Annotated in this window: 56 protein-coding genes (2 of these 56 cut by a window edge); 27 read left to right on the top strand and 29 right to left on the bottom strand. The window is 67.5% G+C overall.

The features are described from left to right. A protein-coding gene (locus QM693_RS17700) for a nuclear transport factor 2 family protein (RefSeq protein ID WP_283352995.1) crosses the window boundary here: on the top strand, positions 1-308 show its 3' portion. It extends 106 nt beyond the left edge of the window; only the last 308 of its 414 coding nucleotides appear in the window; its start codon lies beyond the left edge, outside the window; its stop codon occupies positions 306-308. 10 nt (positions 309-318) lie between these two features. Here QM693_RS17700 and QM693_RS17695 read toward each other — a convergent pair whose 3' ends face one another. Beyond that, positions 319-1,575 (bottom strand): erythromycin esterase family protein, encoded by a 1,257-nt coding sequence (locus QM693_RS17695; protein ID WP_283352994.1) that lies wholly within the window; start codon positions 1,573-1,575, stop codon positions 319-321. 96 nt (positions 1,576-1,671) lie between these two features. After that, positions 1,672-2,928: a cytochrome P450 gene (locus QM693_RS17690; RefSeq protein ID WP_280778874.1), complete on the bottom strand. Its 1,257-nt coding sequence runs from the start codon at positions 2,926-2,928 to the stop codon at positions 1,672-1,674. A gap of 160 nt (positions 2,929-3,088) precedes the next feature. Between QM693_RS17690 and QM693_RS17685 the strand changes: the two genes are divergently transcribed. The 3 genes from QM693_RS17685 (at position 3,089) to QM693_RS17675 (ending at position 5,515) form a co-directional block, all read left to right on the top strand. After that, the gene (locus QM693_RS17685) at positions 3,089-4,252 is read left to right on the top strand and encodes a steroid 3-ketoacyl-CoA thiolase (RefSeq protein WP_283352993.1); all 1,164 of its coding nucleotides are present in this window, start codon (positions 3,089-3,091) and stop codon (positions 4,250-4,252) included. A 9-nt stretch (positions 4,253-4,261) separates the two neighbouring features. Next, complete coding sequence (locus QM693_RS17680) at positions 4,262-4,747, top strand: nitroreductase family deazaflavin-dependent oxidoreductase (RefSeq protein WP_283352992.1); 486 nt, start codon at positions 4,262-4,264, stop codon at positions 4,745-4,747. Between the two features lie 102 nt (positions 4,748-4,849). Continuing rightward, entirely contained in the window at positions 4,850-5,515 is a 666-nt protein-coding gene (locus QM693_RS17675; RefSeq protein ID WP_280778877.1) for a GNAT family N-acetyltransferase, read from the top strand. Between the two features lie 43 nt (positions 5,516-5,558). Here the strand turns inward: QM693_RS17675 and QM693_RS17670 are convergent, their stop codons facing one another. The 9 genes from QM693_RS17670 to QM693_RS17630 all read right to left on the bottom strand — a co-directional run bounded on the left by QM693_RS17670 (position 5,559) and on the right by QM693_RS17630 (position 14,427). Further along, positions 5,559-7,169, bottom strand: coding sequence for an acyl-CoA synthetase (locus QM693_RS17670; RefSeq protein ID WP_283352991.1), 1,611 nt, complete (start codon positions 7,167-7,169; stop codon positions 5,559-5,561). Positions 7,170-7,183: 14 nt separating this feature from the next. Then, entirely contained in the window at positions 7,184-8,440 is a 1,257-nt protein-coding gene (locus QM693_RS17665; protein ID WP_283352990.1) for a hypothetical protein, read from the bottom strand. Next, the gene (locus QM693_RS17660) at positions 8,434-9,012 is read right to left on the bottom strand and encodes a nuclear transport factor 2 family protein (protein ID WP_280778880.1); all 579 of its coding nucleotides are present in this window, start codon (positions 9,010-9,012) and stop codon (positions 8,434-8,436) included. Before QM693_RS17660 ends, QM693_RS17665 begins: the two co-directional genes overlap by 7 nt. Continuing rightward, positions 9,012-9,227: a ferredoxin gene (locus QM693_RS17655; protein WP_005244574.1), complete on the bottom strand. Its 216-nt coding sequence runs from the start codon at positions 9,225-9,227 to the stop codon at positions 9,012-9,014. The genes QM693_RS17660 and QM693_RS17655 overlap by 1 nt, the downstream gene beginning before the upstream one ends. After that, entirely contained in the window at positions 9,227-10,579 is a 1,353-nt protein-coding gene (gene cyp51, locus QM693_RS17650; RefSeq protein ID WP_280778881.1) for a lanosterol 14-alpha demethylase, read from the bottom strand. The genes QM693_RS17655 and cyp51 overlap by 1 nt, the downstream gene beginning before the upstream one ends. Continuing rightward, complete coding sequence (locus QM693_RS17645) at positions 10,576-11,361, bottom strand: SDR family oxidoreductase (RefSeq protein ID WP_283352989.1); 786 nt, start codon at positions 11,359-11,361, stop codon at positions 10,576-10,578. Before QM693_RS17645 ends, cyp51 begins: the two co-directional genes overlap by 4 nt. Continuing rightward, a complete protein-coding gene (locus tag QM693_RS17640; RefSeq protein WP_037241653.1) occupies positions 11,354-12,580 on the bottom strand; it encodes a cytochrome P450 in 1,227 nt (408 codons plus the stop codon). The genes QM693_RS17645 and QM693_RS17640 overlap by 8 nt, the downstream gene beginning before the upstream one ends. Positions 12,581-12,585: 5 nt before the next feature. Then, entirely contained in the window at positions 12,586-13,146 is a 561-nt protein-coding gene (locus QM693_RS17635; protein ID WP_009477736.1) for a TetR/AcrR family transcriptional regulator, read from the bottom strand. Positions 13,147-13,209: 63 nt separating this feature from the next. Then, positions 13,210-14,427, bottom strand: coding sequence for a cytochrome P450 (locus tag QM693_RS17630; RefSeq protein ID WP_283352988.1), 1,218 nt, complete (start codon positions 14,425-14,427; stop codon positions 13,210-13,212). Positions 14,428-14,511: 84 nt separating this feature from the next. Between QM693_RS17630 and QM693_RS17625 the strand changes: the two genes are divergently transcribed. Beyond that, positions 14,512-15,114, top strand: coding sequence for a TetR/AcrR family transcriptional regulator (locus tag QM693_RS17625; RefSeq protein ID WP_283352987.1), 603 nt, complete (start codon positions 14,512-14,514; stop codon positions 15,112-15,114). Positions 15,115-15,142: 28 nt separating this feature from the next. Here QM693_RS17625 and QM693_RS17620 read toward each other — a convergent pair whose 3' ends face one another. From QM693_RS17620 to QM693_RS17610, 3 genes are all read right to left on the bottom strand, one after another. After that, positions 15,143-15,553 carry a DUF7144 family membrane protein gene (locus tag QM693_RS17620; RefSeq protein WP_283330533.1) on the bottom strand — a complete coding sequence of 137 codons (411 nt, stop codon included), beginning with the start codon at positions 15,551-15,553 and terminating at the stop codon, positions 15,143-15,145. A 341-nt stretch (positions 15,554-15,894) separates the two neighbouring features. Continuing rightward, positions 15,895-16,359, bottom strand: coding sequence for a PAS domain-containing protein (locus QM693_RS17615; protein ID WP_283353002.1), 465 nt, complete (start codon positions 16,357-16,359; stop codon positions 15,895-15,897). Positions 16,360-16,898: 539 nt separating this feature from the next. Continuing rightward, complete coding sequence (locus tag QM693_RS17610; protein ID WP_283352986.1) at positions 16,899-17,795, bottom strand: SDR family NAD(P)-dependent oxidoreductase; 897 nt, start codon at positions 17,793-17,795, stop codon at positions 16,899-16,901. Positions 17,796-17,909: 114 nt separating this feature from the next. Here QM693_RS17610 and QM693_RS17605 point away from each other — a divergent pair, with 114 nt between their 5' ends. The 5 genes from QM693_RS17605 to QM693_RS17585 are packed head-to-tail and all read left to right on the top strand — an operon-like array spanning position 17,910 to position 22,093. Next, positions 17,910-19,379, top strand: coding sequence for an aldehyde dehydrogenase (locus QM693_RS17605; RefSeq protein WP_283352985.1), 1,470 nt, complete (start codon positions 17,910-17,912; stop codon positions 19,377-19,379). A 41-nt stretch (positions 19,380-19,420) separates the two neighbouring features. Further along, positions 19,421-20,173 (top strand): SDR family oxidoreductase, encoded by a 753-nt coding sequence (locus tag QM693_RS17600; protein ID WP_283352984.1) that lies wholly within the window; start codon positions 19,421-19,423, stop codon positions 20,171-20,173. Next, complete coding sequence (locus QM693_RS17595) at positions 20,170-21,045, top strand: NAD(P)-dependent oxidoreductase (RefSeq protein WP_283352983.1); 876 nt, start codon at positions 20,170-20,172, stop codon at positions 21,043-21,045. Before QM693_RS17600 ends, QM693_RS17595 begins: the two co-directional genes overlap by 4 nt. Further along, entirely contained in the window at positions 21,042-21,434 is a 393-nt protein-coding gene (locus QM693_RS17590) for a carboxymuconolactone decarboxylase family protein (RefSeq protein ID WP_005244588.1), read from the top strand. The genes QM693_RS17595 and QM693_RS17590 overlap by 4 nt, the downstream gene beginning before the upstream one ends. Beyond that, entirely contained in the window at positions 21,431-22,093 is a 663-nt protein-coding gene (locus QM693_RS17585; RefSeq protein ID WP_283352982.1) for a class I SAM-dependent methyltransferase, read from the top strand. Before QM693_RS17590 ends, QM693_RS17585 begins: the two co-directional genes overlap by 4 nt. On the opposite strand, the gene QM693_RS17580 is transcribed toward QM693_RS17585, so the two are convergent. The 6 genes from QM693_RS17580 to QM693_RS17555 all read right to left on the bottom strand — a co-directional run bounded on the left by QM693_RS17580 (position 22,069) and on the right by QM693_RS17555 (position 28,013). After that, positions 22,069-23,157, bottom strand: a complete 1,089-nt coding sequence (locus tag QM693_RS17580) for a prenyltransferase (RefSeq protein ID WP_283330527.1) — start codon at positions 23,155-23,157, stop codon at positions 22,069-22,071. The two genes, QM693_RS17585 and QM693_RS17580, sit on opposite strands and share 25 nt — an antisense overlap. Beyond that, positions 23,154-23,894 (bottom strand): class I SAM-dependent methyltransferase, encoded by a 741-nt coding sequence (locus QM693_RS17575; protein WP_283352981.1) that lies wholly within the window; start codon positions 23,892-23,894, stop codon positions 23,154-23,156. The genes QM693_RS17580 and QM693_RS17575 overlap by 4 nt, the downstream gene beginning before the upstream one ends. Next, a complete protein-coding gene (locus QM693_RS17570; protein ID WP_283352980.1) occupies positions 23,888-25,135 on the bottom strand; it encodes a glycosyltransferase family 4 protein in 1,248 nt (415 codons plus the stop codon). The genes QM693_RS17575 and QM693_RS17570 overlap by 7 nt, the downstream gene beginning before the upstream one ends. Before the next feature lie 89 nt (positions 25,136-25,224). Then, on the bottom strand, positions 25,225-26,088 hold the full coding sequence (locus QM693_RS17565; protein ID WP_283330524.1) for an LLM class F420-dependent oxidoreductase: 864 nt from the start codon (positions 26,086-26,088) through the stop codon (positions 25,225-25,227). A gap of 201 nt (positions 26,089-26,289) precedes the next feature. After that, complete coding sequence (locus QM693_RS17560; RefSeq protein WP_283352979.1) at positions 26,290-27,204, bottom strand: SDR family oxidoreductase; 915 nt, start codon at positions 27,202-27,204, stop codon at positions 26,290-26,292. Next, a complete protein-coding gene (locus QM693_RS17555; RefSeq protein ID WP_283352978.1) occupies positions 27,201-28,013 on the bottom strand; it encodes an SDR family oxidoreductase in 813 nt (270 codons plus the stop codon). Before QM693_RS17555 ends, QM693_RS17560 begins: the two co-directional genes overlap by 4 nt. A 114-nt stretch (positions 28,014-28,127) precedes the next feature. On the opposite strand from QM693_RS17555, the gene echA20 reads away from it, so the two are divergent. The 4 genes from echA20 to ipdC are packed head-to-tail and all read left to right on the top strand — an operon-like array spanning position 28,128 to position 31,616. Beyond that, positions 28,128-28,904, top strand: a complete 777-nt coding sequence (gene echA20 / locus QM693_RS17550; RefSeq protein WP_283352977.1) for a (7aS)-7a-methyl-1,5-dioxo-2,3,5,6,7,7a-hexahydro-1H-indene-carboxyl-CoA hydrolase — start codon at positions 28,128-28,130, stop codon at positions 28,902-28,904. Between the two features lie 5 nt (positions 28,905-28,909). Further along, positions 28,910-29,800, top strand: a complete 891-nt coding sequence (gene ipdA / locus QM693_RS17545; protein ID WP_283352976.1) for a cholesterol ring-cleaving hydrolase subunit IpdA — start codon at positions 28,910-28,912, stop codon at positions 29,798-29,800. After that, positions 29,797-30,558: a cholesterol ring-cleaving hydrolase subunit IpdB gene (ipdB, locus tag QM693_RS17540; protein ID WP_283352975.1), complete on the top strand. Its 762-nt coding sequence runs from the start codon at positions 29,797-29,799 to the stop codon at positions 30,556-30,558. The genes ipdA and ipdB overlap by 4 nt, the downstream gene beginning before the upstream one ends. Continuing rightward, entirely contained in the window at positions 30,555-31,616 is a 1,062-nt protein-coding gene (ipdC, locus tag QM693_RS17535) for a (3aS,4S,5R,7aS)-5-hydroxy-7a-methyl-1-oxo-octahydro-1H-indene-4-carboxyl-CoA dehydrogenase (protein ID WP_283352974.1), read from the top strand. Before ipdB ends, ipdC begins: the two co-directional genes overlap by 4 nt. Before the next feature lie 77 nt (positions 31,617-31,693). Here ipdC and QM693_RS17530 read toward each other — a convergent pair whose 3' ends face one another. Together QM693_RS17530 and QM693_RS17525 are read right to left on the bottom strand one after the other, a co-directional pair. Further along, a complete protein-coding gene (locus QM693_RS17530; RefSeq protein WP_005258716.1) occupies positions 31,694-31,975 on the bottom strand; it encodes a DUF2277 domain-containing protein in 282 nt (93 codons plus the stop codon). Between the two features lie 115 nt (positions 31,976-32,090). After that, positions 32,091-33,317: a glycosyltransferase family 87 protein gene (locus tag QM693_RS17525; RefSeq protein ID WP_283352973.1), complete on the bottom strand. Its 1,227-nt coding sequence runs from the start codon at positions 33,315-33,317 to the stop codon at positions 32,091-32,093. Between the two features lie 137 nt (positions 33,318-33,454). Between QM693_RS17525 and QM693_RS17520 the strand changes: the two genes are divergently transcribed. Next, positions 33,455-34,048 carry a PadR family transcriptional regulator gene (locus tag QM693_RS17520; RefSeq protein WP_280778905.1) on the top strand — a complete coding sequence of 198 codons (594 nt, stop codon included), beginning with the start codon at positions 33,455-33,457 and terminating at the stop codon, positions 34,046-34,048. 25 nt (positions 34,049-34,073) lie between these two features. Here QM693_RS17520 and hutC read toward each other — a convergent pair whose 3' ends face one another. Continuing rightward, a complete protein-coding gene (gene hutC / locus QM693_RS17515) occupies positions 34,074-34,838 on the bottom strand; it encodes a histidine utilization transcriptional repressor HutC (RefSeq protein ID WP_283352972.1) in 765 nt (254 codons plus the stop codon). A gap of 105 nt (positions 34,839-34,943) precedes the next feature. After that, a complete protein-coding gene (locus QM693_RS17510; RefSeq protein WP_283352971.1) occupies positions 34,944-39,638 on the bottom strand; it encodes an NAD-glutamate dehydrogenase in 4,695 nt (1,564 codons plus the stop codon). A gap of 224 nt (positions 39,639-39,862) precedes the next feature. On the opposite strand from QM693_RS17510, the gene QM693_RS17505 reads away from it, so the two are divergent. The 4 genes from QM693_RS17505 to hutG are packed head-to-tail and all read left to right on the top strand — an operon-like array spanning position 39,863 to position 45,265. Continuing rightward, the gene (locus QM693_RS17505) at positions 39,863-41,299 is read left to right on the top strand and encodes a purine-cytosine permease family protein (protein WP_280778908.1); all 1,437 of its coding nucleotides are present in this window, start codon (positions 39,863-39,865) and stop codon (positions 41,297-41,299) included. Between the two features lie 59 nt (positions 41,300-41,358). Next, the gene (gene hutU / locus QM693_RS17500) at positions 41,359-43,035 is read left to right on the top strand and encodes a urocanate hydratase (RefSeq protein WP_105416700.1); all 1,677 of its coding nucleotides are present in this window, start codon (positions 41,359-41,361) and stop codon (positions 43,033-43,035) included. A gap of 47 nt (positions 43,036-43,082) precedes the next feature. Beyond that, positions 43,083-44,306 carry an imidazolonepropionase gene (hutI, locus tag QM693_RS17495; protein WP_283330511.1) on the top strand — a complete coding sequence of 408 codons (1,224 nt, stop codon included), beginning with the start codon at positions 43,083-43,085 and terminating at the stop codon, positions 44,304-44,306. Then, complete coding sequence (gene hutG / locus QM693_RS17490; RefSeq protein ID WP_280778910.1) at positions 44,303-45,265, top strand: formimidoylglutamase; 963 nt, start codon at positions 44,303-44,305, stop codon at positions 45,263-45,265. Before hutI ends, hutG begins: the two co-directional genes overlap by 4 nt. Positions 45,266-45,285: 20 nt before the next feature. Here the strand turns inward: hutG and QM693_RS17485 are convergent, their stop codons facing one another. Beyond that, a complete protein-coding gene (locus QM693_RS17485; RefSeq protein WP_280778911.1) occupies positions 45,286-46,119 on the bottom strand; it encodes an alpha/beta fold hydrolase in 834 nt (277 codons plus the stop codon). 232 nt (positions 46,120-46,351) lie between these two features. Here QM693_RS17485 and cspE point away from each other — a divergent pair, with 232 nt between their 5' ends. Further along, positions 46,352-46,555 (top strand): transcription antiterminator/RNA stability regulator CspE, encoded by a 204-nt coding sequence (cspE, locus tag QM693_RS17480; protein ID WP_005244612.1) that lies wholly within the window; start codon positions 46,352-46,354, stop codon positions 46,553-46,555. A 102-nt stretch (positions 46,556-46,657) separates the two neighbouring features. On the opposite strand, the gene QM693_RS17475 is transcribed toward cspE, so the two are convergent. After that, positions 46,658-47,032 (bottom strand): hypothetical protein, encoded by a 375-nt coding sequence (locus tag QM693_RS17475; protein WP_283352970.1) that lies wholly within the window; start codon positions 47,030-47,032, stop codon positions 46,658-46,660. Between the two features lie 184 nt (positions 47,033-47,216). Here QM693_RS17475 and QM693_RS17470 point away from each other — a divergent pair, with 184 nt between their 5' ends. From QM693_RS17470 to QM693_RS17460, 3 genes are read left to right on the top strand one after another with little or no spacing between them, the layout of a single operon-like run. Continuing rightward, positions 47,217-48,368: an acyl-CoA dehydrogenase family protein gene (locus QM693_RS17470; protein ID WP_283352969.1), complete on the top strand. Its 1,152-nt coding sequence runs from the start codon at positions 47,217-47,219 to the stop codon at positions 48,366-48,368. Positions 48,369-48,379: 11 nt separating this feature from the next. After that, entirely contained in the window at positions 48,380-49,528 is a 1,149-nt protein-coding gene (locus QM693_RS17465; RefSeq protein WP_280778917.1) for a CaiB/BaiF CoA transferase family protein, read from the top strand. Between the two features lie 37 nt (positions 49,529-49,565). After that, positions 49,566-50,228 (top strand): IclR family transcriptional regulator, encoded by a 663-nt coding sequence (locus QM693_RS17460; protein ID WP_283330507.1) that lies wholly within the window; start codon positions 49,566-49,568, stop codon positions 50,226-50,228. A 7-nt stretch (positions 50,229-50,235) separates the two neighbouring features. Here the strand turns inward: QM693_RS17460 and QM693_RS17455 are convergent, their stop codons facing one another. After that, positions 50,236-51,126, bottom strand: coding sequence for a LysR family transcriptional regulator (locus tag QM693_RS17455; protein ID WP_005244617.1), 891 nt, complete (start codon positions 51,124-51,126; stop codon positions 50,236-50,238). A 205-nt stretch (positions 51,127-51,331) separates the two neighbouring features. Here QM693_RS17455 and QM693_RS17450 point away from each other — a divergent pair, with 205 nt between their 5' ends. From QM693_RS17450 to QM693_RS17440, 3 genes are read left to right on the top strand one after another with little or no spacing between them, the layout of a single operon-like run. Further along, complete coding sequence (locus QM693_RS17450; RefSeq protein WP_283352968.1) at positions 51,332-52,807, top strand: sodium:solute symporter family protein; 1,476 nt, start codon at positions 51,332-51,334, stop codon at positions 52,805-52,807. Positions 52,808-52,849: 42 nt separating this feature from the next. Next, positions 52,850-53,485: a TetR/AcrR family transcriptional regulator gene (locus QM693_RS17445; protein ID WP_283352967.1), complete on the top strand. Its 636-nt coding sequence runs from the start codon at positions 52,850-52,852 to the stop codon at positions 53,483-53,485. Continuing rightward, positions 53,482-54,441 (top strand): C-terminal binding protein, encoded by a 960-nt coding sequence (locus QM693_RS17440; protein ID WP_283352966.1) that lies wholly within the window; start codon positions 53,482-53,484, stop codon positions 54,439-54,441. Before QM693_RS17445 ends, QM693_RS17440 begins: the two co-directional genes overlap by 4 nt. 28 nt (positions 54,442-54,469) lie before the next feature. Here the strand turns inward: QM693_RS17440 and QM693_RS17435 are convergent, their stop codons facing one another. Both QM693_RS17435 and QM693_RS17430 read right to left on the bottom strand, forming a co-directional pair. Beyond that, positions 54,470-55,252 carry a class II aldolase/adducin family protein gene (locus tag QM693_RS17435; protein WP_283352965.1) on the bottom strand — a complete coding sequence of 261 codons (783 nt, stop codon included), beginning with the start codon at positions 55,250-55,252 and terminating at the stop codon, positions 54,470-54,472. Between the two features lie 75 nt (positions 55,253-55,327). Further along, complete coding sequence (locus QM693_RS17430; RefSeq protein WP_283352964.1) at positions 55,328-55,912, bottom strand: TetR/AcrR family transcriptional regulator; 585 nt, start codon at positions 55,910-55,912, stop codon at positions 55,328-55,330. 97 nt (positions 55,913-56,009) lie between these two features. Between QM693_RS17430 and QM693_RS17425 the strand changes: the two genes are divergently transcribed. After that, positions 56,010-56,570: the 5' portion of a cytochrome P450 gene (locus QM693_RS17425; RefSeq protein WP_283352963.1), read on the top strand. 837 nt of this gene lie beyond the right edge of the window; only the first 561 of its 1,398 coding nucleotides appear in the window; the start codon lies at positions 56,010-56,012; its stop codon lies off the right edge, out of view.

Below are 56,570 nucleotides of genomic sequence, written 5' to 3'. Positions count from 1 at the left end.
TTGTCGAAGACCCGGTCGGCCCTTCGGGTTTCGACCCGGAAGGCAAGGGTCACCGCGGCCTCGACGCGATATCCCGGTTCTACGACATGACGATCGCGACCACCGAATCGCTCGAGTTCCTCATCACCGATTCACTGGTGTGCGGGAATGAGAACGTGAACATCGGGACCATCCGGTCCACGGTGGCGGGATCGCAGATCGACGCCGAGGGCGTGTTCATCTACCGCGTGAACGAGGACGGCAAGATCACGTCCCTGCGGGCCTTCTGGGAGGTCGAGCGGGCGATGAAGACACTGCGCAAGGCCTGAACGCCCCCAATCACGTGCCGGCGTCGTCGATGTGCCGGACGAAGAGGATCGCGTCGAGTTCGCCGAGGCCCGCGGGGTCCAGCGGGAAGTACGTGGAGTTGCCCGACGGGTCGGCACGCTTCTCCACGTCTCCGATCCTGCGGGCGACCGGCGCGGCCGGCACGAGACAGCTCTCCCCCACGGCGAACAGCCGGCCCTCGACGGTGTCGGGTGGCGGCGTCCCGATGCCGTGGCCGGGCGCCTCCCCGACGGCCCCACCGATGACCGTGTAGGCATCGCCGAGCCGCACACCCAGGTGCGCGCCGGCGCACCACCAGTGCAGATGCAGTCCGGCGAGATCCCAGTGGGTTTGCCCTTTCGACAGATGGCCGTTGTGAGCGAAGACGAATGTCGGGCCTCGGTCGGCCTCCCGCTGCACCAGCGCGGACAGGTTGTCCGCCATGAGGGTGTCGCGGATTCCCAGGAGCCTTGTGATGCGGCGTGGAGAGTTCTCCGCCATTCCTGCGTGATAGCTGAGCAGGCGGGTGGCGACGCGACCGTGAAGCTCGGCCTCCCACAATTCGTCCCGCGTGCCTTCGGCGACGAGGTGAGGCGCCTGCGACGCGAGTAGCGTCATCAGGTCGTCGGCGATGAGACGCAACTCGGCGGCCTCGGGGGTGGCACCGACGGCCTGGGTCGGGTCCATGGCGACGGCCGGGTTGCTCCAGCGGTCGTCGTCGCCGATCAGTGCGGAGATCCGGTCCGGAGCGCAGGGCAGATCCTGCTCGTCGAGGTGGGTCCGCAGGTAGGTGTCGAGGAAGGTCAGGGCTTGCCTCGGGCTGTCCGCGGACGTCATCTCCATGGGGCCGTCGAATCCGAAGAACCTTAGTTGCTCGCCCGGCTCGTGCCGACGGTTGTATTCGGCCATCCATCCGACCAGGTCGCGGTTCGCCCTGGACTCACCGAAGCCGTGGCTGAAACCGTGCTCCATGACGTCGTCGAGCGGCAGGCGGCCCGCACCCCGCACGAAGGAGTCGACCAGTATCCCCTTCAGGCAACTACTTTCGATCGCGATGGAGCGATAGCCCGCGTGTTCGACCAGGAACCGGAACATCTGATTGCGGAGCAGCAGAAAACTCTCCTCCCCGTGCATGGGCTCGCCGAACCCGAGGAGGCGGGGCGCGGAGTCCAGGCGACGGAGGAATGCGCCGAGGGCAGCGGTGACGGTCGGGTCTCCTGGCTCCGAGAAGACGGCGCCCGCCTCTTCGACGTCGGACTGCACAGTCATGGTGGCTCCCACTTTCCCTCGGACACCACGCCGGCGAAAGAGAACAGCGGCGTCGGAGAGGATGAGGGTGCCCTCCGACGCCGCTGAATCAGGGGGTCAGTGTCTGACCGGGCAACCGCCTGACGCAGTCTTGTAATCGACCTGAAACTCCTTGATACCGTTGAGCCAGCCCGAGCGCAACCGCCGCGGATCTCCCAGCTTACTGATATCGGGCAGGTGATCCGCAATCGCATTGAAGATCAGATCGATCTCGAGTCGCGCCAGGTTGGCGCCGAGGCAGAAGTGGGCGCCAGTCCCGCCGAATCCGACGTGCGGGTTGTTCTCCCGCATGATGTCGAACTTCTCCGGGTTCTCGAACGCGGCCTCGTCGAAGTTCGCAGAGCCGTACAGCATTACGACTCGCTGGCCCTTCTTGATCTGCACTCCGCCGAGTTCGGTGTCTTCCAGTGCGGTGCGCTGGAACGAGTTGACCGGGGTCGCCCACCGGACGATCTCGTCCGCCGTCGTCTTGGGGCGCTCCTTCTTGTAGAGCTCCCACTGATCGGGATGGTCCAGGAACGCCATCATGCCGTGTGTGATGGCATTGCGGGTGGTCTCGTTGCCTGCGACCGCCAGCAGGATCACGAAGAAGCCGAATTCCTCGGGAGACAGCTCATTTCCATCGATGTCCGCTTCGATCAGCGTCGTGACGATGTCGTCGGCGGGGCACTTCTTGCGCTCGTCCGCCATCTGGTACGCGTAGCCGAGGATCTCCATCGACGCGGCCTGCGGGTCGATGTCCAGTTCGGGGTCGTCGTAGCCCGTCATCTGGTTGGACCAGTCGAAGACCTTCAGGCGATCCTCCTGCGGCACACCGAGCAGTTCGGCGATCGCCTGCAGCGGAAGCTCACACGCCACCTGGGTGACGAAGTCGCCGGCCCCCGATTCGGCGGCCTCCTTCACGATCTTCTCGGCGCGTTCGGTGAGTTCTTCGCGCAGGCTGTTGATCGCACGGGGCGTGAAGCCGCGGGAGACGAGTTTGCGGAGCTTGGTGTGCTCGGGAGCGTCCTTGTTGATGAGGATGAAGCGCTGCATCTCGATGTTCTCGCGCGGAATGTCGTCGGCGAAGCGCACGATCGCGGTGTTCTCGTGTGTGGAGAAGACGTCGCTGCGCCGCGACACTTCCTTGACGTCCTCGAGCTTGCTGACGACCCAGTAGCCGTCGTCGTGGAAGCCACCGATCTCCGGCGGCTGCGGGTTCCACCAGATCGGGGCAGTCTTCCGCAGTTCGGCGAATTCCTGGTAGGGGATGCGCTCTGCGTAGATGTCCGGGTCGGTGAAGTCGAAACCCTCTGGAAGATTGGGCTGCGCCACTGCTGTCTCCTGCCCTAAGCCATACACCACTCCGTGATGTGGAACACGTTCTACTAGCATTGAAGCACAAGCCGGGCGACTAGCAAAGGAAAGCTCATTCAGACCTTGCCCGGATAGCAGAACCTGTTCTATTTTTTGAGGACAAGGAAAGGAGCCCACCGTGGGCACACCAGTAATCGTCGAGGCAGTACGCACCCCGATCGGAAAGCGCGGTGGCTGGCTGTCCGGATTGCACGCCGCCGAGATCCTCGGCGCCGCTCAGCGGGGCATCCTCGACCGCTCCGGCATCGACCCCGAACTGGTGGAGCAGGTCATCGGTGGTTGCGTCACCCAGGCCGGTGCGCAGTCGAACAACATCACCCGGACCGCGTGGCTGCATGCCGGACTGCCCTGGCAGGTCGGCGCCACCACGATCGACTGCCAATGCGGCTCCGCGCAGCAGGCCAACCACCTCATCGCCGGTCTGATCGCCACCGACGCGATCGACATCGGAATCGCCTGCGGCATCGAAGCGATGAGCCAGGTGCCGCTCGGCGCGAACGTCGGCGAGAACGCCGGACCGCGAAGACCCGCCGACTGGGACATCGACATGCCCAACCAGTTCGAGGCCGCCGAGCGCATCGCCCGTCGCCGCGGAATCACCCGCGCCGACGTCGAGGCGCTCGGAGTCCGCTCGCAGGCACGCGCCAAGCAGGCCTGGGACGAAGGGCGTTTCGACCGGGAAGTGCTGCAGGTGACCGCACCCGTCGTCGACAAGGACGGTAACCTCACCGGTGAGACCCGGGTCGTGACGCGCGATCAGGGTCTGCGCGACACCACCGCGGAGTCGCTCGCCAAGCTGAAGCCCGTACTCGAGGGCGGCATCCACACGGCGGGCACGTCCTCGCAGATCTCCGACGGCGCCGCCGCCGTCATGCTGATGGACGAGGCCAGGGCGCGCGCCCTCGGTCTGAAGCCCCGGGCCCGCATCATCTCCCAGGCGCTCGTCGGCTCCGAACCCGAATTCCACCTCGACGGACCCGTCCAGGCCACGGCGCGCGTCCTCGAACGCAGCGGCATGAAGATCGGCGACCTCGACCTGTTCGAGGTGAACGAGGCGTTCGCCTCGGTGCTGCTGTCGTGGGCGTCGGTGCACGAGCCCGACATGGACAGGGTCAACGTCAACGGCGGCGCGCTCGCACTCGGACATCCCGTGGGCAGCACCGGCTCTCGACTCATCACCACCGCGCTGCACGAACTCGAGCGCACCGACGGGTCGACGGCACTGATCACGATGTGTGCCGGCGGCGCGCTCGCCACCGGCACCATCATCGAGCGGATCTAGGATCTGCCGATGAATGCACCCGCCCCCGCCCGACCGCCCGGCCTCGACTCGAAGTGGACGGTCTCCTTCATCAAGTGGATGTCGAAGATCAACGTCGTGCTGTACCGGCGGACGGGCGGGCGACTGGGCAGCAAGTGGCGGGTGGGCAGCGCCTTCCCCCGAGGGTTGCCCGTCTGCCTGCTCACCACCACCGGACGGAAGAGCGGCGAGCCGCGGATCAGCCCGCTGCTGTTCCTCGAGGACGGCGACCGCATCATCCTCGTCGCCTCCCAGGGTGGCCTCCCGAAGCACCCGATGTGGTATCTCAACCTGCGCGCGAACCCCGAGGTGACCGTCCAGGTGAAGTCGCGGGTGCGGCCGATGACCGCCCACGTGGCGGACCCCGAGGAACGCGCGGGCCTGTGGCCGCGGCTCGTCGCCATGTATCCGGATTTCGACAACTACCAGGCCTGGACCGACCGCACGATCCCCGTCGTGGTCTGCACACCTCGATAGCGTTTGTATGTACCGCCGAGTAACGGGTGCCATGTCGGGGGACTTCTTGCAGTATTGACGCGTACGGACTTGTACGACGGCCGAGGGCGAGGAATTGCAGACATGAGTACACAGGTTCAAGATCGGATACACGACCGTCGAGAGCTCACCGCGGTCCTGCTGCGTGCGCTCGAGCAGCGTCACGAGGTGCTCGACGCCATCGTCGACAGCGAGGATCACGCCGAGGCCCTCACCACCGTCGCCGGGCTCCTCGACACCTCCGAGGCGTACGCGGAAGCCGTCCTCAACCTGACGTTCCGCCGCCTCACCAAGGTCGAACGGCTTCGCATCCAGACGGAACTGAAGGACCTCGACGCCACCCTCGAATGGACGTCGACGGACCGGCCGGCGAGCACGGGGCGGAACTTCCGCCTCCGTCCGTTCACCGAAACCGAGGAAGACGCCGAACTGTTCCGGCGCCGCTGCGGCGAGCAGGTCGACGACGCGGGCGCGCAGTGGTCCGCGGAGCGGGTCGAGAAGGAACGCACGGAAGGCCTGAGCCGTGTCGACGACGAGTCCGCCGCATGGTTCGTGTGTGAGGACACCGCGGAGAACACGGCCGTCGGCATGGTGTTCGGTGAACTGTCGGGACGCGAGGTCGACGTGGCCATCTGGATCGCCCCCGACGCCCGGAAGAAGGGCTACGGCACCGCGGCCGTGAAGCACAGCCGTCAGGAGCTTGCCGCGGAGTTCCCGGGAACGGTCCTGGTCGTCCGCGCTCCCGCCTGACCCGCACGTGAGTGGCGAAGCGTGCGGGAGCACACTTCGCCACTCACGTGCGGTGGTCGGGGTCGCGCTGTTTGGTGACGCCCTGAGCCCAGCGGTAGTCGGGCTTGCCGCTCGGTGTGCGCTGGACGGTGTCTTCCACCCACACCAGACGCGGGATCTTGTAGCCGGCCAGGCTTCGCCGCACGTGTTCCTCGAGTCCGGCGAAGTCGACGCCCCGACCGTCGCGCGCCTGCACGACCGCGGAGACCCGGTGCCCCCACCGTTCGTCGGGGACGCCGACCACGATGGCGTCGTAGACGTCGCGGTACGCCTTCACTGCGCTCTCGACCTCTTCGGCGAACACCTTCTCGCCGCCGGTGTTGATCACCATGTTGCCGCGGCCGAGCAGGGTGATCGATCCGTCGGCCTCGATCCGCGCGCGGTCGCCGGTGACGACGACGGGTCGCCCGTCGACCTCCCGGAAGATCTCCCGGGTCTTCTCCGGGTCGTTGTAGTAACCCAGCGGGACGTATCCGCCCTTCGCGAACCAGCCGTCCTTCCCGGACCCCGGCTCGACGGGAACGTCGTCCTCGTCGATCACCAGGGCGTACCGGCCAGGGGGCACCCGGGGTCCACCCACCTGCTTCTCCCCCTTGGTCGCGAAACTGATTCCGCCGAAGCCTGTTTCCGACGCGCCGATCGAATCGGACACCAGCAGTCCCGGGAACGCGTCGAGGAAGGCGTCCTTGATCACCGGTGAGAACAGCGCGGCCCCGGATGCCACGACACCCAGGCTCGACGTGTCGGTGCGCGACGGCTGATGCGCCTCGATCAGCGGCCGTCCCATCGCGTCGCCGGTGATGATGAGGATCTGCACCTTGTGCCGCTCGACGAGTTCCCACGTCCGGTCGGCGTCGAACTTCGATTCCAGCAGCACGGTGTTTCCGCTGAACAGCGCGGTGAACGTCGGCATCATCGCGGCCGCGTGGATCAGCGGCGGCAACGCGAACCACAGGGTCGGCTCACCCTGCGATCCCACCCGCGACTGCTGGTACTCGTCCTCGATCGCGTCACCGGTGTAGAAGTCGAGACCGCCCGCGAGGACGCGCCAGATCGCCTCGTGCGTCCACACGACACCCTTGGGACGTCCGGTGGTGCCGCCGGTGTACATGATGAACAGGTCTTCGGAGCTGCGTTCACCGAAGTCCCGGTCGCCACTGCCGGACAGCGCCTCCTCGTACGGCACCGAGTCGCTGGGCACACCGGCGCCGCCGAGATCGTCCTCGACGACAACGGTGTGCCGGATCCTCGGCAGCGAGGGCAGGACCTCCGCGATGCGCGGCGAGTAGATCCGATGATGGACCACGGCGTCGAGTTCCGCGTTGCCGTAGACGTAGGCGAGTTCGTCGCTGGTGTAGCGGTAGTTGATGTTGACCGGGACCGCACGAATCTTGTACGCCGCCAGCAACGTCTCCATGGTCTCGATGGAGTTGTGCAGGTGCACGCCGATGTGCGAGCCGGCGGTCAGCCCGACCTCCAGGAAGTGGTGGGCCAGCCTGTTGGCGCGGTCCTCCAGTTCGCGGTAGGTGACGCGACGGGCGCCGCAGATCAGCGCCACCCGTTCCGGCATCGCGTCGACGGAATGCTCGAAGAGGTCTGCAAGGTTGTAGGCCACGGGGGCGTCCTCTCTCAGACGACTGTGAGTGGTAGGGGTATTCCTCGATCGGTGAACGCGAAATCGGCTCCCGTGCTGAACCGGGTGAGCGCCACCTCGGGTGCCTCCTTGGCGGGCGGCTCACCGATCACGATCTCCACGGTCAGCGCCGCATCCGTCTCCTCGACCACCTGCACCGCGAACCGCGGCGACACCCCGCGCACGAGCGCAGTCATCGGCCCGAGGTGCTCACCGTCGATCATGGACGGCCACGCTCCGTCCTCCCCGGCTCCGCAGTCCCGGCCGAGGGTCAGCAGCATGCGGTCGCCGAGGGTGATCGTGACGTCCACGTACTGACGGGGATTGAACGCCGGATGCACGGCGAGGACGACGGCGAGACCCTCGAGATCAGCGGGCAGCCCGAGCGCGTTCCGGATCCGTTCCGACGTGAGGCCGGCGATGCCGGTGAGTTGCTTGCGCGCGATGTCGAGTGCGGCTTCGGCATCGGTGCGGGCCCGCACCGCGAGCAGGAAGCCGAGGGTCAGCAGGTGCTGCTGCAGGCACACCTCCTCCGCGATCCGGGTCAGAGCCGAATGGGAGAAGTCCGGGAACCGCAGATCGTCGAGGAGCGCGCCCGCGTAGTCGTGCTGTCCCGGCCCGCCGGTGTCGATCGGCGACAACTCGACCGTCGCCGCACGCGACTTCCCCACCGTCACCAGCCCTTCCGGAATCGGAGGTGGCACGTTTGTGTCGTCGATGGTGACCGTCCAGAGGCAGTGCGGTGTCCGGTCCGCCGGCCGGCGGGGCGGACGGTGCACCGGACGCACCTGCGCGTGCGGGTTGGTGGCCAATGCGGTGGCGTCGAACGTCGGGTCCTCGATGTCGTGGCACATCGCCGTGACGTACTCGTCGCCCATCGGTTCGACGTCCATCAACGCCCCGCAGTGATCCAGCCAGAATTCGCCGTGATCGTGATCGGTGACGCGGTACCGGAAGTCCATGAACTGGGGCGGCGCACCGATGTCGAGTTGCAGACCCTTGAAGATCGTCACGACCCCGTCTCCCTCGAATCCCAGCGCGCGTTGCATCCGCCGCGTGTAGAGGGGGCTCGACGCCATCCACTCCTCGATCGCGACCTGCGTCATGCCCTCGCGACCGAACGCCCCGATCAGGTGCGGCATACCGGAGCGATCGATGAGATGACCGCACAGGAGCAGTTCCGGAACGAGAATCGCGAGATCCTCGCGGGACAGATCGGCGAACGACGACGGAACCTTCACCGTACTCACCACAGCGGGACCGGGGCCTTGCCGACCGGATACCACCCCGGCAGCCGACCGGACGTCGCGCGCTGGATCCGCGCGTTCATGCCGTCGGACATCGCGTTGTTCGTGATCATCTCGAGGAACAGGCTCGAGACGTTGCCGAAGTCGAAGAAGTCACGCTGCCAGGACCATTGGAAGTTGCCGCCGTACCGAAACCAGCTGCCGCCGATTCCGGTGACCTGATAGTGCGTGCCGTCGTCGCGGGTGCGTTCGGACACCTGCTTCCAGAATCCGATGACGTCGCCGCTGCGATCGTCGATGACGAACTGCTGGTACGGGTACTCCCAGCCCTCGAGCCCGTCCATTTCCTGGCCGAGCGCCAGGTCGCGGATCTCGTCCCGGCCGACGGCCATGAAGTCGTCCTTCGGCCCGTAGTTCCATCCGTACGTGGCGTCCTCGGTGTACATCTCGGCCAGCGGCTTCCAGTCGCCGAGCGATTCGCACCGCTTGTTCTCGTCCACCCAGCGCTGCACCATCTCGTCGAGCTCCGCACGATCGAACTGCACCGCCGGGCCGATCCTTCGATCGAACTGCACCATCAGCTATCTCCTTCAGAGTCGTCGTCCGCGAGGATCCGCAGGGCCTGGGTCGGGCAGAAACGCACGGCGCTCTCGACTTCGGCGCGCAGGTTCTCGGGTGGGTCGGTGTCGAGGATCTCGACCTTGCCGTGCTTCGGGACGACGAAGACATCGGGTGCCTCCATCTCGCACACGGCATGACCCTGACACAGGTCGAGATCGGCTTCGACTTTCATCACATGCTTCGCTTCCGGTACCTCACGGTGCACGGCTGCTGCAGCTGCACCACCATCTTGCTGTGATCGTTGCGGTACGTCTCGGAGGGTTGCGCCATCTCGAACTCCCAGTCCTGCAGGAGAATCGAGAAGATCGCCTTCAACTGCATCAGGGCGAACGCGGCCCCGACGCAGCGGTGCCTGCCGGCGCCGAACGGAATCCACGTCCAGCGGTTGACGATGTCTTCCTGGTTGGGGTCGATGTAGCGTTCGGGATCGAACGTGTCCGGGTTCGGGAAGTCCTCCGCGATGCGGTTGGAGATCGCCGGTGTGGCCGCCACCAGGTCGTTCTCGGCGATCCGGTAGCCCCCGACTTCGAACTCGCCCCGCGCGACGCGCAACAGGATGATCAGCGGCGGGTGCATACGGAGCGTCTCCTTCAGCACCGCCTCGAGTTTCGGGATCTGCCTGAGTGCCCCGAAGCTGATGTCGGAGCCGTCCGAATAGAGGTCGTCGAGTTCGGCGACCACCTGCTTGGCGTAGTCCGGGTGTCGCAGCAGCTCGATCAGGGTCCAGGCCGCGGTGCCGGACGTGGTGTGGTGCCCGGCGAACATCATCGAGATGAACATGCCGGTGATCTCGTCCGCCGTGAAGCGCTCGTTGCCGTCCTCGTCCTTGATCGAGACGAGCACGTCGAGCATGTCCCGATCCTCCTTGCCCTGAGGAGGGTTCTCGATGCGCCCGTTCATGATCTCCTGGACGAGTGCCACCAACTGCACCCTCGCCTCGTCCCGCCGGCGGAAGCTCTCGATCGGGGCGTAGGCGTCGACGTACGCGATGGGGTCGGTGCCCTGCTCGAGCTCGTGGTACAGGTGCGCGAACCGGCCGTCGAGCTGCTCCCGGAACTTCTTACCGATCAGGCAGGCCGAGGACGTGTAGATGGTCAGCTCCGCGAAGAATTCGAGGAGGTCGATCTCCCCCTCGTCGCCCCACTGCGCCACCATGCGGTCGACCTCGTGGGCGATCGTCGCGGCGTGCCCCTTCATCTGCTCGCCGCGCAACGCCTGGTTGTGCAGCATTTCCTTGCGGCGCTCGGGGCTCGCGTCGAACACGACTCCCTCGCCGAAGATCGGCTTCATGAACGGGTAGGCGGCCTGCTGGTCGAGATCCTCGTCGGTGGAGCGGAAGAAGAATTCGTTGGCCTCGGCGCCGGACAGCAGCACCACCTTCTTGTCGGCGAGCTGGAAGACACCGACGTTGCCGCACTCCTCCCGGACACGGCGCATCAGCGCGATCGGGTCGGTGCGCAGTTCTTCGAGATGTCCGTGCTCGTGCTCACCGCCGGACACACGTTGCGGGGTAGCCGGGTTCATTCTCCATCCTTTCGTAGGGGCGCCTCGGGCTGCACCTCGATCAGCACCATGTGTGCGCCGCGGGGCGCACTGACGGTGGCGACGACGGCGTCCGCGATCGCGGAGGCGCGCAAGAAGTACGAGTGCCGGGCGAATCCCCACTTCGCCCAGTCTTCGAGGACGGGTCCGATGACCTCCTCGGTGGTGTTCATCCCCATGGACGTCTGCGTGGGTCCCGGACGCACGACCGACGCCCGGACGCCGGTGCCTTCCAGTTCCATTCGCATCTGCCGGCCCATCATCTCGACGCCGGCCTTCGCGGCGTTGTAGGCGCCCATCCGGGGCCGGGGGCTGTCGGCGCAATCGGATCCGATCAGGACGAAGTCTCCGCGCCTGCGTTCGATCATGCCGGGAAGGAGGCGGTGCGCGAGACGCTGCGCACCGACCAGGTGGACGTTGACCTGTCCCAGGAACTGGTCGGGGTCCATCTCGTGGGCGACGGAGAACTCCAGGTCGCCGGCCCCCGACAACGCGATCTCGGTGGGGCCGAGCGCCTTCTCCGCCGCCGTGACGAATTCGTCGACGGATGCGGTGTCGGTGACGTCGAGGTAGTGCGCGAACGCTTCTCCGCCGTTGCTGCGGATCTTCTCCGCGATCTCCTCGCATTCGGCCACCCGGCGGGCACCGAGCGCGACGGGGTGACCGGCCTCGGCCAGCGCATAGGCGGTCGCCGTGCCGATTCCCGACGACGCCCCGGCGACGATCGACGGGCGACGCTGCGGGTTGGGCTCGAACCTAGGCATCGCGGACCTGCACTTTCATGGGAAGGGTGGCGAAACCGCGCACGTTGGTCGAGTGGACGCGCACACTGTTCGCCTCGTCGATGTCGTAGTCGTCGATGCGGGAGACGAGTTCGGTGAGTGCGATCCGCGCTTCGAGCCGCGCCATGTGGGCGCCCAGGCAGAAGTGGGTGCCGCCGCCGAAGCTCGCGAGCTTGTTGGACGTGTCCCGGCCGATCCGGTATTCGTCGGCGTCCTCGAACACCGCCGAGTCGCGGTTCGCGGAGCCGATGAGGATCAGCACCTTGTCGCCTGCGGGAATCGTCCGGTCGTGGAAGTCCAGGTCGACGGACGCCGTTCGCGCGACCATCTGACTGGACGTGTCGAAGCGCAGGGTCTCCTCCACCCACTCCGGCACCCGGCTCGCATCCTCGAACACGTGCCTGGCCTCGCCCGGATAGCGAAAACCCCAGTACAGTGCGTTGCCGAGGAGTTTGGTGGTGGTCTCGTTGCCCGCCACCACCATCAGGAACATGAACGCGATGATCTCGTCGTCGGTGAGCCGGTCGCCGTCGATCTCCGCTTCGAGCAGGGCAGACGTGAGGTCCTCGGTCGGCTTCCTGCGGCGCTCGGCCAGCATGTCGGCGTAGTAGCCGACGAGGTAGAGCGACGCCTCCATCGCGGCGTGGGGCACGTCGAGGACGCCCTCCTCGCGGTGCACCACCAGGTCGGCGAGCCGCCGGAGTTCGACGCGGTCGGCCTCCGGAACCCCCATCAGCTCCGAGATCACGTCCATCGGAAGCTTGCCGGCGAACTCGCCGATCCAGTCGAACTCACCCGCCGCGAGCGCCGGGTCGAGGTATTGCCGGGTCAGATCCAGGATCCGCCCCTCGAGTTCGTTCACCCGCCTCGGGGTGAAGCCGCGGGACACCAGCTGCCGCATCCGCATGTGCCGCGGATCGTCCAGCGCGAGAAAGGACATCGTCTTGTGGGCGTGCGGGCCGTAGGCCGCAGGGTCCAGGGACACCCCGTTCGCGCTCGACAGGCGCTGGTTGTCGCGGAACGCCGCGACGACGTCCTCGTGCCGGGACAACGCCCAGAAGTCGAGTTCCTCGTTGTAGTAGAGGGGTGCTTCTTCCCGCAGTCTTCGATACGTGACGTACGGATCTTCGTGGAAGCCATAGTCGTACGGGTTGAACGTCACCGGATTGTGTGACACCCCGGGCATCGAGGCTGCGGTCATGGCATCTACTCCAGAATCAGCTTGGCGGAAGTTTCGAGTCGATCGGCGAATTGGGCGTAGGACCCGTATCCCATTCCGGCGCGGACCAGGCCGCCGGCGTACAGCAGCTCCAGCGCCTCGAGGACGTCGGGATCGTGGCCCTCGCCCAGTGCGGTGGCGAGGCGGTCGCGGATCTCCAGCCCGATGCGGGCGCGGAGGTGTTCCACGTCGGGGTCGCGGCCGAGCAGCGCGTTGGTGACGGCTCCGGCGAGTTCGGGTTCGTCCGCCACCAGGAGAGCAATGTGGCGGAGCACGGCGACCACACGTCCGGTGCGATCGAGTCCTTCGTCCACCGGCTGCGGTGAGGCGGCGAGGCGCCGCCAGAAGACCTCGGCGACGAGGTGCTCCTTGGACGAGAAGTACGTATAGGCCGTCGCGGGAGCGACCCCGGCGATGCCGGCCACCGAGCGGACCGTGAGTCCCGCGAATCCCTCTTCACGCAGTACTTCGACTGCCGCTTTGGTGAGGCGGTCGACGGTGTCGGCCTGCTTCTCGGTCAGACGGCGGCGGGTGGACTCGAAATTCATACTACTGGACACGTGTCTGGACGCTACTACAGTTACCGTCGGCTGGCAACGAAAATCGGACTCTCACACGGGACTGCGCGGGTGAATTCGCACGGGCATCGTCTTGATGCCGCTGATGAAATTCGACCGCAGCCGGACGACCGGCCCGGTGGGTTCCACGCGGTCGATCCGCGCGGCGAGGGTCTCGAACAGGATCTTCAATTCGAGCCGCGCCAGGTGGGCGCCGAGGCAGAAGTGCACCCCGCTACCGCCGAACGCTATCTGCGGGTTGGGGCTCCGGCCGATGTCGAACCGATACGGCTCGTCGAAGACGTCCTCGTCCCGGTTGGCGCTCGGGTAGTAGATCACCACCTTGTCGCCGGCCCTGACCAACTGATCGCCGATGTAGGCGTCCCGGGTGGCGGTGCGGCGGAAGTCCATCACCGGGGTCACCCACCGCAGGATCTCCTCCACCGCGCTCGCAGCCAGTTCCGGTTCGGACTGCAGTCGTCGCCACTGGTCGGGATGGTCGATGAAGGCCTGCATCCCACCGGCGGTCGCGTTGCGCGTCGTTTCGTTCCCCGCCACCACGAGCAGGACGAAGAACATGTTGAATTCCATCTCGGTGAGCGTGTCGCCGTTCTCGTCCGGCTGCACGAGCTTGGTGACGATGTCGTCGCGAGGCTCGATGCGGCGTTGCGCCGCAAGCTCGTTGGCGTACAGGAAGATCTCGGCCGCGGCCATCTCGCCGTCCGCCTGGGTGGTGCCGTACTCGGGATCGTCGAAGCCGATCATCCGGTTGGACCAGTCGTAGAGCTTGTCCACGTCCCCGGCGGGCGCACCCAGCAGCGCCGCGATGACCTCGAGCGGCAACGGCGCCGCCGCCTCGGGAACGAAGTCGACGTCGCGTGCGTCGAGCAGCCGATCGACGATCCGAGCACAGATGTCACGGATGTGACCCTCGAGCACTTTGACTGTGCGCGGGGTGAATCCGCGGCTGACGAGCTGCCGCAGCCGGGTGTGATCGGGCGGGTCGAGGTTGACGAGCATGGCGGCCTGCTTCGCGCGGGTCTGCTCGTCGAAATCGTCGATCTGAGTGGTGCCCACCGCCGACGAGAACGTCGCGCTGTCGCGGGACACGGCGACGACGTCGGCATGCTTCGTCACCGCCCAGAACCCGGTGCCGTTCTCCTCGGGCTGCCAATAGACGGGTTCGCTCGCCCGCAGGTGGTCGAAGAACGCGTAGGGGACCCCTTCCGCGTAGACGTCGGGGGACTTGAGATCAATCCGAGACGCGGTCATACACTGCTCCTCGATCGATAAACGAATGGGATGCGTCTTAAACTACACACTTTCATTTGTAATGGAAGCCCTTATGCTGGGCCCATGGTGAAAGGGCAGAACGGACCGATCCGACGTCGCACACTCACGCGAGACAAGGTCGTGGATGCCGCGATCGAGATCATCGACGAACTCGGCTGGGAGTCACTGTCGATGACGAGTCTCTCCGCCCGGCTGAACGTCGTCACCGCGTCGCTCTACAACCACGTCCGCAACCTCGAAGAAATCCGCGGTGCGGTTCAGGTGCGCACCATGGCGGAGCTGGGTGCTCACCTGCGCGAGATCGCGATGGGCCGAAGCGGTCCCGACGGCCTCCGCGCGCTCGTCGACGCGCACCGCGTCTGGGCGACCGAGCATCCGCATCGGTATCAGACGCTGACCACCAGCCCGGTGGACCGGGACGCTTTCATCTCCGCCGCACTGGACGCCAACACGGCGCTGCGCACGATGCTGGCATCGTGCGGACTGCCGCCCGAGGACACCCTCGACGCGGCCGTGAGCATCTTCGCCGCCATGCACGGTTTCGTCATGCTCGTGAACACCGACTTCCTCGGCGACGAGCTCGACCTGGACTCGATCTACGAATCCGTGCTGCGGGGAGCACTGTCCAGCGTCGGGTGGCCGGAGCGAACGCACACCCCGTCCTGAAAGGCCACCACCCCACCTGTTGCCGTTCTCAGGCCCAGGCGTCAGAAGGGTTCGGCCGCCACGCCGAGATCGCCCAGATCACCACCACGTCGAGCGCGATGATGAGCACCGACCACCACGGGTAGTGCGGCAGCCATAGGAAATTGGCCACGATCGAGATCGCGGCGATCACGATCGCCGACACCCGGGCCCACGCGGCGCCGGTGAACAACGCGAGGCCGGTCACCGCGACCAACGCACCCAGCACGAGATGGATCCAGCCCCAGACCGTGAAGTCGAACTTGTAGAGGTACTCCACCCCCACCACGAACTCCTCGTTCTCATAGACCGCGGCGAGCCCTTGGAAGAACTGCAGGAGTCCGACGGTGACCATGATGACCGCTGCACCCATCGCGGTCCCCGCCGCGACGCCCTGTTTGACCGACGAACCTTCGGACATGACGCCCCTTCCTCGCCGCAACCCACTGCCGGGTGCATTCATTGTCCGCCGATCCGATGTGCGTTCGCGTCGAAACCGCGGGGTTTCCGACCCACCTGGAATCGGATTGCTCCGGCCGAGGAGGCCACCCGACACAGCCGGCGAGACCGTTCGGTTGCCGCGAATCCCTCGCGCGCCCCGGCCGCTCCGCTCGGTCCACAACTGCGCACCGAAAGTAAACGAACCGAATCGAGGCGATGTTCGCCAACCCCGGCTCGGACGGCACCGACTCGGAGTCGCCGCCCACCTGAACTGGCCACGCATGCTCACCCTCGGTACTGCGAGGAAACCGGGCGACGACATCACTCGAATTCGGGGGCCCGCCCACCGCCCCACAACTGCTCTGTGAGGTCCTGGAAGCACACGAACGTGACGGGGTCATCCTTCCTGCGCAACACCGACCTGCTCACCGCTGCACGCACAACGAAACCTTCACGATGGGCGAGTTCGATTACCTTTCCCGCACAGTCCCGCAGCAACGCCACCGATGCGGGGCCGCCCGGCGACGACGCCGGAACGACCACGTCCGCGACCGAGCACCCGGCGAACCAGTGCTCGGGATACCCCAGCATCCGCTCGAGTGCCGGGTTGGCATGCACAATCACCCCCTCTTCATCGACAGCGAGGGCGGGAACCGGAAGCCGCTCGAGCAACCTCAGCGCCGGAAGCTGCTCCAAATAGCCCAGCGCGGTGTTCGGGTCCGACCGCCGCCTGTCCCTACCCGGCCCTGCCGACGCCCACCTCCGTCTCACCCAGCGGACCAACACATCGAACCGTGCCAGACCGAACAGTGGAGGCAACGTCGATCGTCGGCCAGATCGTCGAATTATTGTTGCCCGCGATCGTCCGTCACCAGCACATTCACCGGGAGGACTCTGTCGAACAATTTTGGTGCAAAACAACATACATTCTCTCCGTGCGTAATTCCGACACAAAGTGCTCGGTTATCCGCGGGCCTCTGCGTCAGCTTCATTGGGCCGCTTTCGCCCAGGCACAAGTCGATTCCACGAGCCGCTATCCGCCGCCAGGGCGAAGTGATTACCGAAAATCATTGCGCTCGTGTTATTTTCGACCTTGATTCGTACGCGGTGTCGCCCGCCGCGTACGGCGGGACGATTTCACTCGCCCGTGCGGGACGCGGGTTCTGCCGATGTAGGCGTCGAGTTCCCGCGGCGTGATGCATTCCATAGTAGCGGCACGGGGTCCGAAAGACTTATCGCTACGGGACGTAGGGCTGATCTTTCCGGGACACGTCGCCGGCCGCCTACGACGAAGTCGTCGCCCATGTGATGCCGGACAATTCAGATCACCGCTCACCGTGAGCGGAACCCACCAACTCCGCCAGCTCGTCGAGCGACCACGGCGGCTCGGTCTCGTGGTCGCGGTAGGCCAGGACCGTCGGAGCCGGCCGGTCGAATCTGCCGACGAAGCCCCCTGATCCGGCGAAGATCCCGCCGGTGATGCCGGCGGCGAGATCGCTGGCCAGGAACGCGTACAGCTGAGCGACGTAGTCGGCGGGTGCCGGATGCAGCGAGCCGTAGCGCGTTGCGTCGTCGAGCATCCCCCGCCCGTGCAGTTCCTCGATGTGCTGCTCGTACTCCGCCCCCACGGACAGGCGGGTCCTGGCACCCGGGCACACGACGTTGGCGCGGACGCCGGACTCGGCCAGTTCGGCCGCGATCGCGAGGGTCAGGCTGTTGACCGCCCCCTTGCCGGCGGGATATCCGGTTCCGCCGTAGTCGCCGAGGAACGCAAACGAACTCGTGTTCACGATCGCTCCGCGCCCCCGTTCGGCCATCAGAGGCGCCACGGCCCGGCACGTGCGGAACGTCGCCGTCAGGTGCGCATCGACGAGTTCGCCCCACTGCTCGTCGGTGACGGTGAGGATGGACGACCCGGCAGGCTCCGCGACGCCGGCGCAGTTGATCAGGACGTCCACCTGGCCGAACGCGCATTCCGCTGCGTCGACCAGCGCCTCCGCGACGCCGTCGGCGGCGGCCGAACCAGCCACCGCTATCGCCCGGCCACCGCCGAGCACGATCTCGCCGGCCACCTTCTCCGCCGCATCGGGATCACGGCCGTTGACCACCACGCCGGCCCCCTCGGCCGCGAGCGCGTGCGCGACGGCCCGGCCGATCCCCCGGCTCGAGCCGGTGACGACGGCGCCTCGCCCGTCCAGCCGTCTCTCCTCGCGTGAATTCATCGCACCTCCGTCGAACTCGTCATTGCGGCATCCAGTTGTTCAAACTATAGTCCAGACACATGTCCAGTTTTCGGAGATCGCTTTGACACTCACCCGATTCGGAAGCGAAAATCCATGACTCTGCGCCCCACCGACAGCTCTGCTCTCCTGATCGACGGCAAACTGATTCCCGGTTCCGGCGGCACGTTCGAGGTGATCAACCCGGCCACCGAGGAGGTACTCGGGAGGGCCGCCGACGCCACCGCGTCCGACATGGACGCCGCGATCGTCGCGGCCCGGCGAGCCTTCGACGACACCACGTGGTCCCGCGACCACGCCTTCCGCGCCCGCTGCCTGCGACAGCTGCGCGACGTACTGCAGTCCCACGTCGAGGAACTACGCGACATCACCATCGCCGAGGTCGGCGCCCCCGCCTTCCTCACCAGCGGACCGCAACTCGAAGGCCCGGTCGCCGACCTCGGATATTTTGCAGACCTCGCCGAAAGCTATTCCTGGGAACAGGATCTGGGCATCGCCGAGCCGATGGGCATCAAGACCCGCCGACGCGTCCTCAAGGAGGCCGTCGGCGTGGTCGGGGCCATCACGCCGTGGAACTTCCCGCACCAGATCAACTTCGCCAAGATCGGCCCCGCACTCGCGGCCGGCAACACGGTGGTCCTCAAACCCGCGCCCGACACTCCCTGGTGCGCCGCCCTCGTCGGGCACCTGATCGCCGAGGAGACCGACCTCCCGGCCGGCGTGGTCAACATCGTCACGTCGAGCGACCATTCCCTCGGCGCTCAGCTCTCCACCGACCCCCGCGTCGACCTCGTGTCGTTCACCGGTTCGACCGCCACGGGCAAGGCCGTCATGGCGGCGGCGTCCGAGTCGCTGAAGAAGGTCTTCCTCGAACTCGGCGGCAAATCGGCGTTCATCGTGCTCGACGACGCCGACCTCGCGGGTGCGTGCGGGGTCGCCGCGTTCACAGTGTCCACCCACGCGGGGCAGGGCTGCGCCATCACCACCCGGCTGCTCGTTCCCCGCGACAAGTACGACGAGGCGGTCGAGGCCACGGCCCGGACCCTGGGCGGATTGCAGGCGGGCGATCCCAGGAAGCCCGGCACCATCTGCGGTCCCCTCATCTCCGCGCGGCAACGCGCCCGCGTCGAGGACTACCTGCGGCTCGCGCGGGAGGAAGGCGGCACGATCGTGGTCGGTGGCGGCCGACCGGCCGATCAGGACCGTGGATTCTTCGTCGAACCCACCCTGATCACCGGCCTCGACAACACCGCCCGGGTGGCTCGGGAAGAGATCTTCGGACCCGTGCTGGTGATCATTCCCCACGACGGCGACGAGGACGCGATCAGCATCGCCAACGACTCGCCGTACGGGCTGTCCGGGTCGGTGTGGGGCACGGACCCCGCACGCGTGAAGCGAGTGGTCGACGGCGTGCGCACCGGAACACTCAGCGTCAACGGCGGCGTCTGGTATTCCGCCGACGCCCCGTTCGGCGGTTACAAGCAGTCCGGAATCGGCCGCGAGATGGGTGTGGCCGGATTCGAGGAATACCTGGAAACCAAGCTGGTCGCGGAACCGGCCCAATAGTACGCCGGCGAGCCGGCCCGACAACACAGGAGTCAATCGATATGGGACGTTTCGACGGGAAGACCGCCATCGTCACTGGCGCCGCGCAGGGCATCGGCGAGGGCTACGCGCGCGCCCTCGCCCGCGAGGGCGCGAACGTGGTGGTGGCCGATCTCAATGCGGAGCTCGGCCAGACGGTGGCCAAGCAGATCAGCGCGGACGGCGGGACTGCGGTGTTCAAGGATGTCGACGTCGCCGACGAGGACTCGGCGAAGCAACTCGCCGAGTTCACGGTCGAGAAGTTCGGCGGCATCGACCATCTCGTGAACAATGCCGCGATCTACGGCGGCATGAAGCTCGATCTCCTCATCACCGTGCCGTGGGACTACTACAAGAAGTTCATGGCCGTGAACTTCGACGGCGCCCTCAACGTGACCCGCGCGGTGTGGCCGCACATGAACAGCGGCGGTGGCGGGTCGATCGTCAACCAGTCGTCCACGGCCGCCTGGCTGTACTCGGGTTTCTACGGACTCGCGAAGGTCGGGATCAACGGCCTCACCCAGCAACTCGCCCACGAGGTGGGTGGCATGAACATCCGGGTCAACGCCATCGCGCCCGGACCGATCGACACCGAAGCCACCCGCACCGTCACGCCGGGAAATATGGTGGCAGACATGGTCAAGACGTTGCCGCTGAAGCGAATGGGCACCCCCGACGACCTCGTCGGTGCCTGCCTGTTCCTGCTCTCCGACGAGGCGAGCTGGATCACCGGGCAGATCTTCAACGTCGACGGCGGACAGATCTTCCGCGCATGACCACGACCGAGCGGGTATCCGTCGGCTACATCGGCCTCGGGAACATGGGTGCGCCCATGGCCAAGCGGCTGCTGGACCGCCCCGGCGGGCTCATCGTGTGCGACACCCGGCCGGAGGCACTGGAACCGTTCGGCAAGGCGGGCGCGAAGGTGACGTCGAGTCCGCGGGAGGTGGCGGAGAACGCGGACGTCATCTCCGTGACCGTGCTGAACGACGAGCAGGTGCGCGCGGTCGTCACACAGCTCCTCGACACCGCGCGGCCGGGCACCGTCGTGGCAGTGCATTCCACCATCAGCGACGTCACCGCCGTCGAACTCGCCGACCGTTGCCGTGCGCACGGCGTCGACCTGATCGACGCGCCCGTGAGTGGCGGCGCACCCGGCGCCCACAAGGGGAAGCTCGCAGTGATGGTCGGGGCGAGCGACGACGCGTTCGAGAAAGTGCGGGAGCCGTTCGGGCACTGGGCCGAACTCGTCGTGCACGCCGGAGACGTGGGCGCGGGAACGCGGATGAAGCTGGCCCGCAACCTGCTGCACTTCGTCTCGTTCACGGCCGCCGCCGAGGCGCAGCGGCTCGCCGAGGCCGCCGGTCTCGACATCACCGAACTCGGGAAGGTCGTCCGGCACACCGACGCGATCACCGGTGGCGCCGGAGCGATCATGCTCCGCGACACCACCGACGCGCTCGACGAGACCGACAACTGGTACCCGATCATGACCCACGTCCGCGATCTCGGGGAGAAGGACCTGTCGCTGGCGATCGGGCTCGGCGAACGACTCGACGTCGCGCTGCCGCTCGCCCGGCTCGCGCTCACGGGCCTGGGTCCTGGACTCGGCGTCGACAGCACCGTGGACAAGAAGGAGCAACCATGACCGACGACACCCGCACCCGTGGCCTGGCCATGATGGAGAAGGTCTACGGATTCGAGATGCAGGACGGGCCCGGCGCGCATTTCGCCGTCACCGCCGACCACCTGTTCGCCGACATCTGGTCGCGGCCCGGGCTGAGCATCCGCGACCGCCGGCTTCTCCTCCTCGGTGCGCTCACCGCGCAGGGGCTCGTCGACGTCGCCGAGATCCAGGTGGGGGCGGCCCTGCACAACGAGGAACTGGACGAGGACCAACTCCGGGAGATCGCGCTGTTCCTGTGCCACTACGTGGGCTGGCCGTTGGGAACGAAACTCGACTCGATGATCGGCGGGGTGCTACACAAGCGGAAGAAAGCGGCCAGAGCGGCCGCCCCGGACGCAGAGGCCACATGAGCACCGAATACCTGACACCAGAGCTTCTCCGACTCGCCGACTCGACCCCCGGCTTCATGCCGGAGGACGAGGGGACGGCCCTGCACGAGGCCGCGATGCAGTACCTGTCTCCCGGCGGGGTGGGCGTCGAGATCGGCACGTACTGTGGTCGTTCGACGATCTATCTCGGGGCGGCGGCGAGGGCACGGGCCGCCCGCATCGTCACGATCGATCACCACCACGGTTCCGAGGAGCATCAGCCCGGCTGGGAATATCACGAACCGGCGTTCATCGACCCACATACCGGTCTGCTCGACACGGTCGGCCGGTTCCGGCACACGATGGCCGACTCGGGGCTCGAGGACTACGTCGTGGGTGTGCTGGGCCGGTCGTCGACGGTGGCGACGTTCTGGCGCACTCCCGTGAACTTCGTGTTCATCGACGGCGGCCACACGTCGGAGGCGGCGTCGGCGGATCTCGAGGGGTGGGCGCCGTGGGTGAACGTCGGCGGCGCCCTGGTGATCCACGACGTGTTCCCGGACCCGGCGGACGGCGGACGCCCGCCGTTCGAGATCTACGAACGTGCCCTGGCGACAGGACAATTCAAGGAGACGTCCGTCACCGGTTCGCTGCGCGTTCTCGAGCGGGTGGGCGGTCAGACAGGCGAACCGCTGGCGTGACAGTAGTCGCCGCAGCGGTCGAGGCCGATCGGTAGTCCCACGGGCAGCGCCGCGTCCCGGAAGATCCCGTGTCCGGGCGTGGTGCGGGACAACGCGTCCGCGGCGAGGATCATCGCCCCGCCCGTCCACGTGGTCTGCTCGACCGGCCACCGCTTGCCGTCGCTGTAGACGAGCCCCGTCCAGTACGAGCCGTCCGGATCCCGCAGGTGCTGCATGGCGGTGAACTGCGCGAGCGCGCGGCTGTGTTCCCCCATCGCGTCGAGCGCCAGCACCAGTTCACACGTTTCGGCGCCGGTCACCCACGGCCGGTGGTCCACGCAGCGGATGCCGAGCCCCTCGACCACGAAGTCGTCCCACCGCGACGCGATGCGGTCCGACGCGACCTCACCGCGGACTGCACCCCCGAGGATCGGGTAGTACCAGTCCATCGAGTATTCGTCCTTGATCGCGAACGACTCCGGGTGCTGCCTGATCGCGTGACCCAGGGTGTATTTCGCGAACTCCCATTCCGGCTGCGGGTCGTCGACCAGCCGCGCGAGGAGCAGCCCGCAGTGCAGGCTGTGGTGAATGCTGGAGTTCCCGGTCAGCAGCGCCTCGGGGCAGTCCTGTCCGTTCTCGCCGCGGGCCCACCAGATTTCGCCGCTCGACGACTGCATGTCGACGACGAAATCGAGACCGCCCTGCACGGACGGCCACAGGGCGTCGACGAAATTCCGGTCACCGGTGACGAGGTAGTGGTGCCACACCCCCACCGCGAGGTAGGCGCAGAAGTTGCTGTCGGAATCGTGATTCTCCACAGCCCCGTCGCGGAACTTCATCGGCCACGAACCGTCCGGTCGTTGCGTGCGCCGCGACCACTCGTACGCGCCCTCCGCCTCGTCGGTCAGGCCGGCGACGGTGAGTGCCATGGCGGATTCGACGTGATCCCACGGGTCGGTGTGCCCACCGGGAAACCACGGCAGCGCCCCCGACGACTCCTGCGCTGCCGCGATCGACCGTGCCGTCTGCCTGACCTGGCTCTCCGACAACACGTTCGGTACCGACGGGACGCCGGCGGCTCTCACCGCGGCGCCTTCACCACGCTCGGTTCCCTCGGCTTCTCGAGGTAGAACACGACGCTCTTGCCGACCACGGGGTTGAGGACCTTCTCGGCGGTGCGCGTGAGCCAGGGGGCTTTCATCATGTCCCACACCAGAACCTGGTGGTACGCCTTCGCGAAGGGGTTGTCGTTGTTCTCCACCCCCACCGCGCACTTGAGCCACCAGTACGGTGAATGCAGGGCGTGGGCGTGATCCCGTCCCTGGACCTGCAGGCCGGCGGCCGTCAGCTTCTCCGCCAGCTCGTCGGCGCGATAGATGCGGACGTGGCCACCCTCCACCTCGTGGTACGCGTCGGACAGCGCCCAGCAGATCTTCTCCGGCAGCCACCGCGGAACCGTCACCGCCGCAACACCACCCGGCTTGAGAATGCGGGCCAGCTCGGCGATGGCCCGGCCGTCGCGGGGCACGTGTTCGAGGACCTCGGAGATGAGGACCACGTCGAACGTCGCATCCTCGTACGGCAGGTTCAGCGCGTCGCCGACCTCCACCCGAGCCGCGGCTCCCGCCGGGACCTCACCGACCTCGGCCATCGCCACGAACATCTTCTCGACGTCCGCGAGTTCGTCGGCGTTCTGGTCGAAGGCGATGACGTCGGCGCCGCGTCGATACAGCTCGAACGAGTGCCGTCCGGCGCCCGCCCCGATGTCGATCACCTTGTCGCCGGGCTTCACACCCAGCCGGTCGAAGTCCACGGTCAGCACGGTCGGCCTCCTTGACGGGTCTGCGCTATCGCATCGGCATAGGTCTGCGCGGTTTTCGCGGCCACGGCGGCCCAGCTGTAGCGCTCGAGCACGCGTCGACGGCCACCGTCACCGAGCCGGGCCCGGCGCTGCGGATCATCGAGTAACGCGCCCAGCACGTCCGCGAGTTCCTGGGGGTCGCCGGGCGTCACGAGCACACACGCCTCCTCGTCCGTTCCCACCACCTCGGGAATGGCGCCGGCGCGGCTCGCCACGAGCGGGGTGCCGCACGCCATCGCCTCGACGGCGGGCAGCGAGAAGCCCTCGTACAGCGACGGGACGCACGCGACGTCGGCCGATGCCAGCAGCGACGCCAGTTCGGCGTCGTCGATACCCGACACCGTCCGGACGACGTCGCCGATGGCCAGCTCCTCGATGAGCTTCTCCGTCACTCCCCCGGGTGCGAGCTTGGTGACCAGCACCAGTTCGACGGCGCGCTCGGTGTGCACCTTCGCGACCGCCTCGAGGAGCGTCGACACCCCCTTGAGGGGCATGTCGGCGCTGGCGACGCACACGACGCGGCCCGGAACCCGGGCGGCGGCCGGGGGTCGGAAGACCTCGGTGTCCACACCCAGCGGGATGGTCTGCAGGTTGTCGGCGGGAACGTCGAAGGCCGCGCTGATGTCGTCGGCGGAGGACTGCGACACCGTCAGCAGTGCGGGGATGGCACGCGCCACCCGCTTCTGCATCCGCAGAAATCCGTACCAGCGCCGGACCGTCACCTGGCGCCACCACTTCGCCGACGCCAGGTCCAGCTCGCGGTCGCGGGTGATCGGATGATGGATGGTGGCGACGACGGGGAGTCCGGCCTTCTGGAGTTGCAGCAGCCCATAGCCGAGGCACTGGTTGTCGTGCACCACGTCGAACTCGTCGGCGCGCTCCTTCAGCAGTCGCGCGGCACGGAGGCTGAACGTGAGCGGCTCCGGGAACCCGGCCGTCCACATGGTCGCGACCTCGAGCACGTCGACGGCGTCGCGGAACTCGCGCGGGTGCGGCGTTCTGAACGGATCCGGCTCGCGATACAGGTCGAGGCTGGGGACCTTCGTCAGCGTCACCCGCGGGTCGACGTCCGGGTACGGCTGCCCCGAGAACACCTCGACCTGATGGCCGAGTTCGACCAGCTCACGGCTGAGATGGCGTACGTACACACCCTGCCCACCACAGTGGGGCTTGCTTCGATACGACAAGAGTGCGATGCGCACGGACTTCGGCCTCTCCTCGAGCAGTTGGCAAGCAATACTAGAACACGTTCCTACTCGGGTGTGCCCTCATCCCATCCAACCGCACTCACTCACCCCACCGCGGTCGACTCGCGCAATCCCTCGAGTTTTCCGGCCAGGCGCCCCAAGTACGCCAGGACGTCTTCCTCGCTCCGGTCGGGCAGTCCGTACACGACCTCGGTGACGCCGAGGTCCTTCCACCGCCGCAGTTTGTCCATGTCCGGCTTGCCGTCGAGCACGACGATCCGCGGTTCGCCGTCCCGGCCGGCCTCCCGCCACATCCGCTGTAGCGTGGCGACGCGGTCGTCGATGTCCTGCTCGATCGGAGTGGTCATCCACCCGTCGGCCGATTTCACGATCCATCGGAAGTTCTTGTCGTTGCCGGCGGCGCCGACGATCACCGGAGGCACCCGGGACGGCTTGGGCCACGCCCAGCTCGGACCGAAGCTCACGAACTCGCCGTCGTAGGACGCCTCGTCCTGCGTCCACAGCGCACGCATCGCCTCGAGGTACTCGCGCAGCATCGTCCGGCGTCGTCCGGGCGGAACGTTGTGATCGGTGAGCTCGTCGAGATTCCACCCGTACCCCACGCCGAGGATGACCCGTCCGCCGCTGAGGTGGTCGAGGGAGGCGATCGTCTTGGCCAGCGTGATCGGGTCGTGCTCGACCGGCAGCGCCACCGACGTCCCCAGTTCGATCCGCTCCGTGACCGCCGACGCCGACGCCAGCGCCACCCACGGGTCGAGGGTGCGCATGTAGCGGTCGTCGGGCAGCGACGCGTCGCCTGTCTGAGGATGCGCCGCATCGCGTTTCACCGGAATGTGCGTGTGCTCGGGCACGTAGAACGAGTCGAATCCGTTTGCCTCTGCACCCCTCGCAGCCGAGGCCGGCCCGATCCCGCGGTCACTCGTAAACAACGTAATGCCGAATTTCACGAATTCTCCTTGGCCGTGACCCTTTTCCTTCTTGCACACTAACTTCTGGACACCTGTTTATCAATGTGTCCAAACAACTCTCCAGTTCTCCGCGCAGCCGGACGAACGGGACGCTCGTTCGATCTGAGGCAACGGGCGTCCCGTTCGTCCGGTGCAGGTGAGTGGCAATGCGTGCCCCAGCACACTTAGCCACTCACCTGTTCAGGCGCCGTAGACCGGGAGCGGGGTTTCGGCCTTGGCGAGGAGGTCGGCGACGACGGGCCCGATCTCCTTCGGTTCCCAGCGCGCACCCTTGTCCTGGGTGGGGCCGTGCCGCCAGCCCTCGGCGACGGTGATCTTGCCTCCCTCCACCTCGAACACGCGTCCGGTGACGTCCTTCGACTCCGTGCTGCCCAGCCACACGACGAGCGGGGAGATGTTCTCCGGCGCCATCGCGTCGAACCCCTCCTCGGGCGCGGCCATCGCCTCCGCCATCGCGCCGCCCGCGCCGACGGTCATCCGGGTGCGTGCGGCCGGGGCGATCGCGTTGACGGTGACACCGTAGTTCGTCAATTCCGCGGCCGCCTGAATGGTCATCTCCGCGATCCCCGCCTTCGCGGCGGCGTAATTGCCCTGCCCGATCGAACCCTGCAGTCCGGCACCGGAACTGGTGTTGACGATCCGGGCGTCGACCGGGTTGCCCGCCTTCGCCTCGGCCCGCCAGTACGCGGCGGCGTGGCGCAGCGTCGCGACATGCCCCTTCAGATGCACACGCACGACGGCGTCCCACTCCTGCTCGCTCATCCCGACGAGCATGCGGTCGCGCAGGAACCCGGCATTGTTCACCAGCACGTCCAGGCGCCCGTACGTGCCGATGGCGGTGTTGATCAGGTTCTCGGCGCCGGCCCAGTCCGCGACGTCGTCACCGTTGACGACGGCCTCGCCGCCCGCGGCGACGATCTCCGCGACCACCCGCTCGGCCGGACTCTCCCCGGTCGCGGAACCGTCGACACCGGCTCCGATGTCGTTGACCACCACCTTGGCGCCCTCGGCGGCGAACGCCAGCGCATGGGCGCGTCCGATTCCGCGTCCGGCGCCCGTCACGATGACGACGCGACCGTCGACCACTCCACTCATGCCTTCTCCTCTGTAGATGCTGTCGCTGTAGATGCTGTCGCTGTAGATGCTGTCGCTGCCGCCAGGAAGGCGGGACGTTCTCCGCCGCCGTGGACGGTCAGTGTCGAACCGCTGACGTACGCCGCCAGCGGTGAAGCCAGGAACACCGCGCAGTTGCCGATGTCCTCGGGGCAGGCCATCCGGCCCAGCGGGACCGTGTCCCCGACCGCCGCGATCCCCGCCTCGTCGCCGTAGTGCAGATGCGCGAGTTCGGTGCGGACCAGGCCGACGACCACCGAGTTGACCCGCACCTTGGGCGCCCACTCGACCGCGAGACTGCCGGTGAGACTGTCGACCCCCGCCTTCGCCGCACCGTATGCCGCGGTGCCGGGCGACGGTCGCGAGCCGCTGACGCTGGAGATATTCACGATCGCACCACCGGAATCCTGCTTCTGCATCACCGCATTCGCGACCTGCGACACCAGCAGCGGGGCGAGCAGATTCAGCTCGACGATCTTGGAGTGGAACTTCGGACTCGCCTCCGCGGCGAGCGCGAACGGTGCGCCGCCGGCATTGTTGACCAGGACATCGAGCCGGCCGTGCCGCTCGACGATCCGGTCGACGAGACCCTGCACCTGCCCCGGATCACGGATGTCGCACGGCAGGAATTCGACCGCCCGGCCGTCCACCTCCACCGGCGCCTCCCCCGGCCGGCGGGCGCAGGCCACCACCGTCGCACCCGCCCGCAGGAACGTGCGGCTGATGCCCGCGCCCACCCCGCGAACACCGCCGGTCACCAGCACGATCGCCCCGTTCAGACCTGAATCCACGAATACCTCCGCTGTTGCATGTTCTCGCAGGCCCAGCTCAGAGCTGTCCGGCCCGCACATGTGCTAACTTACCAAGCAATCGCTTGGTTCGGTATAAGACGTTAGGAACATGCCATGGGCATCACCTCCACCACCGACGGAGACGGCATCACCACGGTCATCGTCGACTACCCGCCCGTGAACGCCATCCCGTCCCGGGGCTGGTTCGAGTTGGCCGACGCCGTACTCGACGCGGGCCGGAATCCGGACACCCACGTGGTGATCCTGCGAGCGGAGGGACGCGGGTTCAACGCCGGCGTCGACATCAAGGAAATGCAGGCCACCGACGGCTACGGCGCGCTGGTCGACGCCAACCGCGGCTGCGCGGCCGCGTTCGCCGCCGTCTACGACTGCGCCGTGCCCGTCGTGGTCGCGGTCAACGGATTCTGCGTCGGCGGCGGCATCGGCCTGGTCGGGAACGCCGACGTGATCGTCGCGTCCGACGACGCCGTCTTCGGACTACCCGAGGTCGACCGCGGCGCACTCGGCGCCGCCACCCACCTCGCCCGGCTCGTCCCCCAGCACATGATGCGCACGCTGTACTACACGGCGCAGAACGTCACCGCCCAGCAACTCCAGCACTTCGGATCGGTGTACGAGGTGGTGCCGCGCGAAAAACTCGACGACACCGCCCGCGACATCGCCGCCACGATCGCAGCCAAGGACACCCGGGTCATCCGCTGCGCCAAGGAAGCCATCAACGGCATCGACCCCGTCGACGTGAAGACCAGTTACCGCCTCGAGCAGGGCTACACCTTCGAACTCAACCTGGCCGGCGTCGCGGACGAGCACCGCGACGAGTTCGTCGAAACCGGCAAGCCCCGCTCGAACTCGAACACCAGGAAAGGCTGACATCGATGGCGAGCAAACGCGACAAGAGGATCTCGCTCGACGACGCGGTCGGAGAACTGCGCAGCGGAATGACCATCGGCATCGGCGGCTGGGGTTCGCGCCGCAAACCGATGGCGCTGATCCGGGCGCTGCTGCGCTCGGACGTCACCGACCTCACCGTCGTCACCTACGGCGGCCCCGACCTGGGGTTGCTGTGCTCGGCGGGCAAGGTCAGGAAGGCGTACTACGGCTTCGTGTCCCTCGATTCGGCCCCGTTCTACGACCCGTGGTTCGCGAAGGCCCGCACCGCGGGTGAGATCGAGGTCCGCGAAATGGACGAGGGCATGGTCAAGTGCGGCCTCGAGGCCGCCGCCGCCCGGCTGCCGTTCCTGCCGATCCGCGCCGGGCTCGGCTCCGACGTCCGGGCTTTCTGGGGCGAGGAACTGCGCACCGTCACCTCCCCCTACCCCGACGCGTCCGGCAAGCCCGAGACGCTGATCGCAATGCCCGCCCTGAATCTCGATGCGGCACTGGTCCACCTGAACCTCGGCGACAAGCACGGAAACGCCGCCTACACCGGAGTCGACCCCTACTTCGACGACCTGTACTGCGCGGCCGCCGAGAAGCGATTCGTCTCCGTCGAACGGGTGGTGGAAACCGAGGAACTGGTGAAAACCGTTCCACTGCAAAACCTCATCCTCAACCGCATGATGGTCGACGGCGTAATCGAGGCCCCGCACGGCGCCCACTTCACCCTCGCCGGCGACAGCTACGGCCGCGACGAGAAATTCCAGCGCCACTACGCCGAATCGGCGAAGACCCCCGAAACGTGGCAGCAGTTCGTCGACACCTACCTGTCCGGCAGCGAGGACCACTACCAGGCCGCCGTGAAGAAATTTGCAGAGGAGCAGGCATGAGCGAGACGACCACCGACGTCACCCGCGCGGAGTACTGCGCGATCGCGTGCGCCGACATCTTCTCCGGGGCAGGCGAGATCATGGCCAGCCCGATGGCGACCCTGCCCCTGATCGGCGCCCGCCTCGCGCGACTGACCACCGAACCCGACCTGCTGATCACCGACGGCGAGGCCCTGATCTTCGCGGACACCCCCGCCGTCGGCGCGAAGGCCCCCATCGAGGGCTGGATGCCGTTCCGGAAGGTCTTCGACGTCGTCGCCTCCGGCCGCCGGCACGTGGTGATGGGCGCCAACCAGATCGACCGGCACGGCAACCAGAACCTGTCGGCGTTCGGTCCGCTGCAGCAGCCGACACGGCAGATGTTCGGCGTCCGCGGCGCCCCCGGCAACACGATCAACCACCCCACCAGCTACTGGGTGGGCAAACACACCCCGCGGGTGTTCTGCGACAAGGTCGACATCGTCTCGGGCGTCGGCTACGACCAGATCGACCCGGAAAACCCCGCCTACCGGTTCCACCACCTGCACCGGGTGGTGAGCAACCTCGGGGTGTTCGACTTCGGCGGACCCGACCACACCTTCCGGGCGCTGTCGCTGCACCCCGGCGTCACCGCCGCCCAGGTCACCGAGAACACCTCGTTCGAGGTGGCAGGGCTCGCCGACGCCGGCGCCACCCGCGCACCCACCGACGACGAACTACAGCTGATCCGCGAGGTCCTCGACCCCCGCAACCTGCGCGACCGGGAGGTGTCGGCATGAGCACCCTCCGCACCGCGCTGACCGAGCTGGTCGGCGTGCAGCACCCGGTGGTCCAGACCGGGATGGGCTGGGTGGCCGGACCGCGACTCGTCGCCGGCACCGCCAACGCCGGCGGCCTCGGCATCCTGGCATCGGCGACGATGACCTACACCGAACTCGAATCGGCGATCGCGAAGACCAAGACCCTCACCGACAAACCGTTCGGGGTCAACATCCGCGCCGACGCCACCGACGCCCCGCAACGCATCGACCTGCTCATCCGGGAGAACGTGCGCGTCGCGTCGTTCGCGCTGGCACCGAAACAGGAACTGATCGCGAAGCTCAAAACCGCCGGCGTGGTCGTCATCCCGTCGATCGGCGCCGCCAAACACGCCACGAAGGTCGCCTCGTGGGGCGCCGACGCCGTGATCGTGCAGGGCGGCGAGGGCGGCGGGCACACCGGCCCCGTGGCCACCACCCTGCTGCTGCCCTCGGTGCTCGACGCCGTCGACATCCCCGTCGTCGCCGCCGGCGGCTTCTACGACGGACGCGGACTCGCCGCCGCCCTCGCCTACGGCGCCGCCGGCATCGCGATGGGCACCCGATTCCTGCTCACCCAGGAATCCACGGTCCCCGACTCCGTCAAACAGCAATACCTCACCCGGGGACTGCAGGACACCACCGTCTCCCGCAAGGTCGACGGCATGCCCCACCGGGTCCTCAACACCGACCTCGTCAACAGCCTCGAACACTCCGGCAACATCCGCGGCCTCGTCGCCGCCGCCCGCAACGCATCCAAATTCAAGGCCATGACCGGCATGACATGGTCGACGCTCGTCAAAGACGGCCTCGCCATGAAAAAGTCCAGCGACCGCACCTGGCAGCAGATCATCATGGCCGCCAACACCCCGATGCTGCTCAAAGCCGGACTCGTCGACGGCAACACCCACGCCGGCGTCCTCGCCTCCGGACAAGTCGTCGGACTACTCGACGACCTACCCACCTGCAAGGACCTCATCGACGGCATAATCGCCGACGCCATCAAACGCATCGACGCACTCGGCGCCCTCCGCGCCTGAACCAACGGGACGCTCGTTCGATCTGACGCAACGAGCGTCCCGTTCGTCCGGCTAGGGGGTGGCGGCCTTCGCCGCGCTCAGCTGGATGACGCGGCCTTCGCCGCGATGCGCGCCCGGACCTCCGGCCGGCGCAGCGGGGGTACCGTCTGCGGCGGCTGCTTCCGCGGCGGCAGTGCCGCGAGCAGCTTCGTGGTGGCCTCGGTGACGACGGCTACCGCCTCCTCGAAGGGCTCACGGTTGGCGTCCGACAGCTTCTGTATCCCGCTGACCTTCCGGACGTACTGACGCGCCGCCGCCTCGATCTCCTCCGCGGTGGCCGCCGGTTCGAGTCCGCGCAGCTCGGTGATGTTTCGGCACATGTTTCGACGATAGCGCCGCCCGGCCGTCTCCGCGGCTCCTCGGCGCTGGGCGAATGTACCTTTGGGCGCACCTGAGGCGCCGGAAGGTACATTCGCCCGCCGGGGTGGCGCTGCCTCAGCTGCGGGCGGGCTCCAGCGCGTCTTCGTCCGCGGGCACGACGTCCGTCTCGACGTCCGGGAGCGGGGTGCGGGACCGTGCGGCCACGACGGCCGCGCCGAGCAGGACCAGCGCGATGAGGCACTGCGAGCTTCCGATCACCTCACGCACGGCCGCCTCCACCCAGCCCGACGACGAGGACTGCAGGACGAAGTTCGGGCCGATCAGGAAGATCAGGGTCGCGGCGCCGATCAGGGGTCGCCAGCTGCGGTACTGCGGTGCGATCAGAATCGGAATCAACAGGATGCTGTACGCCCAGTGGTGGGTGACGGCGAACGGCGCGGCGAGCAGCGATGCCAGGGCGACGATCGCCAGCGCGATCAGGTGCTCACCGGAACGGGTGAAGCGGTACGCCGACCACGCCGCGGCGGACACGATGACGGCCGCGCTGAGCACCCAGAGAATGCTGGCCAGCCGGCCTTCCGCCCCGAGCCGCGCGATGACGCCGGTGACGGCCTGGTTGCGGAAGAAGTCGGGCGCGCCCGCACGGCCGGTGGCGAAGAATTCGGTGGTCCAGAACCACACCGACGACTGCGGTAGCAGCCAGAAGCCGAGGCCGACGGTGACCAGGATCGTGGCGAGGGATCGTCCGATCGAGCGGAAGTCGCGGCGGACGAGCAGGACCAGGAGAAAGGCCGCCGGGGTGATCTTGACGGCCGCGGCGAGACCGATCGCGACTCCGCGGAACCTTTTCGGGATCGCACCGGTGCAGTCGGCGACCACCAGTGCCATCAGGATGATGTTGATCTGACCGAAGTCGAAGTTCGAGCGCATCGGTTCGAGGAGAAGCACCGGGCCCATCGACAGCAGAGCGAGAAGTTCGGGGCGTGCGACGTCGAGCTTCGACAGCGCCGCCTTGACCATCCACCACACGAGCCCGAGGTTGAGGGCGCACCACAGCGCCTGCAGGACCGCGGGGTCGATCTCCGCCATCGGCGCGAAGAGGATCGCCGCGAAGGGTGCGTAGATGAACCTGAACCCGGAGCTGCTCGGGAAGTCCGCGGAGTAGAGCGGCAGGCCGCTGACGAAGGCGTAGCCGGCGTCGCGGAACACGGAGAGGTCCATCAGGTAGCCCGTTGCCGCGTCGAACTCTCGGTAAGCCACCGCACCCAAGGAGAGGACGCCCACGAGGAGCGTGACGGCGTGGAGACGATAAGCCCTGAACTTCGATTCACTCTGTAACAAGAATTTGTTCTTTCATGATCGGCGTCGTGGTCAACGATCCACCGTAGCGGGCCGTGACCCAATCGTGACAAAGGCGAGGTCGCGGTGCCCGAACCGCGCGCCTTGTCATAGTTTATTTAGACTGATATATTTCAACTATGCCTGCGCGCGTCCTCGACAATCCCCTCGTCCTGCCGGTGCTCGGCCTGCTCCTCGAATCGCCGATGCACCCGTATCAGTTGGAGGTCACGCTGCGCGAGCGCAGCGAGGAGGGCCAGTGGCCGCTCAATCGCGGCTCGCTGAACAATGTGGTCGCGGCCCTCGCCTCGGCGGGCTGGATCGAGGAACACGAACGTGCGCAACGGGAAGGTCGGCCCGCCCGCACCGTCTACGCCCTCACCGAGGCCGGGCACGCGGAACTCGTGAGTCGGCTCGACCTCCAGATCCGCAGTGCCGCACGAGAGTTCTCCCCGTTCTTCGCGGCGATCAGCTACCTCGGCGCGCTGGGACGTGAGGGCGCCGTCGACGCGCTCACCGAACGCGCCGAACGACTCACCGCGAGAATCGAATCCGACGAGGCAGGGCTCACCCGAGCGCTCGATGGCGGAGTGCCCGCGCTGTTCGTCGTCGAAGCGGACTACGCACTCCACGCTTCGCGGGGCGAACTCGCCTGGATCGCGTCGACGATCTCCGACATCCAGGCGGGCCGCCTCACGTGGCCCGCACCGCAGACGAAGGACACGCGGCCGTGAGCCTCCGATTCAGCATCTACCCCGGTCAGCCGGTCCCGAACGTCCCTTCGAGACGATTCCGCGATCCGGGATGGACGAGACGCGCGGCGCTGACGAGCCCCCGCGAGGACCACGTGCGGCGCCGGATCATCAGGCACGGTTCGGTGCGCTCGATGTGGAGGAGCCGGCATTCCTCGGGCGACGCGAGGATCGCTTCGACGACGTGCTCGCCCCTCGTCAGGGGAGCTTCCACGCTCAGATAATGATTGGGCGTCTGCTGGGTGAAGTCCTGTTCGAGGTACCCGGGCGCCTCGGCGGGATTGACGAACCGGTCTTCGAGCTGGATCGGTGTGTCGTCCTCGTAGTGGATCATCAGCGAGTGGAACACCTTGCCGCGGATCGAATCCCGGATGAAGGCGTTGGCCGGATCGGCGTCTTCCTCACGCACGTACACCACTTCGGTTCGATGGCGGTGTCCGCGTTGCTGGATCTCGTCCGCGATGTTCTTGACCTCGAACAGCGACGACGCCGTCTTCGTGGCCGCCACGAACGTCCCCACACCCATCAGGCGCACCACGAGACCCTCGGCGCTGAGTTCGCGCAGCGCGCGGTTGATGGTCATGCGGGAGAGGCCGAGAGCGCCGACGAGCTGATTCTCGGAGGGCAGCTGATCGCCCTCCTGCCAGCGGCCGGCATTGATCTGCGACACGATCAGCTGCTTGACGCGTTCGTACGCCGGGGCCGACTCCGTCCCCGGTCCGTTGTACAACGCAGCAAGCTCCGCGTCGACTACTGCGATCTCCACCACCACTGACACCCATCCCTCTGCAACACCGATGAACTTCCCGTGCAGTCGGCCGTTGCAGTCTATCGGCCGACTGCACGGGTAAACCCTCATCGCGCGGTGCGCCTCGTGTCACCTCACCATGCTGCGCAGTTGCCTGGTTGCGACGGAGAGGGCCGCCAGGTCGTGCTCCCCCGATTCCGTGACGGCATCGAGCGTGTGGCGGGCGCGCGCCAGCCGGGCGGCGTTGCGGTCCTCCCACTCCCCGATCTTCTGTTCCGCCGTGTCCACCACTTCACTGCCCGAGATCACGTCGAGGCACAGTGCCCGGACCGTGTCGTACAACTCGTCGCGCAACGACAACCGGGCCAGCGCGTTCCACCGGGTTCCCCGTCCCAGCTGCGAGACCCCCACCAGGAGGTGCACCAACCCGAGGCACTCCCCGAGCCGGTAGTACACCTCGGCCACTTCGCGGGGATCGCGCTGGGTGATGTCGGCGATCTCGACGATGTCCAGCAGCGCGAACCGGTCCAGGAGCAGTTGCACCCGCCCGGCCAGGTCCGCGGGGACACCACGGGCCACCAGCGCGGCCGTGCGACTCCGGAGGTTCTCCGCGTCCTCACCGCAGAGCCAGCCCGCGACGTGCAGTGTCAGGTCCGCGACGCGGTCACGGAACCGGGCGATCTCCGCCCCGACCGCGAGCGGCTGGGGCCTGCGGGTGAGCATCCAGCGCGACGCCCGGTCGAGCAGCCGCCGGGTGAACAGCGTGAGGTCGTCCGAGAGTGCGGCGTCGAGGTCGGCGTCCCGGATGTCGCGCCGGAGGGACGGCAGGTCGAACACGGCCGACACCACGGCGAACGCCCGCACGGCGTCGGCGCTGCTCGCCCCGGCCTCCTCGCCCAGCCGGAAGGCGTAGGTGATGCCGCCGTTGTCGACGACGTCGTTGGTGAGGACCGTCGCGACGATCTCCCGGCGCAGCGGATGGTCGCCGATGGCGTCACCGAAGGACTCCCGGAGCCTGCGCGGGAAGTACCCGGCGAGTGCGTCCGAGAATGCCGGGCTGTCGGGCAGGTCGCCGGCCAGCAGGTCCGACTTCAGCGCCAGCTTGACGTGCGCCATGAGGGTCGCGAGTTCGGGCGAGGTGAGTCCCGCCTCCGCGCGCTCCCGGGCGGCGATCTCCTTCCGGGACGGCAGCACCTCGATGGCGCGGTCCAGACCGTAGCGGCCTTCCAGATGGCCGATGAGCCGTCCGTGCACCGTGAGGGACGCGGCGGCGTCGGCGCGGCACGTGCCCAGCACGTCGTTCTGGGCGACGTTGTCGGAGAGCACGAGACGCGACACCTCCCCGGACATCTCGGCGAGCAGACCCGCACGGTCGTCGGCAGCGAGACGGCCGCCGCTGACCAGGGCGTCGAGCAGAACCTTGATGTTGACCTCGTGGTCGGAGCAGTCGACGCCCGCCGAGTTGTCGAGAGCGTCCGTGTTGATCCGCCCTCCGGAGCGGGAGAATTCGATACGTCCCAGCTGGGTGAAGCCGAGGTTGCCGCCCTCACCGACCACCCGGGCCCGGACGTCGGAACCGTCGACGCGGACGCCGTCGTTACCCTTGTCCCCCACGTCGAGATGGGTTTCGGTGCCCGACTTCACGTATGTTCCGATGCCGCCGTTCCACAGCAGGTCCACCGGTGCCCGCAGGATCGCGCGGACGAGGTCCGGTGGGGACAGTTCGGTGGTCCCGGGGCTCAGTCCGAGTGCGCGCCGCGCCTCCTCGCTGATCGGAACACTCTTCCTCGTTCGTTCCCACACACCGCCGCCGGCGCTGATCAGACCGGGCGCATAGTCCGCCCACGACGACCGCGGCAGCGCGAAGAGCCGTTCCCGTTCCGCGAAGGATGTGGCCGCGTCGGGGTTCGGGTCGAGGAACACGTGCCGGTGGTCGAATGCGGCGACGAGCCGGATGTGCGGGCTCGCGAGCATTCCGTTGCCGAACACGTCGCCGCTCATGTCGCCGATCCCGACGGCCGTGAACTCCTGCGACTGGGTGTCGACACCCATTTCGCGGAAGTGCCGCTTCACGCTCTCCCACGCACCCCGGGCGGTGATGCCGAGCGCCTTGTGGTCGTAGCCGACGGATCCGCCCGACGCGAATGCGTCACCCAGCCAGAACCCGTACTGCGCTGCAACGTCGTTGGCGATGTCGGAGAACGTCGCGGTGCCCTTGTCCGCGGCGACGACGAGGTACGTGTCGTCGCCGTCGTGCCGCACCACCCGCGGCGCCGGGATCACGGCACCGGTCGCGAGGTCCACGTTGTCGGTGACGTCCAGCAGTCCGCTGATGAAGCTGCGGTAGCAGCGAACCCCCTCCGCGCGCTGGGCGTCGCGATCGCGCAGCGGGTCGCCGGTGGGAGCAGGCGGGCGCGCGACGACGAACCCGCCCTTCGCGCCGACGGGCACGATCACCGAGTTCTTGACCGCCTGCGCCTTCACCAGGCCGAGCACCTCGGTGCGGAAGTCCTCCTTGCGGTCGGACCATCGCAGGCCTCCCCGTGCCACGGCGCCGAACCGCATGTGCACGCCCTCGACCCACGGCGAGTAGACGTAGATCTCGAAGCGGGGCCGCGGCTGCGGCAGTTCCGGGATGCGCTGCGGATCGAACTTGAACGACAGGACCTGACGTTCCCGGCCAGAGGGGGCGTAGCGGTTGGTGCGCAGCGTCGCCAGGACCACGTTCAGGTAGGCGCGCAGGATGCGGTCGGCGTCCAGGCCGAGGACGTCGCCGATCGCCGTTTCCAGCGACGCGATCAGTTCACCGCATTCCTCGGCGCCGTCCGGATCAGTGCCGTCCGGATCGAACCTCGCGGCGAACAGCCGGATCAGTGCCTGGGAGATCTCCGGATGATCACCGAGAACCGTCGCGATGTGGTTCTGGCTGTACGGGAATCCACCCTGACGCAGGTACCGCGCGTACGCCCGCAGCACCTCCACCTCACGCCAGTCCAGGCCCGCGCGGAGTACGAGTTCGTTGAAGCTGTCCGTCTCCGCGCGAGATGCCCAGGCCGCGGCGAACGTCTCCGTGAAGCGGCGCGGCAGCGCGTCGTCCACCGGCCCCGGTGACGCGTAGCGGATCCCGAACTCGTACATCCAGCACACCGTTCCGCGACTGTTCGCGACCGTGTACGGGCGCTCGTCGAGGACCGCGACCCCCATGCTCTGCAGGATCGGGAGAACATCGCTGAGGGAGGCGGATGCACCGCCGACGAAGAAGGTGAAGCGCCAGTCCGCCGCGTTCGCGTCGAGCCGCGTGTCGATCGCGCCGTCCGTCAGTCTCTCGAACACCACCAGATCGGAATGGGCGCGCCGGGCGTCGAAATCGTGCTTGTACACCTCCGGAAAGTGCTCCGAATAGTGTGCGAGGAGATCACGTTCGGCTGTGTCGAGTTCGTCGCGGAACCGGTCGTCCCAGGTCCGGCAGGCCCGGGAGATCCGACGCTGAATCTCCAGTCGCCGGGTGTCCGTCACCTCGGTGTCCGCCGGAACCCGCATCGTGAAGTGCACCATCGCCAGCGGGTACTCGGACACGTTCGTGGTGTATTCGACTGCCGTGCCGTCCAGTTCGTCCAGCAGGACGCGCTGGGCCGCCAGACGCGTCCGCGTGTTGTATCGATCGCGGGGAATGAACACCAGCGCCGACATGCTCTCGCCCGGGACATCCGTGCGCAGGAAGAGGTGAATGTGCTCGCGCGCGGTGATGCCGGCGACCTCGGTGAGGGCCGAATGCAGCGAATCCGGGCTCGCCGCGAACAACTCGGTCAGCGGCAGCGCCTGCACGACCTGCAGGACGGCCTGCCCGGAGAAGGAGTCGATGTCGAAACCGGCACGGTCGAGCAGGGCCCGCACCCGGCGTCCCGCACCCGGGATGTCCAGGACGTTCTCGTGCCTGCCCGCGGGGGTGAACGCGCCGACGAAGCGGTGCTCCACTCCTCCGGCCCTAACTCCGACCACCGACGGGTACGACGACCGGTGCACGGACACCGGAAGCGCCGCCTGCCCGATCGCCAGGACGGGGCCGGGTTCCGCGGCCGGCGCCCGATCGCCCTCCCGGTCGTGGAGCACGCCGAGACTCTCCTCGGGTGCACCGTCGTCGCCGTACCGCGCGTACCCGAGGACGGTGAAGTTGCCCGCCTCGCACCAGCGCAGGAAGTCGGCGGCCTCGCGGAGTTCTTCGGACAGCGAGTCCTGCCCGGTCTGCGAGTCGAGTTGGTCGGAGACCTGGATCTGCAGTTCGCGCATGCGCGCCAGATCCCGGTCCACCCGGCGCACGTCGGCGAGAACGGTGTGCAGCGCCGCGACAAGTGCGGCGACGACGGAGTTCGCGGTGTCGGAGCGCAGACCCACGTGAATCCACGACTCCGCCGTCCCGGAGTCGGAGATCGGCAGAAGGTCGGTGAGGGTGCCCGACTCCGAGCGGCGGGCGACGAGGACCGGATGCAGAACCTCCTCGATCGGGGCGCCGACCCTGGCCGCGGTCAGCAGTACCGATTCGACGAGCAGGGCCATGTCGTCGGTGACGATCTGCACCGCGGGCCCGATCCCGCTGGGGTCTGCGGCGTCGATTCCGCGCACCACCGCGGTCCCGGGGTTCCGGTTCCACCCGGTCTCGAGATGTGTGTTCGCGATGCGATCACGCGCCTGCGGATCTGCGCCTTCGGCGGAGGGATGACCGGCGGTGCGGAGGTAGAGGTCGCGGAAACGCTCGGGCGCTTCCGGAGCGGAAAACTGCTGTTCATCGCGCTCGAGCGAATGTGAGGACGTCGAAATTACTCTCATGTCAGTACCTTCCGTCGGAAGCATCGACACTCCCGACTGGTGCAGTGGTGGGCCGGCACGCCTCTCGGCTGGGTCCTTGGAGAACGCTTGACAGGGGGTTGTCTATACAGGACTATACATCTAAGGCGATAAAAAACGTGAGTCAGAGCACACTGGATTCAGGACATGGGACAGAGCACCCGGGACCGACCAGCTGCCGGACTCGTCACAGAGAGACAAGGCCTATGACACACGAGGGACCTCCCGAGATCAGCCTCGCGCCGGAGCGTCGCACCATCGACGTCGTCCCGGACGACGAGCGTCACGGATCTCCGCGCAGCCAGTTCACGCTCTGGTTCGGCGCCAACATGCAGATCACCGCGATCGTCGACGGCGCCCTCGCGGTCGTATTCGGCGCCGACGCGCTGTGGGCCATCGTGGGCCTGCTGATCGGCAATCTCTTCGGCGGCGCCGTGATGGCGCTGCACTCCGCTCAGGGACCGCGCCTCGGACTGCCGCAGATGATTTCGAGCCGAGCGCAATTCGGTGTTCTGGGTGCCGTGCTCCCATTGGTTCTCGTCGTCCTGATGTACCTCGGTTTCGCCGCGACCGGCAGCGTCCTCGCAGGTCAGGCCGTGAACGAGATCCTCCACATCGACAACCCCACCATCGGAATCCTGATCTTCGGCGCGATGACCGCATTCGTCGCGGTGACGGGGTACAAGCTGATCCACGTCGTCGGCAAGATCGCGACCGTTGTCGGCATCCTCGGCTTCACCTACCTCGCGATCCGGTTGTTCGCCGAGTACGACGTGGCCTCGTTCGTCGGGATCAAGGGCTTCGACATCGTCACGTTCCTCCTCGCGATCTCGCTCGGCGCCGGCTGGCAGCTCACGTTCGGCCCGTACGTCGCGGACTACTCCCGCTACCTGCCGCGCTCGACGAGCGAGCGGACGACCTTCTGGTCGACGTTCGCGGGCAGCGTGATCGGCTCGCAGTGGTCGATGACGTTCGGTGCACTCGTCGCCGCCGTCGCCGGCGACGCGTTCCTCAGCGACCAGGTCGGGTGGATCGGAGGCCTCGCCGGACCGGCTGTGATCGCCCTGATGATCTACCTGGTGATCCTGGTCGGGAAGCTCACGATCAACTGCCTCAACGCCTACGGCGGATTCATGTCGATCCTCACCACGGTGACGGCGTTCAACGGGCAGTCCCGCATCTCGTCGCGGGCCCGCACCCTGTACATCATCGGGTTCGTCGCCGTGTCGATGCTGATCGCGATCGGTGCCAGCGCCGACTTCCTCAACAACTTCAAGAACTTCGTCCTCGTCCTGCTGATGGTGTTCACCCCGTGGAGTGCCATCAACCTGATCGACTACTACCTCATCTCCAAGGAGCGCGTGGACATCCCGGCGCTGTACGACCCGGAGGCCCGCTACGGCCGCTGGAACAAGACGGCGATGATCTGTTACACCGTCGGCGTTCTCGCGCAGATCCCGTTCCTCGCCCAGAAGCTCTACACGGGACCGGTCACGGACATGCTGGGCGGCGCGGACATCTCGTGGATCGTCGGCATCGTCTTCACCGGCGCCATCTACTACCCGCTCGCGCGGCGCAACAGCAACCCACCCGCGGCCATGATCTACCCCGCACACACCGCCATGGCGGATTCGCGACTGTGAATCACGCTGACACCCAGACTTTTCCCTCTTCCTCGTTCGACCATCAAGGAGTACACGACATGACCACCACGACGCCTCCGGTTTCCGGACCCCGCCACGTGTCGGCGCCCCGCGGCACCGAACTGACGACACTCGGCTGGCAGCAAGAAGGCGCCCTGCGCATGCTGATGAACAACCTCGACCCCGAGGTCGCCGAGCATCCCGACTCCCTCGTCGTCTACGGCGGCACCGGCAAGGCCGCGCGCAGCTGGGAGGCGTTCGACGCGATGGTCCGGACGTTGAAGACCCTGAAGTCCGACGAGACGATGCTGGTGCAGTCCGGAAAGCCGGTCGGCGTGTTCCGCACCAGCGAGTGGGCGCCCCGCGTCCTCCTCGCGAACTCGAACCTGGTGGGCGACTGGGCCAACTGGGAGGAGTTCCGCAAGCTCGACGCCCTCGGCCTGATCATGTACGGGCAGATGACGGCCGGGTCGTGGATCTACATCGGCACGCAGGGCATCCTGCAGGGCACGTACGAGACGTTCGGCGCGGTGGGCCGGAAGCGCTTCGGCGGTTCGCTCGCCGGCACCATCACGCTGACGGCCGGACTCGGCGGCATGGGCGGCGCCCAGCCCCTCGCCGTGACGATGAACGACGGCGTCGCGATCTGCGTCGACTGCGACGTCACCCGCATCGACCGCCGGATCGCGCACAAGTACCTCGACACCAAGGCCACCGACATCCACGACGCCCTGCGTCTCGCGATCGAGGCCCGCGACGCGAAGCGCCCGCTGTCGATCGGCCTCGAAGGCAACGCCGCGGAGATCTTCCCCGAACTGCTCGCCATGAACGCCCCCATCGACATCGTCACCGACCAGACGTCGGCACACGACCCGCTGTCGTACCTGCCGCTCGGGATCGATTTCGCCGACATGAAGGCGATGGCCGACAAGGACCCGGTGAAGTTCACCGAGGACTCCCGCGCGTCGATGGCACGGCACGTCGCCGCGATGGTCGGCTTCCTCGACAAGGGCGCCGAGGTGTTCGACTACGGCAACTCCATCCGTGACGAGGCCCGCAAGGCCGGCTACTACCGCGCGTTCGACTTTCCCGGATTCGTGCCCGCCTACATCCGTCCGCTGTTCGAGGAGGGCCTCGGCCCGTTCCGCTGGGCCGCGCTGTCGGGTGACCCGAAGGACATCGCCGCCACCGACAAGGCGATCCTCGAACTGTTCCCCGAGAACGAGCACCTCAAGCGCTGGATCACGATGGCCGGCGAGAAGGTGGCGTTCGAGGGTCTGCCCGCCCGGATCTGCTGGCTCGGCTACGGCGAACGGCACAAGGCCGGACTGAAGTTCAACGAGATGGTGGCGTCCGGCGAACTGTCCGCGCCCGTCGCCATCGGCCGCGACCACCTCGATTCCGGATCCGTCGCCTCCCCGTACCGCGAGACCGAGTCGATGCTCGACGGCTCCGACGCGATCGCCGACTGGCCGCTGCTCAACGCACTCGTCAACACCGCGTCGGGGGCGTCGTGGGTGTCCATCCACCAGGGCGGCGGCGTCGGCATGGGACGGTCCATCCACGCCGGTCAGGTGTGCATCGCGGACGGCACCGACTTGGCCGCCGAGAAGCTGGAGCGGGTCCTGACCAACGATCCCGGCATGGGCGTCATCCGGCACGTCGACGCCGGATACGACCACGCGATCGACGTCGCCAAGGAGCGCGGCGTCCGCGTGCCGATGTCCGAAGGATGACCGCAGGCCCGAGCGACCGCATTTTCGAACCACTGGAAGGAACAGCAGTGACAGCGAACACCTCCCGCTCCACAGTGCTGACCGGCATCGGCACCCTGGTGACCAACGACCCGACAGTGGGGGAAGGTCCGCTCGGGCTGATCCGCGACGCCGCCGTCGTCTTCGACGGCGGCGTGGTGGCCTGGGTCGGCCGCGCCGACTCGGCGCCGGCCGGGGACGTCGGGCACGATCTCGACGGCCGGGCGGTGCTGCCGGGCTTCGTGGAGAGCCACTCGCACCTGGTGTTCGGTGGGGAACGGGCGGAGGAATTCGCGGCGCGCATGGCGGGACAGCCGTACGCGGCGGGTGGCATCCGCAACACGATCGAGGCGACACGGAACGCGACCGACGAACAACTGCAGGCGAACACGCGGCGACTGCTGGACGAGTCCCTGCGGTCGGGCAGCACCACCGTGGAGTGCAAGACCGGGTACGGGCAGACGGTCGCGCACGAACTGCGCAGCACGAGGATCGCGGCGTCCCTCACCGACGAGGTGACGCTGCTCGCCGCTCACGTTCCGCCGCCGGAATACGCGGGGCGGGCCGACGACTACGTCGCCATGGTGTGCTCCGAGATGATCGACGCCTGTGCACCGCAAGCGAAGTGGATCGACGTGTTCTGTGAGACCGGCGCGTTCGACCGCGATCAGGCACATGCCGTTCTCACCGCCGGGATGGCGAAGGGGCTGATCCCCCGCGTCCACGGCAACCAACTCCGCGAGGGACCCGGAGTCCAGCTCGCCGTCGAACTGGGGGCCGCGTCCGTCGACCACGTCTGCTACACCACGCAGGCCGACATCGATGCGCTGGCGCAGAGTTCGACGGTGGCCACGCTCCTGCCCGGCGCGGACTTCTCGACCCGGAACAAGTACCCGGACGCCCGGGCCCTGCTCGACGCAGGTGTCACGGTGGCGCTCGGTGCGGATTGCAACCCCGGCACCAGCTACACCACCAGCCTGCCGTTCTGCATCGCGATCGCGGTGCGGGACATGCACATGACCCCGGACGAAGCCATCTGGGCGGCCACGGCGGGCGGTGCCCGCGCGCTGCAACGTGCCGACGTCGGGGTCCTGCGTCCCGGCGCGCGGGCCGATGCCCTCGCGCTGGACGCGCCGTCGTACCTACACTTGGCCTACCGGCCCGGCGTCCCCCTGGTCAGCGATGTGTGGCGGGGCGGCGAACTCGCCTGGTCCGCGCACACCGGTCACGAGAAAGCGAGGGCCCTGCGATGATGGAGAACCTGTTGATCCCCCCGCCCCCCTGGGTCGGCAGGGTGGACGGCACGTCGAGTCACCACCTCCGCTGGCACCAGGCCGTGACGCCTCTGCACGACGGCGCCGAGCCCGGCGCCTGCGTGCTGATCGGCTTCTCGAGCGACGAGGGCGTGGAGCGGAACAAGGGACGCCGCGGGGCGGCGCGCGGCCCGGACGCGCTGCGGGGCGCGCTGTCGTCGATGGCGCTCGCCGAGCCGCTCCGCGTCTACGACGCCGGCACCGTCGCGGTCACCGACAATCGTCTCGAGGCCGGGCAGATGGCGCTCGGCTCCGTGGTCGCCGCGACGCTCGACGCCGGCCAGTTCCCGGTGGTCCTCGGCGGCGGCCACGAGGTGGCCTACGGGACGTACCTCGGTCTGGCACAGGCAGCCGTCCGCACACCCAGGCGTCGGATCGGGATCCTGAACCTGGACGCCCACTTCGACCTGCGGTCCGATCCGGTCCCGAGTTCGGGCACACCGTTCCGGCAGATCCTCGAACAGGAGCATGCGTCAGGCACCGCCTTGCAGTACTCCGTGCTCGGCATCAGCCAGCCGAGCAACACCACCGCACTGTTCGACACCGCACGCGGATACGACGTCCGCTACCTCCTGGACGACGACTGCTCGGTCTCCGACCGGCACCGGGTGGCCGTCTTCGTCAGCGAGTTCCTGTCGGACGTCGATCTCGTGTACCTCACCATCGACCTCGACGTCCTTCCCGCCGCGGTCGCGCCGGGAGTGAGCGCTCCCGCCGCGTACGGCGTTCCGGCGGAGACGATCCAATTCGTGTGCGACGCCGTCGCCGCCAGCGGAAAACTCGCGGTGTGCGATGTGGCCGAGCTCAATCCGTCGTTCGACATCGACAACCGCACGGCCCGCACCGCCGCCCGGTTGATCCATCGGATCGTCACGAAACGCATCCCGATCGCGGTGTGAGGTCAGTCGGGAGCGTCCGCTCAGACCTCCCGCAGCACTGCGCGCAGCCGGGTGACGAACGCGGCGGGGTCGTGGGCGAAGCCGATGTGGTCGCCGGGGAACATAGTGGGCTCGACGCCCAGTTCGGCGGCGAGCGCCCGCGACGTACGGTCGCAGAGTTGCCCACCCGACTCCTCGCCGATCCCGACCACGACGCGGCTGGGCGCCGAGCGCAGGGCGGTGACGTCCGGGCACCAGCGGGTGGTCGGGCGCAGCATGTGCGCGTGCTGAAAGTAGTCGTCCGCCTCGGTCTGCGCATCCCGTTCGCCCGCGAACATCTGCTGGAACGCTTCCTCGGGCAGGTGGATGTTCGCCAGGGCCAGGAACTTCCTCCACGCCCCCACGACATCCCCGGTCAGGTGGGTGTCGATGATCTCGTCGGTCTTCACGCGCAGTTGCTCGCGGTCGTCGAGTAACTCGTCCAGCGGCGGCTCGTGGGCGATCACGGTGTGGACCAGCTCGGGGTGCGCCTGCACCAGCGCGAGCGCACTGACGGCGCCGCCGCTGGAGCCGAACACCACGGCAGGGCCCGCGTCGAGGTGCATCAGGAGCCGGGCGAGGTCGTCGGCGCGCATCTCCGGGGTCGAATCGCGATCCCGGTCGTCGACCGGACTGCGGTGGATGCCCCGCGGGTCCGTCGTGAGCACGGTGTAGTCGGACGAGAGCAGATCCGCCGCCGGCGCGAAGGAGTCGGCGTCCATGGGGGCGCCGACGAGCACCACGACGGGACCCGCGCCCCGCACCTCGTAGTACAGCCTGGCACCGGGGACGTCGAGGATCCGGGCGTCGGCGGTGGCGGTCGATGTGGAATTCATCGGTTCTCCTCGTTCGCGGTGGTAATTCTCGGTCGCAGGTAGGACCGCGCCCGAGGGGCAGAATCATCGGTCGAGGGGGGAAATTTCTTCCGCAGACCTGGTACAGCGCCCAGGATTCGCAGGAATCGTGGGCGTACCACTGGAAGGACGCGCGCCTTGATGACAGGATGATATCCACGCGAACGGGATCTCGATGTGAGGTCCCGGGCGGCAACTGCAGGGAGTGAACGGTATGGCGCAGGGTGTTGTGAAGTGGTTCAACAGCGAGAAGGGCTTCGGATTCATAGCGCCGGACGACGGCAGCGCGGACGTGTTCGTTCACTACTCCGAGATCTCGGGCAGCGGCTACAAGTCGCTGGAGGAGAACCAGCGGGTGGAATTCGAGGTCGGACAGGGCCAGAAGGGCCCGCAGGCCCAGAATGTCCGGGCCGTCTGACCGACGCCCCGATGACACTGTGACGAAGTCGCAGATGACGCTGTGACGACGAGGTCGCACCCGAGCGGTGCGGCCTCGTCGTCGTAGTAGGCCCCGGAACAGCTATCTCGCGAGGCCGAAGCTTCCCACCTGGTTGCCGCCCACGTACACGGCCCCGGTGTAGGTCCCGTCTGCGTTGGGGGTCATCCTGTCGGTCAGGAACCCCAGACCCGATGGGCTGTAGTCGATGACGGTGTTTCCGCTCCCGTCCTGCGAGGTCGTGCCCGCGAGCCCGGTCAGACCGAACGCGAAGTTGTTGACGACCGTGCCGCCCTGGAACGTCTTGCCCTTCCAGATCAACTCACCCGCCGGCGCGGTGGTCGTTCCCTGATAGGTGCCGGACGGCACGGCGGGTTCCGCCACGCCCGTCCCCGCGCCGGCGAGAACCGCGCCGATCATCGTTCCCGCGGTGACGATCCCTCGTGTGATCGTGCGCATGAAGCCTCCCTCTGCAATGCCGCACGGAGTGTGCGCTGTGCGTCCGTGGTCGAGTACCCGCTCCCGTGTCCGTGGACACCGGCACCCCTGGACAGATTCGCCGGTCTCCTTCATAGTCGATATGCCACCAAGTGGCATTGTCATTTCACTAGATGGCAATTTCGATCTTCCGACAGGAGTTTCCGTGACCGATCAGCTGCTCGACGCCGCCGAGTTCCGCGGCGCAGTGCGTGCATTCGCCAACCGTGAGATCCACCCCGGCGCGGCGTTCCGTGACGAGACGCGGGAGTTCCCGGCGGAGTTGGTGAAGCGACTGGGCGAACAGGACCTGATGGGCATCTCGGTGCCCGAGGAGTTCGGCGGACTGGGCCTGTCCACCAGGACACAGCTGATCGCGATCGAGGAGGTGGCCCGCACCGACGCCGCCCTCGCCTCGATCTATACCGCGCACTACCTGGGGCTCGAGCCGATCCTCGTCGGCGGAACCGAGGAGCAGAAGAGCCGGTGGCTGCCCCGGCTCGCGTCCGGTGAACTGCTCGCCGGGTTCGCCCTCACCGAACCGGACGCCGGCTCCGACATCGCCTCGATGCGCACGACGGCGCGGCGCGAGGACGACGGGTGGCACCTGTCCGGTTCGAAGACGTACATCTCCAACGCCAAGGAGGCCGACCTGGTCGTCGCCTTCGCCAAGACCGATCCGTCCGCAGGCTTCCGCGGCATCACCGCGTTCGTCCTCCCCCAGGGCACTCCCGGCGTGAGTTACTCGGAGCCCCAGGACAAGCTGGGCATCCGGTCCGCACCCACCTACACCGTGTACCTCGACGACGTGGTGCTTCCCCACGACGCCGTGGTGGGAACGGAGGGCCGCGGCGGCAACATCGCGCTCACCGCCCTCAACCGCGCCCGCGTCGACGTGGCGGCGATGGCCAACGGAATCGCCCTGCGCGCGTGGGAACTGGGACGCTCCTACGCGGCCGAGCGCAAACAGTTCGGACACCCCATCGCCGAATTCCAGGCGATTCAGCTGCTGCTGGGCGCGTGCGACGCGCAGCTCGTAGCCTCCCGCGTCACCGCGGACTGGGCGGCGGACGTGAAGGATGCCGGGGCCGACCTGCGCCGCGCCGCGTCCGTGTCGAAGTACGTGGCCACGGAGGCCTGCTTCTCGATCGTCGACCAGACCGTGCAGATTCACGGCGGCGCCGGTTTCATGCGCGAATCCGAGATCGAACGCCTCTACCGCGACTGCCGGATCCTCCGGATCTTCGAGGGCACCTCGCAGATCCAGCTGCTCACCATCGCCTCCAACGCCCCGTCCCCGCACTCGACCGAATTCTGAGAGGGCCCGTCATGCCTACCCTTCCTCCCCTGGACGGCATCCGCGTCGTCGATCTCTCGCGCGTCCTGGCCGGACCGTATTGCACGGCGCTGCTCGCAGACGCCGGCGCCGACGTCGTCAAGATCGAGCCCGCTGCCGGCGAGGATTCGCGGCACCTGGGCCCGTTCCGCGACGGCGAGAGCATCTATTTCAACGTGCTGAACCGCGGAAAACGCTCGCTGGCTCTGAATCTCAAGGACGACGCGGACCGGAAGGTGCTGTTCGACCTGCTCGACACGGCGGATGTTCTCGTCGAGAATTTCCGGCCCGGCGTGACCGCCCGCCTCGGCATCGACTACGACACCGTCCACGCCCGCAATCCCCGGCTCGTCTACGCGTCCATCTCCGGTTTCGGGCAGGACGGGCCGCTCGCGGGTTCGGCCGCCTACGACCTCGTCGTGCAGGCGCTGTCGGGGATCATGAGCATCACCGGTTCCCCCGAATCCGGGCCGACCCGGCTCGGCGAATCGTTCGGCGACCTCGTCGCGGGACTGTTCGCGGCGTGGGGCATCAGCTCCGCCCTGGTCGGCACCCGGGAATCGGGTGTGGGACAACACCTCGACGTCGCCATGTTCGACAGCATGCTGGCCATGCTCCCCACCGCGCACAGCCAGTTGCAGGCATCGGGGGTCGCGCCGGCGGGAGTGGGCAATCGCCATCCCGTCTCGACCCCGTTCGACACGTACCGGGCGTCGGACGGCCTGTTCGTCCTGGCCGTCGCCAGCCAGTCCGGATTCGAGAAGCTCGCCCACACCATGGATCGCGCAGACCTTCTCGGCGACAACCGTTTCGCCGACGACACGTCCCGCACCGATCACGAACCGGCGCTGCGCGCGGAGATCGAGATCTGGGCGAAGGACAAGACGGTCGCCGAGGTGGTCGCGGTCCTCGGCGCGGCCGGACTGGCGAGCTCCGAGATCTGGAACGTGGAACAGGCGTTGTCGTCCGAGCAGAGCAGGCACCGGGGACTCGTAGAGTCGTTCGATCATCCGGTCGCGGGAACGATCGACTACGTCCGGCAGCCGGTCGTGTTCGGCGACAGCGCGCGCCCCGGGGTCCGCCGCAGCCCGCTGCTCGACGAACACCGGCAGCCCCTGCTGTCCGAGATCGCGTCGCGGTAGATTCACGCCGACACCCTCGACCGTCAGGAGAGAACCCATGGCCCCCGGAGATGTGACCCGCAGCGCGAGCCGCACCTTCGAACTGCTCGGCGCAATCACCGAACAGGGCGGCTTGACGCTCGGCGATGCCGCGAAAGCCGCAGGCCTCGCCACGAGTACCGCGCTGCGCCTGATCCGCAGCATGGAGCAGAGCGAGTTCCTGGTCCGCGGCGACGACAACGTCTACCGGGCCGGGCCGCGACTTCTCCAGATCGGCGCCCGGGCGATCAGCGACAACCAGCTGCTGTCCCGGGCCCGGCCCGCGATGGTCGCGATCGCGGAGGGAACCCGCGAATCCACGTACTTGTCGACCCACGGCCCGAAGGGCACCGCCCTGTATCTCGCGCAGATCGAGGGCACCCACGCGATCCGGCACATGGGATGGGTGGGGCAGACGGTGCCGCTCGAGGGCACGGCCGTCGGCGCCGCGCTGCGGGGTGACCTGCAGAGTGAGGGATACGCGATCGCCCACGACACCATCGAGGACCAGTCGACGGGTGTGGCGGCCCCGATCTACGACGCGGTGGGGCGGATCGTGGGCGCGCTCAGCATCATCGGGCCGACGTTCCGTCTCGACGACGCACTCTGCGCGCAGCACGGTCTCGTTCTCGTCGAGCGTTGCCGTGCGCTGTCGACCGAACTGGGCTCCCCGACCCGGTGAGCGGCGGTCAGCTGCCCATGCTGGTCCGGACGAATTCGCGGAACGTGAGGACCATCGGTTCGCGGGCCCGGCCCCGCCGGTAGATCAGCGAGAACGGCGCCTGATAACCGAACGACGCCGGCAGGATCGGACGGAGCCGGTTCCGGTCCACCCAGTACTCCGCGTAGTGCTCGGGCAGGTATCCGATGTACGCGCCGGACAGCACCAGGATGAGCTGCGCTTCCATGTTCTCCACCGTCGCCGAGGGTTGCGGGAACCCCTGGCGGGCGAGTTCCTGCTCGGACCAGTAGCCGCGGGTCACCATCCGCTGTTGCGTGATGACCTCCGGCGGCACCCGCTTCCTGCCGAACAGCGGGTGCTTGTCGCTGCAGTACAGCCAGTGCTGCTCCCGGTGCAGCGCCTGGGAGACGAGGCCGTTCATCGGTGAGGCGAACGCGCCGACCGCGACGTCGATCCGGTCGTCGAGCACGCCGACCTGCAGTTCGTGCGGGGTCTGGATCTTCAGGTCGAGGTAGACGGCGGGGTGGTCCTTGCTGAACACGCCGATCACGTCGGCGAGCGGCAGCGTGGCGTCGGTGACGGTGGAATCGAGAACCCCGATGGTGAGGGTTCCCCGGAGCTCCCCCTGCAGCGCGGCGCCGTAGCGTTCGAAGCCCTCGAGTTCGCCGAGGATGCGCAGGCATTCCTTGTGGTAGAGCTCGCCCTTGCTGGTGAGACCGAATCCGCCGCGCCCGCGGTGACACAGGACGATGCCGAGGTGCCGTTCGAGCTGGCTCATGTAGGTGCTGATCGCGGAGGCGGACAGTCCGAGTTCCTGCTGCGCGGGCGCGAACCCCTGGTGACGGACGACGGCCGCGAAGATCTGGAGGAGCTTCAGATCGGGCAGCGAGCTGCGCATCGCACTCCTCCGGCGGGGTCGAAAACAGGGTGTGAGCTGGCTCGCACCATTACTTCACGATTTTCTGAAGTGATTATTTGTATCAAGTGATTTATTTCACGTCAATGTTCTCCTACCGTCTAGGGCAACGGTCTGACGAGACCGGCACCGACGGGACCACCGCGCCCGTCATCACCGATCCGCTAGGACACGTGAAGGACGCACCATGGACATCACCATCATCCTGATCTATCTGGGCGCGATGCTCGCGTTCGGCTGGTGGGGCAAACGCCGGGCGAGCAACTCCAGCGAATACCTCGTCGCCGGCCGCCGCCTCGGCGGATTTCTCTACACCAGCACGATGGCGGCGGTCGTCATCGGCGGCGCCTCCACCGTCGGCGGCGTCGGCCTCGGCTACAAGTACGGCATCTCCGGAATGTGGCTGGTCGTGTCGATCGCCGCCGGCGTTCTCCTGCTCAGCCTGCTCTTCGCCGCGCGGATCCAGCGCCTGAAGGTCTACACCGTCTCCGGAATGCTCAAACTCCGGTACGGCATCGACGCCACCGGGGCGTCCGGTCTCGTGATGATGGCCTACACCCTCATGCTCACCGTCACCTCCACGATCGCCTACGCCACCATCTTCAACGTGCTGTTCGGCTTCGACCGGACCCTGTCGGTGGTTCTCGGCGGCCTCATCGTCGTGGCCTACTCCGCGATGGGCGGCATGTGGTCGATCACGCTCACCGACGTCGTCCAGTTCGTCATCAAGACCATCGGCGTCTTCGTCCTGCTTCTCCCGTTCACGTGGAGCAAGGCGGGCGGGTACGCCGGCATCAAGGAGCGCGTCGGCGAACAGGCACTCGGGCTCGGCACCATCGGCACCGGCACCATCGTCACGTTCTTCGTCGTCTACACCCTCGGCATCCTCATCGGACAGGACATCTGGCAGCGGGTGTTCACCGCGAAGTCGCCGGAGGTCGCACGGTGGGGCGGCGTCACCGCCGGCGTCTACTGCCTGCTGTACGGCGTCGCGGGCGCCCTGATCGGCCTGGCCGCGTCGGCCCTCATGCCCGACATCGGGTCGTCCGACGACGTGTACGCCGACGTCGCCGTCCACGTCCTGCCCGTCGGTCTCAGCGGCATCGTCCTCGCCGCCGCGGTGGCCGCGATGATGTCGACCGCGTCCGGCGCGCTGATCGCCACCGCCACCGTCGCCCGGCAGGACGTCCTTCCGCTGGTCGCCCAGATCTTCGGCCGCACACGACCCGAACTGGACACGTCCGATCCGGAAGCCGACGTGCGCGGCAACCGCCTCTACGTGATCGTGATCGGCCTCGTCAGCATCGTGATCGCCGCGCTCATCAACGACATCGTCTCCGCGCTCACGATCGCCTACGACATCCTGGTCGGCGGGCTCCTCGTCCCGATCCTCGGTGGACTGGTCTGGAAGCGCGCCACCGGAACCGCGGCCATGGCGGCCATGGCGGTGGGCACCGTGGCGACCATCGCGACGATGTTCGTCGTCGGCGACGTCATGGCGAACGAGCCGGTGTACGTCGGACTCGTCAGCGCTCTGGTCGTGTTCGTGGCCACCAGCCTGTTCACCGAACCCACCCCGGCGAACGTGATGTCCGTGTGGAACGCGCGAGTGTCGGGAAAGCCCGAGGAAGACCCGGTTCCGGTCCCGGCACCGATAGCCTGAGTGGCATCAGCGCACGAAAGTGAGTGCGCACGAGCGGGAGGAATGATCGTGCCGAAGATCGTCGACCACGACGAGCGGAGACTGGCGCTCGCCGACGCCGTTCTCGCGTTGATCGCCAGGGAGGGGATCTCCGCCGTCACCACGCGAGCGGTGGCGGAGGAGAGCGGGTGGTCGACCGGAGTGTTGAACCACTACTTCGGGTCCCGGCACGAACTGCTCCTCGCGGCGCTGCGCCGGGCCGGCGACATCCAGGGCGACCGGTACCGCACGATCCTCGACGAGGAGGGCCCAGGCCCGATCGAGAAGCTGCGGAACATCACCGCCAGCATCCTGCCGCTCGACGAACGCCGACTGGCGATGACCCGCGTGTTCCTGTTCTTCTACGCGGAGGGTGCGGCCGAGGAAACGGCGCGCGGTGAGATCGCGGCCTTCCTCGCCCGCTGGCGGGGCGTCGTGCGCGAGTCGGTCGTCGCCGCACAGCGGGAGGGCACCGTCTCCACCGACCTCGACGCGGACGCCGTCACCGTCGCGCTGGTGGCACTGACCGACGGTCTTGCATTGCAGGCCATCCTGGATCCCGTTGTCATGGAGGCGATCAGCGCGGAGGACGCCGCCGCCCGCTGCGTGGACGCCGCAGTACGACGGACCACCGAAGAAGCGGGAGCAGTAGGCAGATGACCGACCGCGTCGTCGTCCTCGACGACTTCATTCCGGCCGAAGAACTGTCCGATTCGCTTGCCGCCGCAGGTATTTCCGCGGACGTCGTGCACCAGTCCGAGTTCCCGTCCGGCCCTGGCGTCATCGCCCTGCTCGTGGGACCGGAGAACACCGGCCTTCAGCCCCGTCACCTGTCGGATCTCCCGGACCTGCGACTGCTGTCGGCCACGTCCGCCGGGTACGACCACCTGCCGGTGTCGGCGGCCCACGAACGCGGCCTCTGGGTCACGCGGGCAGTGGACTACTGCACCGAGGAGGTCGCAGACCACGCGCTCGCGCTCACCCTCGGACTGCTCCGATCCACCCACGCCCTCGACCGCTCCGTGCATGCCGGCGGGTGGGACGTCACCGCCGCGCCGCCGCGGCGGATCGCGGGAACCGTGCTGGGCCTCTACGGTTTCGGCCGGATCGCCGCCGCTTTCGCACTGCGCGCCCGAGCCCTCGGGATGACCGTCCTCGTCAGCGGCCGCGGGCTGGGCGACCGCGCCGGGGAACTGACGGCCGCGGGCATCGAGGTGGTCGGGTTCGAGGAACTGCTGCGCCGCTCCGACGTGCTGAGCCTGCACGTCCCCCTGACTTCCGAGACGCGGGGTCTGATCGACGAGCGGGCGCTGGCCGCGATGAAGCGCGGTGGGTATCTGGTGAACGTCTCCCGCGGCGGACTCGTCGACCACGACGCCCTTGGCGCAGCACTACGCAGTGGACAGCTCGCGGGTGCGGCCGTCGATGTCCTTCCGAACGAACCTCCCGCACAGGACGATCCGATCCTGCAGATCCCGAACCTCGTGATCACCCCGCACGCCGCGTGGTACTCACCGCAGGTCGCGCGCACACTGGCGCAGCAGTCGGCCCGCAATGTCGCGGCGGTCCTGACGGGCACATCCCCGGTGGGCGTCGTCGCCGCACCGGGGATGTGATCGCCCTGCCAGTCTCTGCAGGCCGCTGTCAGTCCTTGTAATCGGGGGCGGTCCGGTCCAGCATCCGCAGCAGCGCCGCCCACGCCATCTCGTAGGCCTGATCGTCGGTGTAGTCGTCCGTGGCCTCGCCGGCGAACTGTCGCGCGGTGTGCTCGGCGATCTCGGGCGACGGAACGCGCAGTTCACCCGACGCCTGAGCGGCGATCTGGATGTCACACGCCTTCTCCAGATAGAACATTCGCAGAAACGCCTCGGCAGCGGATTCGCCCACGGTGAGCAGTCCGTGATTGCGCAGGATCATCGCGGGATGATCGCGGAGGTCCTCGACCAACCGCACGCGTTCGGCCGTGTTGAGGGCGATGCCCTCGTAGTCGTGGTAGCCGACCCGGTTGTAAAACTCCATCGAGATCTGGTTCAGCGGCAGCAGTCCATGCTCCTGCGCGGCCACCGCACACCCGGCCTTCGTGTGGGTGTGCAGCACGCACTGCGCGTCCGGCCGGGCCTCGTGAATCGCGCCGTGGATCACGAATCCCGCAGGGTTGACCTGATATTCGGACGGTTCGACGAGTTCGCCGTCGAGTCCGATCTTCACCAGGTTGGAGGCGGTGATCTCCTCGAAGAGCAGGCCGTACGGGTTGATGAGGAAATGATGTTCGGGCCCGGGAATCCGGACCGAGACGTGCGTGAAGATGAGGTCGGTCATCTTGAAATGCGCGAGCAGGCGGTACACCGCCGCGAGTTCACGACGCAGTTCCGCCTCGGTCTTCGCCGGGCCCGTTCGGCCCTGCGACGTAACGGTGGGTGCACTCATGCGGGATCTCCTTGATCACCGAAGGGATTTCGGCTTAAATATATCAACTGATTTATTTAAGTGCCAGCCCTCGGCTCAGTCGAGCCGCCCGCCCAGCATGCCCCGCAGGGAGCGCAGGCAGAGTTCACGTAGCTCGCCCTCGGCGATCGACGGGTGGTCGAGCCAGTCCATGCAGACGGCACGGACGAAGGCGATCCATCCGCGCACCGCGACGCCGACGAGTTCCCTCTCACTGGCGGGGGGATCGAGCGCGTCGACGATGCGGCGCTGCTGGGCATCGAGTTCCCGCTCGACGATGGCCCGGATGTCGGCGTCGGCCGACAGCGCGCCGTGGTTGATGGCCCGGACTCCGTGCCGGTGGCTCGCAACATGCTCGAAGTACGCGTCGAGGCCGGCCGCGACCTGTTCCTCGACGGGGAGGGTGGAGTCGGGGGCCGTCACGTCGAGCAGTCGTTCGGATTCGCGTTCGACGATTGCGGCGAAGAAATCCCGCTTCGTCGGGAAGTAGTGGTACATCAATCCGCGCGACACCTCGGCGAGTTCCGCGACCTCCTCGATCCACACATCCTCGTAGGGGCGGTCCGCGAACAGCCGCGCGCCGATGTCGAGCAACTGCGCCCGGCGCTGCTCCGGGGCGAGTCGTCGACGGGCGCTGGTCATGCCAGTCACCGTACTGCTTGACACCGGTTCAGTAAGGCGTACCTTGCGTACTAGACATCAATTCAGTAACGCAGGCCACATCGACACGGGGGTCGACATGAGCGTCGAATCACTGCACACCACGGCGGAGGCGACCATCCCGCATCCTCGATGGCGGCTTCCCGTCGTCGGCGACGTCTTCGGGATCAGCATCCGCACTCCGGTGCAGAATTCGATGGAGATCGGCAGAAAACTCGGGCCCATCTTCGAGCGCAACGTCCTCGGCAATCGGTTCGTGTTCGCCTCCGGTGCCGACATGGTCGCGGAACTCTCCGACGAATCCCGGTTCGCGAAACACCTGGCACCCGGCGTCGCGTCGCTGCGCGAGGTCGGCGGCGACGGGTTGTTCACCGCCTACAACCATGAGCCGAACTGGAGCAAAGCGCACAACCTCCTCGCCCCGGCGTTCACGAAATCCGCGATGCGGTCGTATCACCGCACGATGCTGGATGTCGCAGGCGAACTGACGGAGCACTGGGACGAGCGGGTGAACGGCTCCCCCGTCGACGTGTCCTCCGACATGACGAAGCTGACGCTCGAGACCATCGGCCGCACCGGTTTCAGCTATTCCTTCGACTCCTTCAGACGGGACCGGCCGCACCCGTTCGTGCAGGCGATG

The organism is Rhodococcus sp. IEGM 1305 (assembly GCF_030058635.1).
Lineage (GTDB): Bacteria > Actinomycetota > Actinomycetes > Mycobacteriales > Mycobacteriaceae > Rhodococcus_F > Rhodococcus_F opacus_D.
This window is presented reverse-complemented; position numbering and strand designations above follow the sequence as displayed.

Coding starts and splice junctions, on each gene's coding strand:
- hutG (WP_280778910.1), top strand. CDS start 44,303: ATGATGGAGAACCTGTTGATCCCCCCGCCCCCCTGGGTCGGCAGGGTG.
- ipdA (WP_283352976.1), top strand. CDS start 28,910: ATGGCGAGCAAACGCGACAAGAGGATCTCGCTCGACGACGCGGTCGGA.
- ipdC (WP_283352974.1), top strand. CDS start 30,555: ATGAGCACCCTCCGCACCGCGCTGACCGAGCTGGTCGGCGTGCAGCAC.
- QM693_RS17520 (WP_280778905.1), top strand. CDS start 33,455: ATGCCTGCGCGCGTCCTCGACAATCCCCTCGTCCTGCCGGTGCTCGGC.
- QM693_RS17590 (WP_005244588.1), top strand. CDS start 21,042: ATGACCGACGACACCCGCACCCGTGGCCTGGCCATGATGGAGAAGGTC.
- QM693_RS17695 (WP_283352994.1), bottom strand. CDS start 1,575: ATGACTGTGCAGTCCGACGTCGAAGAGGCGGGCGCCGTCTTCTCGGAG.
- QM693_RS17585 (WP_283352982.1), top strand. CDS start 21,431: ATGAGCACCGAATACCTGACACCAGAGCTTCTCCGACTCGCCGACTCG.
- QM693_RS17595 (WP_283352983.1), top strand. CDS start 20,170: ATGACCACGACCGAGCGGGTATCCGTCGGCTACATCGGCCTCGGGAAC.
- QM693_RS17460 (WP_283330507.1), top strand. CDS start 49,566: ATGGCCCCCGGAGATGTGACCCGCAGCGCGAGCCGCACCTTCGAACTG.
- QM693_RS17605 (WP_283352985.1), top strand. CDS start 17,910: ATGACTCTGCGCCCCACCGACAGCTCTGCTCTCCTGATCGACGGCAAA.
- QM693_RS17680 (WP_283352992.1), top strand. CDS start 4,262: ATGAATGCACCCGCCCCCGCCCGACCGCCCGGCCTCGACTCGAAGTGG.
- QM693_RS17645 (WP_283352989.1), bottom strand. CDS start 11,361: ATGCCTAGGTTCGAGCCCAACCCGCAGCGTCGCCCGTCGATCGTCGCC.
- QM693_RS17620 (WP_283330533.1), bottom strand. CDS start 15,553: ATGTCCGAAGGTTCGTCGGTCAAACAGGGCGTCGCGGCGGGGACCGCG.
- QM693_RS17635 (WP_009477736.1), bottom strand. CDS start 13,146: ATGAATTTCGAGTCCACCCGCCGCCGTCTGACCGAGAAGCAGGCCGAC.
- QM693_RS17625 (WP_283352987.1), top strand. CDS start 14,512: ATGGTGAAAGGGCAGAACGGACCGATCCGACGTCGCACACTCACGCGA.
- QM693_RS17655 (WP_005244574.1), bottom strand. CDS start 9,227: ATGAAAGTCGAAGCCGATCTCGACCTGTGTCAGGGTCATGCCGTGTGC.
- QM693_RS17560 (WP_283352979.1), bottom strand. CDS start 27,204: ATGAGTGGAGTGGTCGACGGTCGCGTCGTCATCGTGACGGGCGCCGGA.
- QM693_RS17610 (WP_283352986.1), bottom strand. CDS start 17,795: ATGAATTCACGCGAGGAGAGACGGCTGGACGGGCGAGGCGCCGTCGTC.
- QM693_RS17660 (WP_280778880.1), bottom strand. CDS start 9,012: ATGGTGCAGTTCGATCGAAGGATCGGCCCGGCGGTGCAGTTCGATCGT.
- QM693_RS17485 (WP_280778911.1), bottom strand. CDS start 46,119: ATGAATTCCACATCGACCGCCACCGCCGACGCCCGGATCCTCGACGTC.
- QM693_RS17510 (WP_283352971.1), bottom strand. CDS start 39,638: ATGAGAGTAATTTCGACGTCCTCACATTCGCTCGAGCGCGATGAACAG.
- QM693_RS17465 (WP_280778917.1), top strand. CDS start 48,380: ATGCCTACCCTTCCTCCCCTGGACGGCATCCGCGTCGTCGATCTCTCG.
- QM693_RS17450 (WP_283352968.1), top strand. CDS start 51,332: ATGGACATCACCATCATCCTGATCTATCTGGGCGCGATGCTCGCGTTC.
- hutU (WP_105416700.1), top strand. CDS start 41,359: ATGACCACCACGACGCCTCCGGTTTCCGGACCCCGCCACGTGTCGGCG.
- cyp51 (WP_280778881.1), bottom strand. CDS start 10,579: ATGAACCCGGCTACCCCGCAACGTGTGTCCGGCGGTGAGCACGAGCAC.
- ipdB (WP_283352975.1), top strand. CDS start 29,797: ATGAGCGAGACGACCACCGACGTCACCCGCGCGGAGTACTGCGCGATC.
- QM693_RS17530 (WP_005258716.1), bottom strand. CDS start 31,975: ATGTGCCGAAACATCACCGAGCTGCGCGGACTCGAACCGGCGGCCACC.
- QM693_RS17440 (WP_283352966.1), top strand. CDS start 53,482: ATGACCGACCGCGTCGTCGTCCTCGACGACTTCATTCCGGCCGAAGAA.
- QM693_RS17455 (WP_005244617.1), bottom strand. CDS start 51,126: ATGCGCAGCTCGCTGCCCGATCTGAAGCTCCTCCAGATCTTCGCGGCC.
- QM693_RS17630 (WP_283352988.1), bottom strand. CDS start 14,427: ATGACCGCGTCTCGGATTGATCTCAAGTCCCCCGACGTCTACGCGGAA.
- QM693_RS17445 (WP_283352967.1), top strand. CDS start 52,850: ATGATCGTGCCGAAGATCGTCGACCACGACGAGCGGAGACTGGCGCTC.
- QM693_RS17640 (WP_037241653.1), bottom strand. CDS start 12,580: ATGACCGCAGCCTCGATGCCCGGGGTGTCACACAATCCGGTGACGTTC.
- QM693_RS17475 (WP_283352970.1), bottom strand. CDS start 47,032: ATGCGCACGATCACACGAGGGATCGTCACCGCGGGAACGATGATCGGC.
- QM693_RS17505 (WP_280778908.1), top strand. CDS start 39,863: ATGACACACGAGGGACCTCCCGAGATCAGCCTCGCGCCGGAGCGTCGC.
- QM693_RS17600 (WP_283352984.1), top strand. CDS start 19,421: ATGGGACGTTTCGACGGGAAGACCGCCATCGTCACTGGCGCCGCGCAG.
- QM693_RS17435 (WP_283352965.1), bottom strand. CDS start 55,252: ATGAGTGCACCCACCGTTACGTCGCAGGGCCGAACGGGCCCGGCGAAG.
- QM693_RS17675 (WP_280778877.1), top strand. CDS start 4,850: ATGAGTACACAGGTTCAAGATCGGATACACGACCGTCGAGAGCTCACC.
- cspE (WP_005244612.1), top strand. CDS start 46,352: ATGGCGCAGGGTGTTGTGAAGTGGTTCAACAGCGAGAAGGGCTTCGGA.
- QM693_RS17430 (WP_283352964.1), bottom strand. CDS start 55,912: ATGACCAGCGCCCGTCGACGACTCGCCCCGGAGCAGCGCCGGGCGCAG.
- echA20 (WP_283352977.1), top strand. CDS start 28,128: ATGGGCATCACCTCCACCACCGACGGAGACGGCATCACCACGGTCATC.